Genomic DNA, 41,023 nt, shown 5'->3' on the forward strand with positions numbered 1-41,023 from the left:
TCGCCGTCCGTCACGGAGGACCTGCGGACGGTCGGCACCTCGAGCCGCTCGAACAGGTCGGCTCGATTGTCGAGGATCGCGTCCGCGACGATCCGCAGCCGCCCGCCCCAGGCGCCGCCGGCATCGCCGTCCGGCATCCGTTCGCCGACCGATTCCGGCGTAATCCAGCGGATGCGGCAGCCGAGAAACGCCGGCCCGTCGCGCCAGGTGCGCACGTCGTCCGCGACGTAACGCGACATGGCGCTCATCATCGCCTCGCCGTCCGCTGCCTCCGCCTCCCGGCCGTCGAAGCGGATCAAACCTGCCAGCGCGCTCATTTCTTCCCTCCGCCGGCCATGTAGGCCGATGCGAACCGGGACAGGCGCCTGCCGAAGGGAATGGCCGACTTCAGCCAATCCGCCTTCCGCTTCATCGAACCGAGCTGCGCGCGGAGATGCCGCTGCTCGCGAATGCCGGCTTCGAGCCGCATTTCCAGCGCGCGGACGGTCATCTGCAGCTGTTGCACGCGCGCATCGGCCGCGCGGACCTCTTTCGCCTCGTCCGCCATCGCCGACAAAGCCGCATGCACGCCCGCCGAAGTTCGATCCGCGGCGCCCTCTGCTGCGCCATCCGCTGGCTTGATTCTGTCGGCGGCCCCGCTCCGCATCGCGTACGCCGGCTCCCACCGGTTCCCCGTCGCGTCGGCCAGCTGCTTCTCCCGCAGCGCGAGCAGCGCTTCCTCCGGCTCGCGTTCGAAGCGGACGCCGGTCCAGCGCTCCGCATCGGCCAGCTCTTCGCCGTAGCCGAGGGCCTCGAAGGTCCGCGCCCCGAGCAAGCGAACGTACAGCTCCGCTTCCTTCTTAGTGAGCGTCTCCCTCCAGGAGCCGACCGCTTTCGTGTGCGGCGCGGCATGGTCCGCGACGTTGGGATCGCCGACGCCCATGCTGAAGTACAGCTCGGACTTCGCCGTCCCCATCCGCTCGCCGTACCGCTCCATGCCGTCCTCGTACTTGATGCCGAGGAACTCGCTCACGCCCGCCAGCTGTCCGCGGGGATCGGCGACCAGCGCTTCGTAGCGCAGCCGGTAGGCGTACGGATCGGGGGCAGCGAAGTATTGCATGTATCGGAGCAGTCCGATCGTCAGATCCGCGGCCTTGATATCGAACGCGGAGCCCGTGAGCAGTTCCGCAAGGTCCGCGGCGCCTCCGCGCGACGCGCCGAGCTTCTTGTACGAAGCGAGCACGTCCAGCGGATTGCGCAGCAGCCAGATTCGCTTGGACCGGGGGAACAGCGCGTCGAGGAACTCAAGCAGATAATAGTATCTCGGCGATTTGTCGACGACGATGTCCGCGCCGTCGCCGCCGCGCAGGAGTCCGTTGTACGCCTCGACCGCAAACGACCGGCACGCGTCCGCGAACGCGTCTTCGGGCAGCACGCCGCCGAAAAACCGCTCGAGGATCGCTCCGCCGCCGTACGCCCGCCGCTGCGCCGCCTTCAGGTCGAGCAGGCTCATAAGGAACCACATCTCCTGCGCCGCATACACCCTGCTGTGATTTTGCAGCATGACCGTGGCCAGGGAGCTGCCGCTTCTCGGCGTGCACAGCAGGAATACGAGGTTGTTGCCGCTTGCGTCGACCATCCGGGGCGCCTCCTTCACTTCTTGTTGAATTCGTAAAAATACTTCGGCCGCTGGCCGAGCATGATCCGGTAGATGTCGTCGTTCGTCGCCTTCGCCGCCGTCGCATAGTCCTTGTACGGCCGGTCCGCGACGTTGACGAGACCCGAATTGTAATGCTCGCCCCACTCGCCCTGCCAGTGACGGCCAAGGCCCGCCTGGTCCACGTAGTTGAACACGTTGGCTCCGACGACGTACGGCAGCGATGCGACGCCCTCCACGTAGTTGCGGTACCGGATGCCGCGCTGCGCCTGGTTCGACGCCGCGTTTTGAATGAGCTGCGCGAGTCCCTGCTCCGACGTGCCGTAGCCGAACTCGCTCATCATGATCGGCTTGCCCGCCTTGGCGTACAGATCGGCCAGCAAATCGGTCTCGACGTTGTACGAGTAATAATTAAGGCTGATCACGTCCGCGTACTTGCCTTCGGCCGCTCCGATCATGCCGCGCAGCTTCGCGTCCCGGAAGGCCGTCACGGTCCACCGGTCGCCGAGCAGCAGATGATGCGGGTCGTACTTGCGGAACACCTTGGATACCGTGCCGTAGAAGCGGTCCAGATACTCCGCGAACAACCCGTTCATATCGCTCCAGGCGGCGGTCGTATCGACGGGCAGCTTCGCTTCCTTCAGGCTGTCGAACGAGGCGAAGTTCGTCTTCCAGGCCTTGTTGAACAAGGCGATCGTACCGTACTTGGACGCCAGGCGCTGCACGAGCCGGCCTTTGATCGCCGCCTTGCTTGCCTTGAGGCCCGGCACGACCTGATAAAATTTGTGATAATCGTACTCGTTGCCGATGAAGTAGCCGACCAGCATCGGGTCGTCCTTGTACGGCGCGACCGCCTGGGCGAACGCCTTGTCCAGCTTGGCCTCGGCGCCCGTCGCATAGATGTCGAAGATCGACAGGCCGTTGATCTTGGCCCAGCTCATGCTGTCGAGCGGCAGCATGCGCGTGTAGGGGAACAATCCCTCTTCGCCGTACTTCTCCGGCGAGAAGCCGCCGATGCCGTTGAAGCCCCACTTGGCCAGCCGCCCGATCGCTTCCATGTAGACGTCGTGCTCCGTCGGGAAAACGCCGGTCTTGCGGTACTTGTTGGCCGCATAATACGAGAAGCTGTCCGTCCCGAACCAGGCGGGCTTGTATTCCCCGGCGTAGGGCGGCACCGCTTCGTAGAGCGTCTCCCTGCCCTTCACGAGCGAATACGTCTCGTTAAGCGTCACGCCGTTGACCGCGAGGCTGAAATAAAGATTGCCCGACGGGGTCGTCATGACCGGGCGGCCGTTCAGGCGCTGTATAGAGAAGTAGCCGGTCGCCTTGAAGCCGTATTTTTCCTTGCTGCCGGCCAGTCCGCCGTAGGCGTCTCGCCCGGCCGGCGCCTGGAGGCTCGCATAGTAAGCCGCGTCGGCCTTCGCGTCCGCCGCCAGCTGCGACTCGGACGTCACCTTGCCCGAGAAGCTCGCGTCCTCCATCTGGCCGAACCGGTCGAGCTTCACCTCGTCGCTCGCATTGATGGTATAGCTGCGGATGGGACTCGGCTGCAGCCCTTCCTTGACGGCATACGCTTCCAGCCGGTAGTAACCGTTCAGCGGGATCGGCGCCGTATACGGCAGGAAGTCCGCCCCTTCGTTCAGCCGATAGTAGATGCGGGCCCCTTCGCTCGCCGCTGCGAGCGAAGCGAGCATGCCGCCCTTCGTCTTGGACGTCGTAAGCGCCACCGAAGCCGTATTCAGGTTAATCGCCACGCTCGACACCTGCGGGGTCCAGGATTTGTCCTTGCCCAGCAGCTCGATCTTCAGGTATCGCGTGCCTGCCGGCAGAGCCATGTTCTCGTATGCGTAAGGCTGCCAGTTTTTCACCGGAAGGCCGGCCGGGTAGGCCTCGGCGGCGACCTCGTTGTACGTCTCGTCGTCGGAGGAGGCGTAAAACTTCAGCTTATTGAGCGGAAGGCCTGCAAAATAATAGCTGCTGACCGAAAAGGAAGTCATGTCGTATTCGGTCTTGTAGAGGAGCACGCCGGCACCCAGCGTCGCCCGGACCGCTCGGCGGCCGTCTCCGCCGTAGTAGGCGGGATTGTCGGTCGCCGTATAGACGTTGGCGCGGACGGCCGTCAGATTGAAGTTGTCCAGCTTGTCGTCGATGCCCGGCGGCGGCGAGACGAGCGGATACGGCGTGTACGAATACGTGGATACGCCGTCCGTCGCCTTCGCCGGCCCGCTCGCCGGCTTCGCCGAAGTCGTCTTCAGCAGCGTCTCGCTCGCGATCGAGATCGGCGAGCCGTACAGCTTGCGCGTCGCGGACGTGCGGGGATCGCTGCCGTCCGTCGTATAGTAGACGGCTTCGCCCTCCTCCTTGGGAGACAGCATAATCATGCTGCCGTACAATACCGCGCCCGACGGCTTGCTGGCCTCGATGCCGGCGGCGTCGTTCAGCACGACCTCGCCGATCTCCGGCGCGGCGCCCGCGCTTTTGCCCTCGAAAGCGATCTTCAGATACTTCGTGCCGAGCGGAAATCCCCTGGACGCGTAGGTCACGGCCCTGGATTCGCCCGGATCCTCGTGTACGTCCGGCGTCACGCTCCGGTAAGACGAGCCGTCGGCCGAGATCAGGAATTGCAGCCCGCCGCTCGCGGCGCCCGCGCCCCCGTAAGCTTGAACCGTGAACGAGCGCAAATTGCCCTTCGTCTTGTAGACGAGCTCCTCGCCGGCCGCGCCGCTCGGCGCGACGCGGGTGGCGTCTTGCGCGCCGCCTGCGACCGCTCGCAGGGCGAGCGTGTCGGAATGCCCGTACGTCTGCCCCCAATCGGCAAGGTCGTCGACTTCGATCTCGTAGCTGCCCAGGCTGTCCCCGTGCGAATGCGCGGGGAGCACGACGACGAGCATGCCGTACGCCAGGAGCCAGATCGCTTTTCTTTTCATGATGACGAAGCTCCTTTGGACCGTGCCTTTAATACTGGAGGATCGGCATTTCCTCTCTGACGCCCTGATTCAGGCTCGGGCGGCCGATCGAATAATAGACGAATGCCGTACCGGCAAGATCCGTTTCCTTGAACACGTTGCGCCCGTCGATAAGGATGGGCCGGCGCATCTTCTCCTGCAGGCTGTGCAGGTCGGTTCTCGCGAACGCCTCCCATTCGGTGAGCAGGCACAAGGCGTCTGCGCCGCGCGCGGCCTCGAGCGCGCCGTCGCACCAGACGACGCCGCCGTCCCCGAACAATCCGCGGAAGCTCGGCGTAGCGATCGGGTCGTACGCCTTCACGATTACGCCGCTGTCGACCAGATGCCTTATGATTTCAAGCGCCGGCGATTCGCGCACGTCGTCCGTGTTGGGCTTGAACGACAGCCCCCACACCGCGACCGTCTTGCCGCGCAGCTCGCCGCCGAAGATCGTCTCGAGCTTGCGTACGATGCGCATGCGCTGGTCCTGATTGACCTCGACGACCGAGCGCAGCAGCTTGAATTCGTACTCCACGTGGCCGGCGATCTGGATGAGCGCCCGCGTATCCTTCGGAAAGCAGGAGCCGCCGTAGCCGATGCCCGCGTTGAGGAACGCGTTGCCGATCCGCCGGTCGAGCCCCATGCCCGCGGCGACCTCCGCCACGTCCGCGCCGACCTTCTCGCAGATGTTGGCGATCTCGTTAATGAAGGAGATCTTGGTCGCGAGAAACGCGTTAGAGGCGTACTTGAGCATCTCCGCGCTGCGGATGTCGGTCACCATGACCTGCTGGGTCAGCGGCCGGTGCAGCTCGGCGATCCGCTCGGCGGCGGCCGGCGAGTCGGCGCCGATGACGACCCGGTCCGGCTCGAGCGTGTCGCGCACGGCCGAGCCTTCGCGCAGGAACTCCGGCAGCGATACGCTGTCGAACGGCACCGCGGTCCTGGCGCGGATCAGATCGCGCACCCGCTCGTTCGTGCCGACGGGCACGGTGCTCTTGACGGCGACGATCGCGTAGCCGTCGAGCGCGTCCGCAATCTCGGCGGCCGCGGCGTCGATATAGGACAGGTCAGCCTGGCCGCTGGGCAGCGGCGGCGTGCCGACCGCGATGATGACGAGATCGGCGCCGCGCACGGCCTCCGCCAGATCGTGCGTGTAGCGCAGCTTGCCCGCCGCGACGCCTTTGCGCGACAGCTCCTCGAGACCCGGCTCGTAGATCGGGATGCCTCCGCTCTGCAGCGTGGCGATCTTGTACGGATCCTTGTCGACGCAGACGACCGCATGTCCGAGCTCGGCGTAGCAGATACCCGACACGAGTCCGACGTAGCCGGTTCCGATTACCGCGATTTTCAAATGGATCCCTCCTGTTGTGTCTCGCAAAGTTCCATGATCTCTCCCCAGACCATCTCGAGCCGGACGATATCCTCCTCGATCAGGAGCGTCCCGGTTTGAACCTCGATGATCTCGAGATCTTGCTCGGCGCGCACGCTGTGCATGCTTTCCTTGGGAATCCGGACGACGTCGCCGGCTGCCAGGGACGAGATGCGTCCGTTCAGGACGAAGGTGCCGCTGCCCGCCATGACGGTCCAAACCTCGTCCCGCAGGCTGTGGTACTGATAGCTGAGGTTGCGTCCCCCCGCAATGGTGATCCGCTTGGTCAGCACCTCGCGTCCGTCCGGATAGACCGCATAGTCCAGCACGCGGTATCTGCCCCAGCGCCGTTCCTCGTACATCGGCCGCTGATCGGCGGACTTAAGCAGGTCCTTCACCATAGGGCTCAGCGCCTTGTCCGCGACAAGGATCCCGTCCGGGCTCGCTGCCACGATGACGTCCGACAAGCCGAGCACCGCGATCGGGACGTCCAGCTCGTTGATGACGTGCGCGCCCCGCGTCTGCGACGAGATCGTGCCTTTGCCGGTAAGCGGCTCTGCGATCTCCTCGGTGAGCGTGTTCCACGTGCCCAGGTCCTTCCAGTCGCCCTTGTAGCGGACGGCCGCGATGCGGTTCGCCTTCTCGACGACCTCGTAGTCGAAGCTGATCTGCGGCAGCGAGTCGTACCGCCTCGCCATTTCCTCATGCTGGATCGGGAGCTCGTGGGCGATCAGAATGTTGATCAGAAAATCTAGCTTGAACGCGAACACGCCGCAATTCCACAGCGCGCCGCTTGATATCATCGCCTCGGCCTCCGCTTTTGCCGGTTTCTCGCGGAAACCGCGTACGGTCATGAACGGCTTGTCTTCGCCTTCATGCGCGCCGGCAGCCGTGCCGACGCTCCCGTCCTCACCTGCGGCGCTCGATCCGGGCAGGATGTACCCGTACTTCTCGGATGGGTACGTCGGCTGCACGCCGACGAGCGCCAGATCCGCGCCGGAAGCGTCCAGCGCGCGTTCGAGCTTCGCGAGTTCCGCGAAAAACCGGCCGTCGACGTAAGGATCGACCGGCATGACGACGATCGTTTCGGAGAGGCTTACGCCTTCCATCGCATACAGGTGCGTCGCCGCAAGCGCGATCGCCGGGAACGTGTCCCTGCGCGAAGGCTCGGCGATCAGCCTGACGTCGCTGCCGAGCTGGCCGTACAGAATCTCGACCTGGGACTTGCCCGTCGCCACGTAGGCATGGTCTTGCAGCCCGGCGTCTCCGAGCTGCCGCCATACCCGCTGGATCATCGATTCGGGCCGGCCGGACGGATCCTTGAGCACCTTCAGAAACTGCTTGGAGCGGGAATCGTTGGACAGCGGCCAGAGCCGCTTGCCCGATCCGCCGGATAAGAGCACGATTTTCATGCCATCCCTCCGCTCTGCTTGTTATTCGGCTCGGCAGCCAGCTTGGCCGATGCGATGCTCTGCGTCCAGCAACGATAGTAGCGGCCGTTTTTGCCGTACGCGTTGTCGTACAGGACGTTCGGCTTGTCCATCAGGCAGGACAGGATATGGCCGTGAAGCCTGGACGTTTGCACGGTACGGTACTGCGCGAACCGCTCGACCGCCTTGCTCACGAGCCGGTCCGAGTACCTGATCCAGAATTTCCCGACAGGCAGCTTGCCCTTGGAAATGCGCAGCGCCTTGCCGATCGCGCGGATCGACCGATGCTCCGTACGGCTGTACAGCGTCGACCAATCGAGATCGTCGCCCTTGCCTTCGAGCGTCAGCCCGTCCTGCCCGGCCGTCTTCTCGATATCGGTGCGCATGAAGCGAAGGATATCGCGCGCCGGCTCGCTACCTCCGCGAATCGGCCACAGCTGATGCGCCATGTCCGGGGACAGGTAGACGCCGCAGTTCTTGAACTTGTCCTTCGCCATATCCAGCGACAGCGTGTCGCGCACGAACAGGTGCACGTCCTTGTGGCGGTTCAGGATGTCGGCGGTCCGGTCGAACTCCCGCACGTCCTTGTAGTGAATCGTCTGCGGCAGGATGACGACCCGGTTCTTCGGGTAGCCGGCGACGACGCGCTCGCGCAGCTTCTGGTGCACGGGGTACAGATCGCCGAAGTTGCCGCCGCCCTGCAGCACGAGAATATGGTCCTTCGGCACGCTCAGCCCGTCGGGGAAGTCGAACGCGCTGTATCGCGCCCGTACCCGGATTCCATTTTCCCTGAAGAAGGCTTCCGTCCCTTTCATGATGAGCAGGTCTCCGCCGTTGGAATAAACGGGATAGTCGATATAATAAATGTTCGAGCCGGGCGGAATGACGTTCAGTATGATCCTCAGCCGGTTTTTGAGCTCATCCATCGGGTGAGCCGATAAGGTCGCGATCTCCATCCGCTTGTCTCCTTCGCGCTTAGCTGCGCGTTTATATCGTTGCTTGCATGATCGTTATCTTGCATGATCGTTGCTTGCCTTGCCGCTGTCCGTCCCTCTAAAGGGACCAGTTCACGTTCTCCCGTATGACTCTCGCCGGGACGCCGGCCACGAGCGCGCGGGGCGGCACGTCTTTCGAGACGACGGCGCCCGCCGCGATGACGGCGCCTTCGCCGATCGTGACGCCCTTGAGGATGGTCGCCCGGCTGCCGATCCACACGCGATCCCCGATATGTACCGGCCGCGTCGCCTCCGAGCCTTCCAGCGCGTGATAGTCGGTATCCGAGATCGTGACGTCCCACGAGATGGCGCAGTGGCTGCCGATCTTGACATGCCGCTTGCACATGACCTCGCTCCGCCGGTTGAGGAACGTATGGTCGCCGATCTCGACGACGGCCTCCTCCGAATCCAGGAACAATCCGATGTCTCTGTAAAGGAGGACATAGCTGCCGAGGACGAGCCTCGACCGCCTCGTCTTGGACACTCTCACGCCGCCGGCAACCCGCAGCCAGCGCCCGCACAAGGCCGTCTTGCGGCGGAACAGCGCGCCGCGCAGCACTCTGCAGCCTTGCTTCCAAACGTTTTTTACCGTAATGCCCCGAAGCTGCATGTCTGTGATGTCGTCCTTCCGTGCCTGGTCAAGACTGCGCAGCCCTCGACAGGCGGCCCGCCAGGAAGCGCCAGTCCTCTTTATCGAACAGCACGCCCGAGACGGGCGCTTTGAATACGATCTTCATCGCCGCTACCGAGATGACGATCCGGCTGAAGGCGCCGATCAGCATGGCCAGCGCGATGCCGTTCAGCCCGTAGGCCGGGGCTAGCAAGAAGCAGAGCCCGACGGTCAGCGCCAGCGCGATCGCCTGTCTGGTGACGACCAGGCCCGGCCGCCCCATCGCGTTGAAGGAGGAGGCTAGGATCCAGGAGCCGCCGCCGACGACGCATTCCAGGGACAGCAGATAGAAGGCCGTGTCCGCCGCCAGGAATTGCTCGCCGTAAAGCAGGCCCAGCAGCCAGCGGCCGACGATCACGCCCGGCACGAGCGCCGCGAGCATGAGCGGGAAGGACAGCCGGAACGCCCGGCTGACCTTGGCGACGACCTCCTCCTGCGAGAGTCCCGTCACCTTCGGGAACACGACGCCCGAGATGGCCGTCTGGACGATGTTGAACACGCGGGAAAGCGTGTATACGACCGTGTACAGGCCGAATTCCCGTGGCGCGAGCAGCGACAGGATGATCAGCTTGTCGCACTGCGTGTAGAGCGTGCCGAGCAGCTCGACGCCGTAAACTCTGGTGCCGTAGCCGAACAGCGACTTGATCGGGCCGCGCTCGCCGGATTTGGCGCCGTCCGCGGCCGTACCGTCCTTTTTCCCGAACCAGCCCACCGCCAGCTCCCGTCTAAGCCGGTACAACGCCCAGCAGACGACGCACAGGCTCGTGACGAGGAACATGAGCGCGGAGGAAAACTGGCTCAAATACCCGCAAGCCCACAGCGCGAGGAGTCCGATCAGATTGCTGAGCGGCACGTACAGCCGGATGCCGTTGTACAATCCGAAATTCTCCATGCTCTGCGCGAGCGCCGACAGCAGGTTGACCGCGAGCAGCAGCGGCAGCGTAAGCACGGTGTACCACCGCGCGATGGCCACGATGTGGTCGCCGTAATTGCCGAGCCAGGCCGGCATGCAGAACCAGGCGACCGTGCCTGCGATCACGCATACGGGCAGTTGGAACAGGAATCCGGCTCGCACGTATGCCGGTCCGTGCGCGGGATGCGTCCGCCGGTTGAAAATCAGCGACGTCGGCAGCCCGAAGCTCAAGACGCCGGCCAGCAAGGTCGCCCAGAAAAGGATCGCCGAGAACTCGCCCTTGCCTGCCACGCCGAACATCCGCGCCGTCACGATCGAAGTGACGGTGCCGAGCAGCACGATGATCAGGTTGGCTGCGCTCGTCTTCATAATCGCCGTGAGCGCGCCGCCGCCGCTCCACAGGCGGCTGAGCCTCCTCATTCGTACGTGCCCAGCACGCCGCTGATCTGCCCGTTGTTATAGGCGATCCGGCTGACGTTGCGGAACACGCGCCGCCTGTCGTACAGAACCGGCAGAGAGAGCAGCACGATGATGGGCAGCTTGACGATCGACCGCGCGAACACGCGCATTTTGCGCTCCGAGCTGACCGCGCTGCTGACGCCCTGCCAGTAAATTCGTCTTAGCAGCCACTTGCGGCTGATGCGGCTGCGCGGAATCTTGTGCAGCACCGAGGCGTACGGGGTGTAGTAGACCGAATACCGGGTGCGGATGCGGTCGATCAGCTCCCCCTCCTCGCTCGAGAGCAGGTTGCTCCCGACGCGTCCCAGGTCCTCGCGGAACAACGCCGCCATATCGAGCGCCGAGCGCCTGAACGCCACGTTGGCGCCGAACGGAATATGCGGCCGTTTCATCTCCACAACGTCTTCCGCATAATCGAGAATCGTATAGAGCGTGCGGTTCTCGGGCGCAAGCCAGGCGGGCGCTTCCCCTTCCCAGGCCGGCTCGATCTTGCCGCCCACGACGCCGATGCGGGCATCCCGCTCGAACAGGTCGACGATGCCGGCGATCCAGTCCTCCGACGCGACCGCGTCGTCGTCCAGGAACAGCACGTACTCGCCCTGCGACTCGCGGATCGCCCGGTTACGGGCGACGGAGAGGCCAAGCCGCGCCTCGTAGATATAGCGGACCGGGAAGCTGACCATCCGCTCGATTTCCTGCACGGTCTGCGCCGTGGAATCGGTCGAGCCGTTGTCGACGACGATCGCCTCGAAGGAGTCGAACCGCTGCTTCAGCAGGCTGAGCAGCGCCTCCCGCAGATCCGCGGCCCGGTTGTGCGTGCATATCGCTACCGTTGCTTTCATGCGTTCACCTCTTGCGGTATCCGGCCGGCGTAGACGGCGAGCATCCGGTCCGCGATCCGGTCCCAGTCGAGCTCCCTGAGCTTGTCCGCGATCCGTCGCTCCGTCTTCTGCCGGTCCATGTTCATCACGTCGCGCAGCGCCTTGCGCAGTCCGTCCTTGTCGTCGGGATCGTACAGTACGCCGCAGCCTTCGGACACGTACTCGCCGAGCGAGCCGAGCCGCGGCGCGACGACTGGCTTGCCGAAGGTCAGCGCGAGAATGGCGCTCCCGCTTGTCGTGATCTGCCGGTAAGGCAGCACGACCGCGTCGGCCGCGAGCAGATAGTCGGCCAGCTCCCCGTCGTCCACGAACGACGAGTGAAGCTTGATCGCTCCCGCTTCGTCTCCCGTCTTGCCCTCGCCGATGAAGCCGAGGTCGTAGCCCGTGTCCGCTTGTCCCGCGATCAGCAGGGCGGCGTCCGAATCATCGAGCGACCGGTAAGCCGACACGAGCTGCTCCACGCCTTTATACCGGTTGATCCTGCCGACGAACAGGTACAGGAACCGTTCCTTCGGGATGCCGAATCTGGCCCGGATGTCGATGCCGCGGCTCGGATAAGCGTCGTCGTAATGGCCGTGCGGCGTTACGACGATCTTGTCCTCCGGGGCGCCGAACACCTCGGCGGCCTCGCGCTTCGACGATTCGCTGAGGACGAACGCGGCGTCGCACAGGCCGAGCAGCCGCTTGCGGACGAAAAAGTCCCAACGCGACTTGCCCTTGTGCGGCCAAATGTTGTGGATCGTCCAGAACAACCGTACCCCGAGAAACTTGTACCAGTAGAGCAGGAAAATAAAAAACAGCGACTTGACGACGGTCAGCGGAAAAATGGATGCCTGGTACGTATAGCTCGGCCAGTGAATATGGACGATATCGCCCCGGCGCGGCTTGAACTGCGAGCCCTTGGCATAATGCTCGACGCGCAAGCCCCGACGTTCGAGCGACCTGGCGAGCAGGTCGGTATACTTGTTGTGCGGATTCGTCTTGGGCCACATGTAGACCGTTGGTTCGCTCATTTAATGCACCTGCCCGACGGCGGTCTTGACCGGGGTATATTCGCCGCCGGCCAGCGTCTGATCGTAAAGGTCCAGATGCCTGTCGAGCAGCGCGGCCTGCGTGAAGCCGCGGCAGTGCTTGAGGCAAGCCGCCTGAATGCGCCGCTTCTCCTCGCCCGGAAGCGAGTGATACGACAGGATCTTGGCCCGGATCGCCGCGGCGCTGCCCGGAGGGAACAGAAATTCCTCGGGATCGTACACCGCGTCCGGAATGCCGCCCACGTCGGTCGCGTACACCGGCGTACCGACCTGGTACGACTCGATGATGACCCGGCCGAACGGCTCCTCCCACACCGAGGGTACGAAGCTGACGTCGGCTTCGCCCATCAGGCGGCGCGCCTCGGCAGGCTTCACCTTGCCGGGGAACACGAAGCGCGCATCCTCGCGGCAGTCGTCGGCGAGCTTCGCGCGAAGGCTCCCTTCGCCGCATACGACGATGCGCTCGACGACGTCCGGCGGCAGCGACATCGCCGCTTCGATTAGCTCGCGCACGCCCTTCTCCGGTTCGATCCGTCCGAAGTAGCCGATGCGAAGCGGACGTCTGTCGAAGTCCTTTTCGCTGGCGGCGATGCCGCCCTCCACCGCGTTCGGGATGACCTTCGGCGCGGCGGCAGGGAACAGTCCCGCGCCTGTATGGCGCTTTAGGATGTGCGACGAGATCCCGACGACCGCGGACACATGCCGGCTGTAGCCGCTCGTCGTCATCGCGTACAACCGCGCCAGCAGCGCATTTTTGATCGGCGAGCTGACCGGCGACAGCAGCGAATAGTCGCGAAGCGTGTGCACGATCGGCACGTTCAGGCCGGCGGCCGCCGTCCATATGCCGGCGCCGAAGCCCGACAGGTTTTGCGTGTGGATCAGATCCGGCTTAATCGCGGCGAGCCGCTCCCGCACCGCTTCGTTCATCCGCGGGTTGTATAGGTCGGTCAGCCTGCGGGCGGTCCGCATCAGGACGCCCCGACGTTTGGAATCGCCGATCCAGTACAGGCTGCCGTGCGGCATCCGGTGTACGGTGACGCCGCCGATCCGCTCTTCCCGGACGCCTTCCGCGCGTCCGTGCCCGCCGAGCGTCAGCACGTGAACGTCGGCGACGGACGCGAGCGTCTCCGCCAGAATTTGCGTCGATATCTCCGCCCCTCCGATGATATGAGGCGTGTACAAGCTGTTTACAATGACGATTTTCATGCGGTACGTCTCAACTCCCTATCGTTCTGCGTATCCCATCCTGCCGCCCGGGCGTCCGGCCGTCCTTCAAAAAATCCGCCCCGGATCCATCCGATCAGCAGCCAGAAGTTCACGAAGGAATAGGAATCGAAATTCATAACGAGCGAAACGCATAACGCGAACGCGAACTGTGCGTAAGGATGGCGGCGCGAGCTGCGGAGGGCGGCCGTCATGAATCCGAGGAACAGCAGCGCGCCGAGCAGTCCTTCCTCGGCGAACAGCTTGGACCACATGTTGCGCGAGGTGGCCATCTCCGGATGGTCGTTCACCAGGTTCGCGACCTCGGTGAACTTCATGCCGTAATCGAAGTGTCCGCGCAGCAGGTCCGCGAACTCGCGGTAATAATATCCGCCGCCGACGCCGAAGATCGGGTGATGCCAGAACTCCATAAAGCCGATCGCCGGGAAAATGACGCGGATAAAAAATGAATTGTCCGACCGCAGCAGGTGCGGAAAATCGAACTGGAACCGGTCCGTGAAATAACCGCTGACCTTAAGCGTCTCGAGCAGAAACGGAACCCCGACGACGACGACGAGTCCGATCGCGCCGAGCGCGAGCAGCATGCGGAAGCGGTACTTGTTCGCGATGAGCACGTAGACGAGCAGCGCGATCAGCAGGACGCTGTAGGCGTAGGCCGAAAACGAAAGCACCAGCAGCACGGCGCAGCCGATCAGCGGCCCAAGCGTAATTTTCCGGTAGCCTTCCTTGAACAGATAAAGCAGCAGCAAACCGCCTGTCAGCAGATGGATGCCGCCCCAGGACGGCTCGCCCGACAACAGCTGAATGCGGCCCTTGTACACCTTTTCCGAAAACAAGCCTGTCAGCACGCCGGAAAAACCGCTGCGGATCAAGTAAGCGTCCGCGAGCTGCAGCAATCCCGCCGCGAGCGGCGGCACGAAGCCGACGAGGAGATATATCGCGATCTGCCTGCGAAGCGCGGGATCGTTTCTTGCCTGCTCGGCGATATACATGGACACTCTGTACATCGAAATGCCGAACAGCAGCGTCACGGCGTGCTTGAGGCTCGCGCCCATGTCCCCGCCGACCGACGCGATCAGCGAATGCCCGATGCTGTAAGCGGCGAAGATCAGAAGCGGTACGTCTCCGGGACGGAACCTAAAATCGGTGAACAAAAGCAGGAGCGAGGCGGCGAACATCGGAAACATCGCCAGCGGGCGATAGACCGAGAAAGCGAAGTATGGCAAGCTGTCATACGTGATGACCGCCAGCGAGAACAAAAACAGCGCGACGACCGAAGCGCGGACGAGATCGATCGGCTCGCCGCGATCCCGCGCTAGGATAGGATCAGCTCCATGTTTTTGCGGGTCGCCGACCCGCTGAACCGGCGGCTCACGTAACGGATCGAATTGCCCGATATGCTGTCGTTGATCTCGCTGTCGCCCATCAGCAGCAGTACGCTGCGCACCATCTCGTCTTCCGATTCGCATACGAACAGGTCCTCGCCGTTGTTCGCGTCCAAGCCTTCGCTGCCGATCGCATTGGTCACGACCGGTACGCCCCAGGACATCGCCTCGAGAATCTTGGTCTTGATCCCGGTGCCGAACAATAGCGGCGCGATCATAAGAGCGGAGTCGCCGACGATCCGCTTGACGTCGTCCACCTCGCCGGTGACGATGACGCCGGGATGGTCGCGCTGCAGGCGCAGCACCTCTGCCGTCGGATTTTTGCCGACGATGTAGAAGACCGCCGCCGGGTTGCTCTGCTTGATTCGGGCCCAGACGCGCTCGCAAAAGTACACGGCTGCCGAGCTGTTGTGGGGAATGTCCATTTTTCCGACGAATACGACCTTGTTTTTGTCGTAGAGCCGAGAGCCTCTCGCCTGCATCCGAAAGTCGGGCTCGACCTTCATCGGGACGCCGTGGCAGGACTCGTGACGCGTCGTTTTCCTGAAGTTTTGCGCTTCGGCCGGGGAGGTGAAGATCAGATGGTCGAAACGCGAGGCCACTTGCTTTTCATACTTGCCCAGCATTTTGCTCTCGAAAGCGATGAGCCATTTCTGGACGAACTTCAGGTCCGCGAACTTCTTCAGGCCGCTCGGCAGCTTGTCCGAGAACCCGCCGAGCACGGACGGGATGTACTGGAACCAGTCGAGCTGGCGGCGGTAGCGCAGCGACAGGAGATCGTCGTAGCTCAACACCTTGCGGCCTTGGCCCGGCGCCAGGTATTCCGCCACGCGCACCATGTCGTAGAGCACGAAATCCGGCTCCTCCTCGCGGACGAAGTCCCGGATCTTGCGGTGCGTCTTGCGGCTGTAGTACACCGATACCTGCAGCGGCCACTTGCGCCGGATCAGCGAATGGACGACGATGTTGTACAGCTTTTCAAGCTTGCCCGGCGGCTCTAGCGTCGCCAGCCTGCCGATTTCCGGCGGGCGTTGGGATAAGTATTTCGGGTCGTCCACGAACGAGAGGTTGACGATCTCGCTGCCTGGGTAAATCTCTTTCATGTGTCGAACGTATTGCAGCAGCATGTTTTTGCGGCCGTCCGTGCCGGGAAAAGGCAGCCGATTCGTAATAAACAAAATCTTGTTCATCTGTCGCCACCCTTAAAAAGCGTCTTTGGCCCCAAGCAGCAGCTTGAAGGTCCGGAAAATGATCTTCAGATCCCCCCGAATGCTCCGTTTGCGAATGTATTCCAGGTCAAGCTCCACCATCTGCTCGAAGCTGAGGTTGCTGCGTCCGGTCACTTGCCACAGTCCCGTGCAGCCTCCGCTTACGGAGAGCCGGAGCTTATCGTAGTCCGAGTACTCTTCCACCTCTCTTTGCAGCGGCGGCCGCGGGCCGACGAGCGACATCTCGCCTTTAAGCACGTTCACGAGCTGAGGGAGCTCGTCGATGCTCGTCTTGCGGATAAAACGTCCGATCCGCGTAATGCGCGGGTCGTCCTTGAGCTTGAACATCGCGCCTTTGATCTCGTTTTTGGCCAGCAGCGCCGCGAGCTTCTGCTCCGCGTCCGGCACCATCGAGCGGAACTTGTACATTTTGAACTTGCGTCCGTTTTTGCCGATGCGCGTCTGTTGGAAAAAGACCGGCGCCTTCGGACTCTCGAGCTTGATCATCGCCGCCGTTACCGCGAAAATCGGGCTGAACAGCGCGAGCGCAAACAGCGAACCCGCGACGTCCATGCCACGCTTGACCGACGCATACATCGCCAGCTTGCCGTCGTTCTGCGCCGCGATCCGCTTGCGTTCGAAGTCCGTCAGGCGTGCGACCAGCTCCATATCATACCGCAGAGCCATGGCTTTCCCCCACTTTCTCGCGCAAGATAAGCGACTCGAGCCCGTCCATCAGACGATACCTGAGCTCCTCGTCGCGCAACGCAAAATCGATTGTCGTCATAATAAAGCCGAGCTTTTCGCCGACGTCGTAACGCATGCCTTCGAAGTCGTAGGCGTGAACGCCTTGCGCTTCGTTCAATCGCTGGATGGCGTCGGTCAATTGAATCTCGCCGCCTGCGCCCACCTCGTGCTTGCCGAGAAATTCAAAGATCTCCGGCGACAGGACGTAGCGGCCCATGATGGCCAGATTGGACGGCGCTTGTCCAAGCGGCGGCTTCTCCACAAAACGACGCACCTGGTACAGACGCCCGCGCCGCTCGATCGGATCGAGGATGCCGTAACGGTTCGTCTGGTCGGTACCGACCGCCTGTACGCCGATGACCGACTTGCCGGTCTGCTCGTACTGCTCGATCAGCTGCCGCGTGCACGGCGTATCCGACTGCACGATATCGTCGCCCAGCAGCACCGCGAACGGTTCGTTGCCGATAAAGTTGCGTGCGCACCATACGGCATGGCCAAGGCCTTTTGCTTCTTTTTGCCGGATGTAGTGGATCTCGACGTTGGACGACTTGCGAACCTTGCTCAAAATGTCGAGCTTGCCCTTTTCCTCCAGCGTGTGCTCCAGCTCGAAGGCGATGTCGAAGTGATCCTCGATCGCCCGTTTTCCTTTGCCCGTCACGACGATAATATCTTCGATTCCGGATTCGATCGCTTCTTCTACGATGTACTGTATGGTCGGCTTGTCGACGATCGGCAGCATTTCCTTGGGCATTGCCTTCGTGGCAGGCAGGAAGCGCGTGCCGAGGCCTGCCGCAGGAATAATCGCTTTTCTCACTTTTTTCATACGCTCTCACCCCATCCGTCATTCTCTTTAGACTTGCCTGTACAATTCTTGCATTGTGAATAAGTGTTAAAAGGCATTTAATTCGGATTCGTATGGAATCCAATATGAAATAGTGTTCAGAAGGCAGTTAATTTCAGCGTTATGGCTCATTTGACCGAGCAATTGGCTTGAACAAATGCCTTTTAACATCTATTTGGATCGGACCCGGCTTCCAGCCAGTAATTAGCTGCCTTTTGGCAACTAAATGCTCAGCAGAAGTCGAGTTGCTCCGCACCAAAATCAAACTTGAAAGGGCATTGAACCCCTCCTCACGCCACACCCCTGACGATTAACGTCTAAGGTCCGCTGACCCACAGCATGGCCGAGTGCCTCCAGTGATAAAGGAGCAGGAGACATTTCCTTGAAACGCGCGTCGATTGATCGAAGCTTCCCTGCATATCTCTTGCTACAATGCCTTCAGTGGCTTCAGTACCTTCAGTACCATCAAGCCTTCAGTGCCATCAAGCCTTCTTAGCGCCCCCGGCGGTTAAATACCGCGCCTACGACCCGGACACGTCCGGACGAGAGCGTCTCCTTCGCTTTTAGAACCGCGTCCATCTTCGTCTTGCCCTTGCGGATGACGAGGACGGCGCCGTCGCACTTGTCTGCGACGATCATGGCGTCCGATGCCGCGGCCATCGACGTCGTATCGACGATGACGATATCGAAGCGAGCCTTGGCAGCCTCGAGCATCGCTGTCATCGCCTCCGAGTCCAGCAGCTCGGAAGGATTCGGAGGCATCGGTCCGGCGCATACCACTTGGAGATTGGTATACGAAGTCCGGCGGGCGACCTGATCGAGTTCGCCCTTACCGGCCAGTGCCGTGCTCAGTCCCGTATCGTTCGGCAGATCGAAGATTTGATGCTGTACCGGCGACCTGAGGTCCGTATCCAGCAGCAGTACGCGTCGGCCGGTCTTGGCATAAGCGACCGCGATGTTGGAGGACGTGGTGCTCTTGCCTTCCCCCGGTTCGGCTGATGCAATCGCGATCGTCTTCATGCCCTCGTCCCGGACCGACCATTCGATGCCGGTCTTTAACCTGCGATACGTATCTGCGGCCGCCGACTTCGGATTCTGCGCCGCGATCAATCCACGTTTACGCATCCAGCGTGACATTCGGCTTCCCCCTCGCTCCCATCGTCGTTCGTTCCGAATCGTCCGGTCCGATCAAGTCCCGGTTGCGAATCCGCGGCACGTCGGCCAGCAGCGGCAGTCCCAGCTTGGCCCGTACCTCTTGCTCCGTCTTGACCGAGCTGTCCATATGCTCCAGCAGAAAGGCGAGCGCGATGCCGATCAGGATCGAAAGGACAAACATGATCGCGACGTTTTTGGCGGGATTAGGGGAGATCGGACCGTGCCTTGCTTCCGGGTCGGCCCAGTTGAGAACGGATACGTTGTCCAGATTCATGAGCGTGTGAATCTCGGACTGGAATACCTTCGACACGGCGTTCGCCATGTTGGCTGCCCTGGCGTACGAGTTGTCCGTGGCGATGACGGTCATGATCTGCGTCTCGCTTACGGACGAGATTCCGATCTTTCCGGCCAGCTCTCCGGCCGAAGTATGAAGATCGGGATAAGCGGCGACGACCTTGTCCAAAATTCGGGGTGTGAGGATCAGCTGCTTGAAGGTTTTGATCAGCAATATGTTGGAGTTGATCGCGCCTGTGTCGGGCGCTGAGGTCGTACTGTCGGGGACATCGCTCTTATACACCATCAGCTTTGCGGCTGCCTGATAAGTCGGTCTCACCTGTTGCGTATAATAACCGACCGCTGTACACATGACGATCGTAATCAAGGCAATCAACCAGAGCCTTTTCCTAACGATGCTCCAATACCGTTGAATTTCCAAGACGCTTCCTCCGATGCTGAATTCTTTTTGAAAAAGGAATAAATATCAGAATAATCTGACTCATTTTTCCGATATTCGCTTCCGTTTTTGCCTCCCCTGCCCCGTCCTGCTTTTATTGTAAATCGCTCGCGACTTTCAAAACTATTACGCGGCAGGATGATTTTGCTTCTTCATCGGAAGCCCCCATCGTGCCGCGTCGGTAGGTATGGATATTATACTTTAGTACCATTCGGGAGGGCGAAGCCGCCCTCGGTGCGGATATCAGGCGGTTCGAAGTCCCCGATGCCCTGCGACTGCGCGAACAAAGCCGCCTGAGTGCGGTCGGTCAGGTTCAGCTTTTGGAAAATCCGGCTCACATGCTTCTTGACGGTGAACTCGCTGATGACCAGTTTTTTGGCCACGGCGCCATTGGACAAGCCCTCCCCGAGCGCGACCAATACCTCCCGCTCCTTCGGGGTCAGCTTTTCGAGCGGATCGTCGGATTCTTTGCGCAGCAGCGTGCCGAGCAGGCTTTGATCGAAGTACTTGCGCCCGCGGCCAATCATCTTGATGGCGAGCAGCAGCTCGTCCGGCGCCGCGTCCTTGAGCACATAGCCGTCCGCTCCGCACTCCTTGGCTCTGCGGATGTCGGCCTCGGAAGCCGAGGAGGTCAGCATCATAAACCGGCAGTGCAGCCCCCGCAGCGACCGGACCAGGTCATAGCCGGAGTCCGCCCCGAGCCGGATATCCAATATGACAAGATCGGGATTCGTCGTCTCTACGACCGAGAGTGCGCCCAGTACGGTTTCGGCCTCGCCCGCGATCTCGATGCCCTCTTCGCCCGACAGGACGGCTCTCAGTCCTTTGCGGACGAGAGGATGATCGTCAACGATTACGATTTTCATGTCATCACTTCCTTAAAACTTGTTTTCGTTAAAACTTGTTTTCGTTCTTTTCTTCGCGTACGTCGGACAGCGGCAGGCGCACGACGATACGCGTGCCGCCCCCCTCTTCGCTGTCGATCTGCAGGCTGCCGCCAAGTGCGGCGGCGAGCGTCTTCATATTGCTCAAGCCGAAGCCCGAAGTTTCTTCCCGCTGCAGCGTACCGCCGACGTCGAACCCCTTGCCGTTGTCCGCGATCCGGAGCGTGGCCGAGCAGGGCCGAAGCGTCAGCTTGATGTCGACCGCGCTGCACTCGCCGTGACGAATCGCATTGGCGCTGGCCTCGGCGATGATCCGGTACAATGCCTTCTGGTGGTGCACGCTTAGCCGCCGGTCGGGCGCAGGCGGCCGGAACCGGATCCGGACGCCGCTCAGCTTCGCCTGGCTCGCGAGCAGCGACTCCACGCCGCCAAGCCACGAAACGTCCCCGTGGTCGGATACGCTCAGATCGTATATCGTCTTGCGCAGCTCCCGCGTCGCTTCCGCCGCCGCCTCCTGAATGTCGCGCAGCAGCGCCAGATGCTGCGTGCTCGTCATGCCTTCCCAATCGTGCTCCGCGGAGTGCACCGCATAGGTGATGCCGAATAAATGCGGGCAAATGCGATCGTGGAGTTCTTCTGCGATCCGGTTGCGTTCCTCGAACAGTAAGTACGGTTCCACCTTGCTCTGCATGGCCATCCCATCATCGCCTTCCCGTCATGTATTATAATGAGAAATTTCAAATCTTTTCGTCAGGGTCCCTCACTTCTAAGCATCGACGTTCATTTTCAACATACCTTGCCGAAATTGACATGCCCATGCTACGGGAGTACCGATTATTGACTGGGTAGTTAGATAAGGTTTGATGTGCCTTCGGTCATGACCGAGAATCGTTCGAATGCTATTCGATCCAGAATTACCCAATATTTTAGGGGCAGACGTATGCCATAGTGCGGAGTCCAAGTCGAATTTGCGAATGACATTATTTGCAAGGCTATATGTCTTGATATCAAGACTTTAGTTCTTTAGACCTATTTTTCCGCTTCATTAGGATTAAGTGAATTTATTAATCTGCATCCATATTTTGCATTAATTCTATGATAAAGCGTTTTTACGGCTTTAGCTTCTTGGAACACCGCTGCGTGAAATTGAAGCTGGGCGCGGATTTGTATGAGAATCATGAGAGAAAGTAAGCGGATTCATGCGTCAGTTCGTACCATTAAAGAAAGCCCTCATCCAAGGAGGATAAGAGCTTTGGTTTGACAAAATATAATTGAATTCGTCAGTCGAGCCTCGCATGAACGTTATTCATCCTCCCACGCCAGGCTCCACCGGTTGCGATATTGAACGAGCTTTGGCGCCGGATGGGCAGGTACGGCCGACAGCACAAGCCGCAGCTTCGCTATCCAACCGTCAAACACGTCGTAGGAAGCGAAAAGATTCGCAGTAGCCGGCGTCATATAAACGAAATGCGGCCCTGGCAGCGTTTCCGTCAAATGGCGCAGCGCAGCCTCTATGGGCGTATACTTCTTTCTTTTGCCTTCCCAACGGTCGATCTCCGGTGCGGGCTCGCCTGATTCCCGCTCTCTGACCCATTCGGTCAACCGCTTTTCTCTCTTATAATAGGCGCTCACAGGTTCCTTGGACATTCGCTTCGCCGTCTCCTCGTGGATCGGATAGAGCACGAACCGCGCAAACGAACGCGCCTTGGCGGTTTCGGCGGCAATACCGAGCGCATCGTCCGTCGTATCTTCGAACGTGTCATAATAAATGAGCGTTCCTTTTTCACTCTTGACCGGCGGCTCGTATCCGAAAGGCACCTGTCCTGCTATCGGCTTCATCCTCGATCCCTCCTTGCTGTATTATTGGCTAGCATGGCCTAACGGATCGCCATATATCGGTCGCGCGCACAACGATGTTGCCGCTGCATGGACTTAGCGATTCAGATTCCCTATAATGATAAAAATTCAAATGCGAAATGGCAAGGAGACGAACGAGCGATGAACTATACGCATGTGTTTCAGGGAACGGCGTTTACCGCCCGATCTCCGAAAGAAATCGATATTTTACAGGAAAATTTGTTTTGCGTAAAAGCGGATGGCTTGATCGCGAGGACGATCGCGCCGGGAGCTCCGGATTACGAGGCTGTTCGAAGCGAATACGCGGATACGGATCGCTATCGGCAACTGGCGCCTGGACAATATTTGCTGCCCGGCTTCGTCGATCTGCACGTGCACGCGCCGCAGTGGGCGCAGTCCGGTACGGCGCTCGACGTGCCGCTTTACGACTGGCTGCATACGCACACGTTTCCGCTGGAGTCGAAGTTCGCGGATCTGAGCTTCGCGGCCGAGGTATACGACGACCTTGTCGCCTCTCTGCTCGCGAACGGCACGACGACCGCTCTTTATTTTGCCACGATCCACAAGGAAGCCAGTCTGCTGCTGGCCGAGATCTGCGCGAAAAAGGGACAGCGCGGCCTGGTCGGCAAAGTCGTCATGGACGATCCGGCGCAAAATCCCGCGTACTACCGCGATGCCGATGCCGCAGCGGCGCTGGCGGACACCGAAGCGTTCATCATTGCGGTCAAGGAGCTGGCGAAAAACGTCAAGCAAGGCGTATATCCAGTGGTGACGCCACGGTTCATCCCGAGCTGTACGGACGAGGCGTTAGAAGGACTGGGCGCGCTCGCCGCGAAGCACGATACGCACGTCCAGTCCCACTGCAGCGAGAGCGACTGGGCGCACGGGTACGTGCAGGACCGGCTGGGCAAGCGCGACGCCGTCGCGCTCCGCGACTTCGGCTTGCTCGGCGACAAGTCCGTCATGGCGCACTGCAACTTTCTCGACGATGGCGATGCGGCGCTTTTCGCCGAGACGGGAACGGCGATCGGCCATTGCCCGATCTCTAACGCCTACTTCGCGAACAGCGTCATCCCGATCGCCCGCTGGATGGATAAAGGCGTCGAGATCGGTCTTGGCTCCGACGTCTCGGGCGGCTATTCGCCGAGCTTGTACGACAATGCCCGGCAGGCGGTCATCTCGTCCAGAATGCTGGAGGACGGCGTGAATCCCGCGCTCCCCGCGGACGCGCGCGGCGTACCGGCCTCCCGCATTACGATCGACGAAGCCTTCTACCTGGCGACCGCCGGCGGCGGCGAAGCGCTGAGCCTGCCGATCGGCCGGCTGGCTGAGGGCTACGCCTGGGACGCGCAGATCGTCGACATCGCGCTTGCCGGCGCGAAGCTGCCCGTATTCAGCGAGGACGAGCCGCTGCACGAGATTTTCCAGAAGATCATGTACCTCGCGCGTCCGGAGAACATCCGGGAGGTATGGGTGCAGGGCGAAAACGTTTATACGAGGGCATAAAAGAAGCCATCGCCTTCCATAATGGAGGCGATGGCTTCTTTTGTTTGGCGCGTTGGCTCGGCCGATCGGCGCCATCCCCTTCTGTGAAGAAGGCGATGGGACGTTTGCGCGGCAAATTCGTGCCATCCCCTTCTGTTGAGAAGGCGATGGGACGTTTGTGCGGCAAATTCGCGCCATCCCCTTCTGTGGAGAAGGCGATGGGACGTTTGCGCGATGATTTCACGCCATCCCCTTCCGTAGAGAAGGCGATAGGACGTTCCCGTGACGAATTCGCGCCATCCCCTTCTGTGGAGAAGGCGATGGGACGTTCCCGCGACGAATTCGTGCCATCCCCCTCTGTGGAGAAGGCGATGGGACGTTTGTGTGGTAAAGTGGCGCTATCCCCTACTGTAGAGAAGTCGAGCGAACAACCGCTTAGGGCTCGTTATGGCTAGCAGCCTCGTTTTTCATGGAATAGGGCAAGGCATCGCCGGACACGACACGCTCGGCCGGCGCATCCGCCATATGGAACCTTAGATCGGCGCCCGAAGCGAGCAGCTCGTGGGAGATCGACAATGCTTCCCACGGCTTCCCGTTTACTAGCAGCTTGTCCCAATAGACCCGGTCCGCTCTATATGACTCAGCTCCGATGTCCAGCGTCCTGCCGTTTTCCAACTGTATCGTCGCCTTCCTGAACAGCGGGCTGCCGAGCACGTACGAGGGAACGCCAGGCGTAAACGGATAAAGGCCAATCGCCCCCCAGATGTACCAGGCACCGAGACTCCCGTTGTCTTCGTCGCCGGGAAGGCCGTCCGGGCCGCTGCCGAACAGCTCCTTCATCGTCTTCCGCACCCAATATTGCGTGCTCGCCGGCTTGCCGATCGCCGCGTACATGTACGGAATGTGGAAGCTCGGCTGGTTACTGATCGCGAACTGGCCAAAGTCGACCGCCGCCATCTCCGACATCTCGTGAATCTCCGCGCGATACGATCCGACGCGGAAGGCGGGCGCCATCGTCATGAGCTCGTCCAGCTTGCGAATCATGGCTTCGCTGCCGCCGATCAGCTCCGTCAGTCCGGCGATATCGTGGGGCACGGCCCAGCTGCACTGCCAGGCGCCGCCTTCGCAGTACGGATCCCCCCATTGCAGCGGATCGAACGGCTCCTGCCATTTCCCCTGATCGTCAACGCCCCGCATGAAGCCCGTGTTCGTATCGAACAGACGTTTATAATTCGCCGCCCGGTCCATAAAGACGCGATAGTCCTCTTCGCGTCCGAGTCCTTTGGCCATCTGCGCGATGCAGAAGTCGCCATAGTGATAATCCAGCGCATTGTTGACGCTCTCATGGTATAAATTCGCGGGCAAATATCCGAAATGCAAGTAATCCTTCAGGCCGGTGCGGCCATGAACCCCGTCGGCAGCAGCCGTGAGCGCATGCTTGCGAAGTCCCTCGTAGGCAGCCTGCACGTCGAAGCCGCTTATCCCTTTCACATAAGCGTCCGCGATCGCCGCGTCGATCAACGTGCCCGGCATCGCGCTGCGCTCCGCAGGCGACATCCACTTGGGCATCCAGCCGCTTTCCTTGTATACGTTGGTCCAGGCCTCGATCATCTCTCCGAGCAGCGATGGGAACAGAAGGCTGTATAGCGGAAGACTCGTCCGGTAAATATCCCAGAAGCCGATATCCGTATACATCGGACCCGCATGGACGGTCCCGTCGTACGGACTGAAGTGAACCTGCTCGCCGGTCGGCTTGTACTCGTGCCAGGTGCGCGGGAACAAGCAGGTCCGATAGAGACAGGTGTAAAACGTTCGCAGCGCCTCCGTATCGTCGCCCTCGACGCGGATGGTGCCGAGGCGCCGCTCCCACTCCGCCGATGTCTGCTCGCGAAGCTGCTCCAGGCTGAAGCCGCCGATCTCAGACTCCATGTTCCACACCGCCTGCTCCAGGCTGATGAACGAGGTGCCGATCCTGGCATTGACGATGCCCGATGCGGGGAGGTCCAGCCCGACGTAACCGCCGATTCGCTCCCCTGCGCCTTCAGTCAGCCCTGTTGGCGCATAGTCGTCGCCGGCGAACGTCCCGCTCTTGTCCGGGACGATGCCGCAATCGAAGTCCATCGCGAAGTACATCGCAAAGTCCGGATGCGCCTCACCGTGATGCGCCCGGGTATAGCCGGTGATTCTGCGGCCGTCCGCCTCGATCCGGATAGAAGAATTCCCTTCAAATGGCGAAAGGACGATGCGCGCGTCCTGCCCGTCTTCGAAAGTGAAGCGCAGCCTTGCGCTCCTCATGCCGGGTACCAGCTCCATCGACGCCTGATAGCGCGGCAGCCGGATACGGAAGTAGTCCGGACGTACGATCATCTCCTGGGACCGATAGAAGGCCGCCCGGGCGTCTGGCTTCAGGTAAAGCGGACCGCTCTGCGGCATGACGATCAGATGCCCGTAATCCCGGATCCACGGACTCGGCTGGTGCGTGAGCCGAAGGCCCTGGAATCGGCGGTGCGACGGGTGAAAAAACCAGCCGGCGCCCGCTTCGTCGGATTGGGGGCTCCAGGACGCCATGCCCCAGGGCCTTGCGATAAGCGGCAGCGTATTGCCGTTCGAGTAAGTAAAGACGGAATCCGTGCCTTGCAGCGGGTTTACGTAAGATAATAAGTTCATCAGCGGGGACCTCCGGTTCATCGCTATGCGAGCTTGCATGCGAAGAGTTGACACCTTATAGTATAACTTTTTTGCGCCGGCTTCCATATGCGGAAATGCTGCGAAAGCGGTAGCTTAGCAATGAAATGGATAGGCTGGAAGTTGTCTCTCCAGAAAAAAAGCAGGACCGCCGGAGGTCGTCAGACCTCTCTGTGCAATCCCGCTTTAACGTGTTTCTTCTATTAATATAGTACGATCTGCCCGAGCTGCGTCCCGTATGCCGAGGTCGTATCCGAGCACTAGACCTTCGCCCCTGCAACCGAAAGGACAAATATGCGCTACGATAAACGGTACACTTGGAAATCGTCGGCTTCCAGTCGAACGCGCAGACGCTTCGCGTCTAGGACGCTCGCCGTCTCGAGCGCGGCCGCTCCATCCTCGAACCAGGGGACGACGCTGCCGACGGCTCCCGGCAGGATAACCTCCGTCTCGGATGTCCCCTCTCCCCAATTGTGAACGAACAGCAGGCTTTGCTCGCCCCCGTTTTCCGTCCACGAGGAAATGTCCGCGCGGATCGTGCCGCCGCGCACGTCGACGTGCGGCTGAAGACCCAACTCGTCGGTCAACAAGCCTCGAATCATGCACAGCGTGCCTTCCAGTCCGTCCTGCCGGTAAGCCGCGGCAAGCAGCGTGCCGATCCAGACGGCTTTCCCTTTACCGAAGGACGCGACGGTGATTGCGGGCGCTCCGTCCTCCGCAAATTCGGCCAATACCTTTACGCCTTCTTTTAACGCGATATCCGTCTTGTAATAGGAACCGTGACCTTGAGCGGAATCGCCCTCGCGCCCCGCCGCCGACCTGCTCGCGAGCGGGATGGATGCGGACGACTCGATCGTTACGTTATGGTAGCTGTGGTCCAGATGCTCCACGGAGTGAATCCACGTCTCTCGCACGCCGAACACTTCGTCGAAGCCATAGCCCGGCACCTGGTAGCTGTGGCTGCCGTTCTCCGCCATCAGCGCGCCGAAGGAGCACTCGGAGATCAACAGCCCGCCGGCCTTCACCCACTCGCGGATGACGCCGGTTACCCGATCGTTCAGGTAAAGGGGATACGGCATCCAGAGACAGCGGTACGCCGCAAGCCCTTCGCTCGTCAGGTCGTGCTCGTGGACGAACTCGACTTTGTAGTTCAAATCGTGCAGCAAGCGGTGCGCGCCCTGGACCGAATCGTTGTACGTATCCAGGTGCGCGTGCGCGGCGAAGTTCGCGATCTGGTTGTCCGGGCTGAACAGGATCGCGATCCCGTCCGACGGCCGCGACGCTTGCTCGATCGCCTCCCGGTTGTCCTGCAAAATCCGGTTCAATTCGGACATGTCTCTCAGCCAAGGCGTCTTACTTCCGTCCAGGTACGTGCTGCCCCAAGCCGGCGCTTCGTGTCCCAGGACTTCGGGCCGGTACTGCCAGAACAGGAAGCCCGTTATGCCCCGCGCGAGCGGAATGAAAATGTGCCGCTTCAGCTCGCGGAATTCGAGCTTTTTGGGCTTCATCGCCGTATGGCCGGGCAGCGCGTGGATCTCGGAGTTGATCACTTTTTTGCCCTTGGCTGCCGACAGCAGCAGATCCGCCGACCAGGCCGAAGAGCCCAGGCTGTTGCCGAAAAGGTCGCATGGCTCGGCCAGCTTGAAGTCGTCGGAGCCCGCCGTGACGAGATTGAAGATCGGCGCCGGCACCGTATGGGCCATGACGGGATGCGCCAGGTCGTACTGCTTCACGACGGCGGCCCGCCGCTTCAGATCGTCGGTCAGCGCATCGGACATGAACAGGCGCCAGTCGACGAAATCGTTGAATACGGCCTGGCCTCTCGGCGGCTCGATCACGGACCAGTCGGCGTAATTGCGCTGCCAAGCGGCGTTCAGTCCTTGGATATCGCCGTATTTGCGCGCCAGCCATGCCTCGAATTCGTTGAGCGAGGCGTCGCAATAGCAGACCATGTTGTCGAAGCTAAGCTGACGTTTGATGCCCGTGGTCAGCTCGGGTTCGTTCCACAGATCCCATACCCATAGCGCCGGATGATGCTGCAGCGCCTGCACGGCCGCGGCCAGGAAGCGGTCCTTCTCGACCTGCGCGGGCTCGTGATGGTAACAAGGTCCCGGCGCGCCGCCGATCTGCCGGTAGCTGAGCGCGCGCGGCTCCACGAAGGAGCCGTCCGCCGCGATCATTATCGATTCGGGATACAGCTTGTAAAACCAGGCCGGAGCTACATCGAAAATAACGTTCAGCACGACTTTTAACCCATGCTTATGCGCCAGGTCCATGAGCTCGAGGATATCGTCGAATACGAAAGCGCCTGGCGCCGGCGAGCTTGCCCGCCATTGTACCCAATACTTGACGCAGTTGAAGCCCATCCCGGCGATCTGCCGGAGATCCGGCTCCCATTGGTCGCGATAAGGCGTCGGAGACCGGTAATATTGAAAGCCGAACGGAAGGAATGTCTGCTCCTGCAATGAAAACGCACCTCGCTGCTTGTCGATTCGGACTTGCCGCCCGCCGCCGTAAAGCGTTTGCAGGCAGGCCCTTGGTTCATGATAGCACCGCGCCGCTTCGCGCCGAAAGACGGCAAGCCTGCGAAATCGTTTGTTAACCTGTCAAGATCCCGATGATCGGAGTCCCGGAAGCCGTTATGCGACGGCCTGCGAATTTCCCCGCTTATGCAACCGAGGCATAAAATGCTATGATGAGATGGACAAGGCTGCCATTCGCTCACGATACTCTTAATTCCGGAAGGAGCAACATCGATGAACGCGGAACAACTGGAACGGATTCGCACGGGGAAGGGCTTCGTCGCGGCCCTGGATCAGAGCGGCGGGAGTACGCCCAAGGCGCTGCTGCAGTACGGGGTAGCGGAGAGCAGCTATTCGGGCGAGGAAGAAATGTATGCGGTCGTTCACGAAATGAGGACGCGCATCATCAAGAGCCCGGCGTTCGATTCGCAGCACATTCTCGGGGCCATTCTGTTCGAGAATACGATGGACCGGGAGATCGACGGGCTGCTGACCGCGGACTACTTGTGGGAAAAGAAAGGCATCGTACCTTTTCTCAAGGTAGACAAGGGTCTTGCCGAGCAGTCGGACGGCGTTCAATTGCTCAAGCCAATCGACGGACTCGACGCGCTGCTGGAGCGTGCCGTCGAGCGGCGCATCTTCGGAACCAAGATGCGCTCTCTCATCAAAGAGGCGAATCCGGAGGGAATCCGGCAGGTCGTGGAGCAGCAGTTCGCCATCGGCAAACAAATCGCGGCGGCTGGCCTCGTGCCGATCATCGAGCCCGAAGTGGATATCGCCAGCGCGGACAAAGCGGAGTCGGAGAAGCTGCTCAAGGCCGAAATCCTCTCGCAGCTTGCCGCGCTCGGGCCTGACGTTAAGGTCATGCTCAAGCTGTCCATTCCGACCGAGGACAACTTCTATGCCGAGCTGATCGAGGAGCCGCATGTGGTGCGCGTCGTCGCCCTGTCCGGCGGCTACGCTCAGACCGAAGCCAACGAGCGTCTCGCGCGCAACAACGGCCTGATCGCAAGCTTCTCTCGCGCGCTGTCCGAGGGCCTCAGCGCCGGACAATCGGACGAGGCGTTTGACGCGCTGCTGTCCGAATCGGTCCGCAACATTTACGAAGCTTCTATTAAGTAACAAAGCTTATGCGATGCGACAAGACCCCGAGCCTGTGAGCGCTCGGGGTCTTTGATGTGCGGAGCTGCGGATATTGGAGGAGTTGGCGTTCGCGGACCGCCCCGCGCGCCTCACTCCCTCCTACGTACGCCGCATGTAAGCCCGTACCGTGATCGGCGCGAAGATCGCGACGATGACGGCCGCGCCGATCAGCGAGATGCCGAGGTCCCAGCCGACGGTGCCCGAGTTCGCAAGATCGCGGACGGCCGTCACCAGATGCGAGATCGGATTGATGTCTGCGAACCATTGCAGCCATTTTGGCATCGTCTTCGTCGGCACGAAAGCGTTGGAGAGGAAGGTGAGCGGGAACAGCACGATCATGGAGATGCCCTGAACGCTCGAAGCCGTCCTGGCGATGACGCCGAAGAAAGCGAAAATCCAGCTGATCGCCCACGAGCAGAAGATGACGAGCAGCGCGGCGATCGCGACATGGCCGAGGCCGCCGTCGGGGCGATAGCCCATAATATAGCCCATGCCGAAGGTCAGTACGGTGGCGATCGTGTACCGGATCGTATCCGCGAGCAGCGCCCCGGCGAGCGGCGCGATACGCGCGATAGGCAGCGACTTGAAGCGGTCGAACACGCCTTTGTCCATGTCCTCGCGCAGCTGCACGCCGGTTACGATCGAGGTCGTGATGACGGTCTGTACGAGAATGCCCGGAATGATGACGGGCAGGTAGCTGATAACGTCGCCGGAGATCGCCCCGCCGAAAATATAGGTGAACATGAGCGTAAAAATGATCGGCTGCAGCGTGACGTCGAACAGCTGCTCGGGCGTGCGCCTAATCTTGAGCAGGCCGCGATACGCCATCGTCAGCGAGTGGCGGACGGATTGGCCGAAGCTCGTGCGGTTTTTAAGCCGGGCGGCCGGATGGACGGCAGTCGTGCTTTTCATAGCGTGACCTCCTGTTTGCGGCGGGATGCTGGCGCATCCGGGGCAGGCGCTTCCTGCGCCCCATGGCCGGTAATCGTCAAGAACACTTCGTCAAGCGTCGGCTTCTGCACGCTGATCTCGGAGAGCCGGATGCCCGACTCGCGCAGCGCGACGAGCAGATCGGTCACCCGATCGGCGTCCGCCATCGGCGCCGTAATCTTGCCGGCCTCCGACGTCACGCTGGACGTCACCTGGAGCACCCGCTCGACGATCCGCCTCGCTTCCGCGATCGCGGGTTGATCTTGCACCCTCAAGTGAAGCGATGAAGTGCCGACCGATGCCTTCAGTTCGTCGACGGTGCCTTCGGCGACGACGATGCCGCGGTCGATGACCGCGATCCGGTCGGCCAGCTGATCCGCTTCGTCAAGGTACTGCGTCGTGAGCAGGACGGTCGAGCCCGTCTTCACCAGCCTGCGGATCGTCTCCCACATCTGGGCCCGCGTCCTGGGATCGAGTCCCGTCGTCGGCTCATCCAGGAAGATGAGCGGCGGCTGAGCAATCAGGCTCGCGGCAAGGTCCAGCCGCCGCCGCATGCCGCCCGAGAAGTTTTTGAGCGGCCGCTTGGCCGCCTCCGTCAAGCCGAATTCCTCCAGCAGCTCCGCGGCCTTCCGCCTCGACTCTGCACGGCCAAGCCCGAGCAGCCGGGAAAAAATAATGAGATTTTCCGTGGCGCTAAGCGACTCGTCGACCGAGGCGTACTGGCCGGTCACCCCGATCAATTGCCTGACGATCTGGGATTCCTTGGTCACGTCATGTCCGAAAATTCGCGCCGAGCCCCCATCGGGCTTAAGCAGCGTCGCCAGCATCCGGATCGTCGTCGTCTTGCCCGCGCCGTTGGGACCGAGCACGCCGTAGATCGAACCTGCGCGCACGTTCAGGCTTACGCCGTCCACTGCGCGATTGCTGCCGAACGCTTTGACGAGCCCCGACGCCTCGACAGCCCATTCGCCGCCGTACGCCGCCTTATCCTTTACGTGTATCGCGTTCATCTTCATTCTCCTCCTGTTGAACTGATTAATACGGATACTAAGGCGCGAATGTGAATTGAATATGAACCGTTGCCGCGATGCTGAAAAGCTCATAAGCGCAAGCGGGTTCGACCATAATAAGGAGCGCGGGCAATAAAAGCGAGGGCAATAAAAGCGAGGAGGCATGGCGATGGACGATTCCCGGTATGCGTTTGCGGCACTCGAGGATGAGCAGCTCGACGAACTGAAGCGGCTGGAGCAGGAACTGACGACTGCCAGCGGGCATGCGGTCACGCTGATCGCCTATGAAAAAAAGGAAGCGGAATAACGAAAAAGAGGCCTCTGCGGCCTCTTTCGTTACAACGTAAGCTGTCTGGCGACATCGATGATCTTTTTGTCGCTCAAGTACTGCTCCATCTGTTGCTCGGCAGCCATGACGACCCTCTGAATCATGCAATCTTCCCCGTGACTCAGGCCGCATTCGAAAATCGATGCCGTCCCTTCGATCGCATGGATGACGTCCAAAAAAGAAATTCGTTCGTAATGCGCCTTAAGCCGGTAGCCGCCGTTGGCACCTGACACGGAGCCGATCAGCCCCGCTTTGACCAGCTTGCTCAGCATTTTGGACAGATACGTCTGGGAAACGCCGAGTCTGTCGGCTAGTATCTGCACCCCTACGGGCTTGTCCGGCGCTTGGCTCATCAGAAACATCATGGCATGGAGCGCGTAATCCGTCGCCTGCGAAAACTTCATTGGCACACCTCTATGATGGACTTTGTATGCCCATGATAGCTTCGGCGGAGCGTTAAAGCAAGTCCGAATCCCAAGCCGGATTCCATACGATCTCCCACAAGTGGCCGTCCGGGTCCATGAAGTGTCCGGAATATCCGCCCCAGAACGTATCGTGCGCGGGATCGGTGACGACGGCCCCCGCCTGTCGCGCTTGATCGATGACCCGGTCGACCTCTTCTTTGCTTGTCACGTTATGTCCGATCGTCATTTCCGTCGAACTGGAAGGCGTCTGGACGACCTTCGCCTCGTGCGCGAGATCCCGGCGGCGCCAGATAGCCAGCTTCATGCCCGCTTGCAGGTCAAAAAAAGCGACCGCGCCGTGCTCGAACTCCGTTCCGACGATGCCTTCGGTAGGCAAGCCCAATCCGTCCCTGTAAAAGGCCAGCGATCTCTCCAAGTCTTCGACGCCTAACGTCAACACTGTAATGCGTGGCTTCATCGTTCATCCTCCCGAAATGGATGGGTCGCTTCAGGCTTCATACTCCGCAACTAGTGCCTTCCGCCTCGTTTCTTATTACCCGCGAGCAGTTCAAACAACGTTGGAGTTGTCGACCGCATCCGTATCGACCGTGTTGGTCTTGCTCAGCTGGTTGTTGCTGACGCTGCCGAAAGCATCCCCTGGCGAAAAGGAAGCGGCACCGCCGTAATTTTTAGAGGTGCTGGTCAAAGATATGAAGCCCGTATCGCCGAATTGGACGTTCGAGCCCTGGTTGACGTTGAGAATTTTTACTTTTCCAATTATAGATGGCATGGCAGTTACCTCATCGGTAAGTTTTTAACGCTTTTGATAAGGTATGAAAAGCAGGCGTTCGCCGTGCCCATCTCTCAATCAAATTTATCCTTTATTAACGCGTCGCGCCGAGCTTTTCGATCGCTTGCGATTCCGTCGGCAAGAAAAAAAGATCCTTGCCTTGATTGCATTCGTAAATAAAATCCCGCAAGCTCTTGCTTGTATACCCGGAGAAGTCTCCGACAATCGCGAGCTTAACCTGATAGTTGACGAACTTCTGCGCGATCTCCCCGGCCAATCTCGTCTTCAAGTCGTAAAATGCGGCGTCGAGCATCGTGCCGTCGATTACAATGCGATCAAGACTCGTCTCGTACCGCACATTCGCCATCATATCCAGGGCGTCGCGGACGTCCCTGATGACATCCCCGCTCACGACGGCCACCGGCTCGCCCCCGTTCGTCTCGGCCTTCGTTATTTTCCACATCTATCTTCGCCTCCCCGCATCCGCGTTCATCGCGGCTTCACTGTCTTTTTTGCGTAATGCTCGCCGCCGTACCGGAATAGACCGGCCCGGCGCCTCGGCTCTACTCCGACCTTAGACGATGAACCCAGTTGTTGTCAATTCCTTGATCTTCCGGCCACAAACGCCACGCAATGCGCAAAATCGTTCACCGATGCCCGGATTGTTCACCGTTCAATCCCGCTTTCGTTCATAACTGGGGAATTCAGCCACTGTAACCGTTCACATCCCGAATATATAATGATACAAACACCTTCGATCCGCTCAATGCCCAGAAACCCGAAGGGAGCCCATCGATGCGCCTAAACCGGATCCGCCGCAATGGCAAGCTGTACGTGAGACTCTTGCTGGGACTTACCCTGAGCATCGTCCTCGTCCTGATCGCGAGCAACTTTATTTTTTATTTAATCTTCACGGGCGTGCTGCAGGACGAAGCCGTCGAAAACGATCTCGCCAGCCTGCGGCAGACGGGCAAGGCCGTCGCCAACACGACCGAAAGCGCGCAGACCGTAGCCTTCCAGATTTATCGCAACAGCGCGATTACCAAGATGCTGTATTACAGCAAGCCCGACGCCTTCGATACGCAAGCGGCGATGCTGGACCTGCGCAATTATTTGTCTACGATGCCCTTTATCCAATCGATCTACGTCTACAATCCCGCTTCGGGCTACTACTATATCGCTGCGCAAAACGGGCAGGAAGGCATATGGCGCGAGTCCGAGCTGCAGGACGCGGGTATCCTCGATATTCTGAGCCGATACAGGGATTACAAGCCTTTTACGCCGATCCCGCGAACGATCAAGTCGGCATCGGCAAGCGCGCCTGATCTCGGCGTTTATACGTACTTGTGCTACGATGCCATCAATTTCAACCGGGAGATCAACTCCGCCGTCATCGTCAATCTGTCGGCCTCCTGGATCAACAGGGAGCTTGGCAAAGCCGAGACCGCGAGCGCAGGACGCACATACCTGCTTGACGATCACGATGTCGTGCGGTCCGTCGATAATCTGATGAGCGTGAAGCTCGGCCAGCCGGATCTTGCGCTGCTGCAGAGCTTCGTTTCCAAGCCGGAATCCGGCTTTGCCGTCGCCGAGTTCGAGGGCGCGAAGTCGCTCGTCACATACACTGCGCCTACGCCGTACGAATGGCACTATGTCCGGATCACGCCGTACGCTGAGATTACGCATAAGACGAAGGACATTCGCGGCAAGACGCTGCAGGTCGCCGGCGCGATCCTTGCCGTCGGGCTGCTGCTCTCTTGGCTCATGTCCCGCTATTTGTACGTGCCGATTAACCGGATCGAGAAACGCATGTCCGACCTGGAATCCGAAAAGCGCAACAGCAGCTACACGCTGCGCCAGAACACGCTGCGCAAGCTCATTCAAATTCAAGACTTCGATCCGGCCTTTCAGCTGGAAAAGCTGCGCAGCGCCGGCATCGCCTTCGACTTCACGGAGCCGTATCAGCTGGCGCTCCTGCGCATCGACGGCTTCGACCGGATGCGCAGCCAGAGCGCCAAGGATCTGCTTACCTACAAGTTCGCGATCATGAACATCGCCGCCGAGATCTCGTCCAAGCTATACGGCGCGGATACGGTGGATCTCGAGGACGACGGCATCCTCATGATGATTAATACAGGCGGACAGGAGCAGGATGCGGAGGCGCTGCTGGCGATGCTCAAGGAGATTCAGGACGCGTGCGCGGAGTTTCTGCGCATCGGGCTCACGGTCTCGCTGACGCCGGCCACAAAGAGTCCGCACGAGCTGCACGCCATGTACAAGCTGGCCCGGGAAGCCACCGACCTGCGCTTCTTCCGCGGTTGCGGCGCGCTCATCCAGGCAACGCCCGGCTCCGGCGACCGCTATTCCTTTTCCGCAGGCAAGGAAAAAAAGATGTTGGACGCTCTCGTCGCGGGCAAAGCGGAGGAAGCGGCCGTCCTGTATCGGGATATCCTGCTCGAGACGGCGGACGCTCCGTTCAGGGTCACCCAATCCGCGGCAAACCACGTAGCCGTCACGCTCGGCAACATGCTGGCGGAGATCGAGCGGAACGGCTCGCTGCAGCTCGGCATCGGCGCGGATCTCAGCATTCCCGGCATCGATCAATACGAGACGCTCGACGGGCTGACAGAAGCGATGGGCCGTTTTTTCAGCCAACTAAGTGCCAAGGTGTTCGAAAAGCGAAGCAACAAGCAAGAGGACCTGATCCGCAAAATCAACGTCCTCATCGAAACCCGGTACGACGACTCGAACCTGAGCCTGAATTCGATATCCGAGGAGCTGAAGATGTCGACCTACCATGTGAGCCGCGTCTATCGCCAGCATACGTTTACGACGATCGTTGACATGATCAACAACGTCCGGATCGAAAAAGCCAAAGCCATCCTCATGACGTCGGACGATCCCGTCGCCGAGGTCGCGGAGCGGACCGGCTTTACGAACAGCTCCTATTTTCATCGCATGTTCAAGAAGCTCACGGGCGTGACGCCGGTGGAATTCCGCAAGGCGCAGGGCGCAAGCGTGCAGGCGGATTCATAGTTGGCGGACGAACCGGGCTCAAGTGGTGAAAGTGCGAACGTAGATCAACAATTGGCACGCTCCTTACGCAATCGCGCAAAAACCTGCAGGAGACCGCCCTCTAGCGGTGCCCTGCAGGTTTTCTTCCGTCATCTTCCCAATTCGGCCGGTCTTACTGAATACCCGATTCGCTCAAATACGCAAGCCATTGCTTCTTGTACGACTCCTGGATTTTGTCGAGCCCCGCCTTTTTCGCCTTGTCCATGAACGTCTGCAGGCCGCCTTCGACGTCTTTGACCTGGCCGGCCAGCAGCGGGAACAGATACTGCTTCTCGACCTGCTCAAGCGCCGACCGCTCCGCCTGATAATCCGTATAGTCTTCGGCGAAGCCTGTATAGATGTCAGGCTTTTGAACCTTGTCGAGCTGGTCGAAGATCGCTTTGACGCCGTCGTAGCTAGGCTCGAACAGCATGAACTCGGGATTGCGCCACGCCCAGCCCTGCATGCCCTCGCGAGGGAAGCCGTTCGTGTTGGCGTCGCCGACCATTTTGTAGTACCCGCCGTCGACCGTGTAGTTCGTACCCTCGAACCCGTACTGGGTCAACAGGTTGTAACGTTTGTCCAGCACCATCTTCTCGTAGAAGGCCAAGGCCCGCTCCGCGTTTTTGCTGCTGGCCGGGATGGCGAAGCCGTTGTGGATCGGATGTACCGGCGTCGCATAGCCCGTCGCTACGGCGAACGGCGTGTAGCCGAGCTCCCAGTCCGGATGCAGCGATTTCATATTGCCGTTGGTCTGATTGTAGCGCGTCGGATTGTCGCCGAGCATCGCCGCCGCCGTGCCGTTCACGAGCTTCTCCTGGTTGGTCGCTTTTTCGTTGAGCTCGTTTTTGGAGAAATAGCCTTTGTCCGCCCAGCCCTTGAACCGCTTCAGATCCTCGAGCTGCTCCGACGAGCCCCAGTAGGACGCGATCTCGGCCGGCTTGTCGTACGTGGCGAACATGCCGTACTGCAAGGCGCCTACCTTTTCGCGGAAGACGTCGAGGTACGTGTCGCTCAAAGACCCCCGAACGTCCGATCCGATCGCGAGCGGCTGCAGGCTCGGTTCGTTTTTCTTGATGCCGTCCATGTAGGCCTCGAAGGTCGGGATGTCGACCGGCGTGGGCAAATTATACTTTTTGCGAAGATCCTCGCGCCAGACGAACCCGTTGGTTACGTACTCCTGATAGGTCGCCGGCACCGTGTAGATTTTGCCGTTGATTTTGACCGCGTCCCACATGTTCTTCGGCACGAAATCGTTCAGCCCCGGCGCCGCCGTCGGCAGCAGATCGTCCAGCGGCAGGAAGGCGCCCTTCTTGGCATATTGCTGATACTGCGTCCAGTCGGCCGTGAAGATGAGGTCGACGTCCTGACCCGTCGACAGCAGCAGCTTGTACTTCTGGTCCCAATCCGTCCAGGTCGTGAAGTTAAACGTGACGGTCGCGTTCAAGTCTTGCATCGCCATTTTGTTGATCTCGGCCTCGACCTTCGGCAGCTCCTTCGGCGCGTTGCCGAGCATGTAGAACTGGAGATGAACCTTCTTGGAGGTGTCGATGCCGGCCGGCGACGCGGAAGCGGAGGATGAGGCGGTTGACGAAGCCGAAGCGGACGACGACGGCGACGCGGACTCGGACGCCTTGGCAGGCGCCGACGAAGCGCCGGCTTCCCCTTTGTCGCTGCCGCTGCAGCCCGCGATTACCGACGCCATAAGCGCCATCGACAGCGCGGCCGCCGCTTTTTTCTTTGCGTTTGTTGGCATATGAATCCTCCCTGTTCATTGGATAATCTATGTTAGCCGGACATGCGCGCATGCCGGTTCTAACCGGAGCTGAACGCAGCTAGCCTTTGACCGCGCCGATCGTGAGCCCTTTGACGAAGTATCGCTGCACGAACGGGTACAGGAGCAGGATCGGTCCCGTGACGACGACCGCCATCGACATCTTCATCGTCTCCGAAGGGATGCCCTCCGAGAGAACGATGCCTGCGCCCGCGCCGATGCTCGTCAGGAACGACGACGTATTGATGATGTTGTACAGGTAAAATTGCAGCTGGTACTTGGCGGCATCGTTGATGAAAAGAGCGGACGAGAACCAGTCGTTCCAATAGTGAAGCGCGAGAAACAGCCCGATGGTCGCGAGGCCCGGCACCGCCAGCGGCATCACGATGCGCCAGTAAATCAGGAAGTCGCCGGCGCCGTCGATCTTGGCCGACTCGACGACCTCGTCCGGCACGGCCGAGCCGATGAAGCTTCGCATCAAAATGATGAGAAACGGCGTCATCAGCGAAGGCCAGACGAGCGCGTAATACGAGTCGGTAAGCTTCAAGTAGTTGGTGACCAGCATGTAATAAGGCACGAGTCCGCCGCCGAACAGCGTCGTGAAGTAGATAAAGAAGGAGAAAAAGTTGCGGTACTTGAAGTCCTTGCGCTGCAGCACGTAGCCCGCCATCGTCATGAGCAGCAGGCCGATCGCCGTGCCGGCGACGGTGACCGTCGACGTTACCCCGTAGGCCCGCAGCACCTCGTCCGGCACCTGGAAGATGACCTTGTAGCCTTCCCAGGAAAAATCCTTCGGCCACAGGTTATAGCCGTCGCGGATGATTGAAGCGTTGCTTGTAAATGAGGCCGACACGATCAGGAGAAACGGCAGGATGCATACGATGCTGCCTGCGACGACGACGGCGTGCGCGATGAGCTGGAACCAGACGGACGAGCGGTCTTCCTTGATTTTCATGCGATATCCCTCCTAGAACAGCGCGTATTCCTTGTTGATTTTACGGATGATGCCGTTGACGACCATAATCAGCGTAAAGCCGAACAGCGATTGATAAACGCCCGCCGCCGTCGCCATGCCCATGTCGAACGTCACCTTGAGCGAGCGGTATACGTACGTATCCAGGATGTCCGTCGTGCTGTACAGCAGGCCGTTGTTGCCCACCATCTGATAGAACAGGTCGAATTGTCCCTTCATGATCGTGCCGAGCGAGAAGAGCAGCAGTATCACGAACGAATTTTTCAGCATCGGAAGCGTGATGTGCCAGGCCCGCTGGAAAGTGTTCGCTCCGTCGATCTTGGCTGCCTCGTAGTAGTCCTCGCCGATGCCCGTGATCGCTGCCAGATAGATGACCATGCTGTAGCCGAAGCTTTTCCATAGATAAAACACGACGATAAGCAGAATCCAGACCTTCGGCTTGCTGTACACGTCGACCGGATCCGCGCCGAGCGCCTTGAGGACGGTGTTGAGCACGCCGTGCTCGAAGTTGAAGATGTTAAACACGATGACGCTTAAGATAACGAAGGAGACGAAGTACGGCAGGAACAGCACGGATTGCGTAATTTTTTTGAACCACTTGCTCTTCACCTCGCTGACGAGGATAGCCACGGTCACGGATAGCGCGTTGCCGAGTCCGATGAAGATCAGGTTGTAGCCGATCGTATTGTACGTCAGCTCCGTCAGCTTGCCGGACTTCCATAGGAACTCGAAGTTTTTGAGCCCGATGAAGTCCATTCGGAAGAGCGGGGTGTTGAAATCGAACCGGACGAATGCGTAATAGATGCCGATCATCGGTACATAATTGTTCACGAGAAAGTATGCGAGGACCGGCAGCAGCATCAGAAACAAGGTTCGATTTTTGACCAGCTCTTGCAAGAAGCCATATTTTTTCGGCACGTCGCTCAGCCCCTCCATTTACGCCTTATAGCGTCCGTATCGTTCGTGAGCTCCGGGGAGGGCGATGCCTTCCGGATTGATACCAACTATAGGGGACTTGCGGCCGCCGCCATAGTGACAATCCGGTTCACTTCTGAAGGATCGTGCGGTTTGTTCAGTGAACGATTGTGACTTTTCTGCACAAATGCAGGATTTCGCGCGCAAAAAAACCATCAGGGGAGATCGCAGAGCGCCCTGACGGCGGTTTGGCGGTTTGGCGGTTTGGCGGTTTGGCGGTTTGGCGGTTTGGCAGATAGCCGAAACCGGATTTGCGGTTTGCGGTTTGCGGCTTGTGATTTGCGATTTGCGTGGGAACGCCGGCCGCTGGCTCGTCCGACCGCATTTCCGATAGGCTGACCAATCGTCGCCTGCGTCGTTCTTTCACCGCAACGCCTGCAAATATACATCTAATTTCATCGAGAACGACCCTTTCGGGCAGAAAGGGGCTGTCCCAAAAGCCCTTTGAAGTTGAAGCAAAAAGCTGAAATGAAGCCGAAATAGCCAAACGGGACGAAGCAGGGGAGTTTCCTGCTTCGTCCCGTTTGCGTTTTTGGTCGATGGCGACTTTTTTGAGCAGATTATGGGCAAGGCAAAGCCATCCGACT

The 41,023-nt window shown here is 60.2% G+C and carries 37 protein-coding genes (1 of these 37 only partly in view); 5 read left to right on the forward strand and 32 right to left on the reverse strand.

Annotated elements, in window-relative coordinates; all coding sequences use genetic code 11:
* The 20 genes from ACFOTD_RS19525 to ACFOTD_RS19620 all read right to left on the reverse strand — a co-directional run.
* Positions 1-317: the 5' portion of an asparagine synthase-related protein gene (locus tag ACFOTD_RS19525; protein WP_378121619.1), read on the reverse strand. 1,627 nt of this gene lie to the left of the window's left edge; the window shows 317 of its 1,944 coding nt (coding positions 1-317); its start codon is at positions 315-317; its stop codon lies off the left edge, out of view.
* Positions 314-1,618, reverse strand: a complete 1,305-nt coding sequence (locus ACFOTD_RS19530) for a sulfotransferase family protein (RefSeq protein ID WP_378121620.1) — start codon at positions 1,616-1,618, stop codon at positions 314-316. The genes ACFOTD_RS19525 and ACFOTD_RS19530 overlap by 4 nt, the downstream gene beginning before the upstream one ends.
* A 14-nt stretch (positions 1,619-1,632) precedes the next feature.
* Positions 1,633-4,563, reverse strand: a complete 2,931-nt coding sequence (locus ACFOTD_RS19535; RefSeq protein ID WP_378121621.1) for a chitobiase/beta-hexosaminidase C-terminal domain-containing protein — start codon at positions 4,561-4,563, stop codon at positions 1,633-1,635.
* Positions 4,564-4,591: 28 nt separating this feature from the next.
* Positions 4,592-5,932 carry a UDP-glucose dehydrogenase family protein gene (locus ACFOTD_RS19540; RefSeq protein WP_378121622.1) on the reverse strand — a complete coding sequence of 447 codons (1,341 nt, stop codon included), beginning with the start codon at positions 5,930-5,932 and terminating at the stop codon, positions 4,592-4,594.
* Positions 5,929-7,362: a sugar phosphate nucleotidyltransferase gene (locus tag ACFOTD_RS19545; protein ID WP_378121623.1), complete on the reverse strand. Its 1,434-nt coding sequence runs from the start codon at positions 7,360-7,362 to the stop codon at positions 5,929-5,931. The genes ACFOTD_RS19540 and ACFOTD_RS19545 overlap by 4 nt, the downstream gene beginning before the upstream one ends.
* Positions 7,359-8,336: a polysaccharide pyruvyl transferase family protein gene (locus ACFOTD_RS19550; RefSeq protein WP_378121624.1), complete on the reverse strand. Its 978-nt coding sequence runs from the start codon at positions 8,334-8,336 to the stop codon at positions 7,359-7,361. Before ACFOTD_RS19550 ends, ACFOTD_RS19545 begins: the two co-directional genes overlap by 4 nt.
* A gap of 97 nt (positions 8,337-8,433) precedes the next feature.
* Entirely contained in the window at positions 8,434-8,985 is a 552-nt protein-coding gene (locus tag ACFOTD_RS19555; RefSeq protein ID WP_378121625.1) for an acyltransferase, read from the reverse strand.
* 28 nt (positions 8,986-9,013) lie between these two features.
* A complete protein-coding gene (locus ACFOTD_RS19560) occupies positions 9,014-10,378 on the reverse strand; it encodes a lipopolysaccharide biosynthesis protein (protein ID WP_378121626.1) in 1,365 nt (454 codons plus the stop codon).
* Positions 10,375-11,259: a glycosyltransferase gene (locus tag ACFOTD_RS19565; protein ID WP_378121627.1), complete on the reverse strand. Its 885-nt coding sequence runs from the start codon at positions 11,257-11,259 to the stop codon at positions 10,375-10,377. Before ACFOTD_RS19565 ends, ACFOTD_RS19560 begins: the two co-directional genes overlap by 4 nt.
* Complete coding sequence (locus ACFOTD_RS19570) at positions 11,256-12,311, reverse strand: glycosyltransferase (RefSeq protein ID WP_378121628.1); 1,056 nt, start codon at positions 12,309-12,311, stop codon at positions 11,256-11,258. The genes ACFOTD_RS19565 and ACFOTD_RS19570 overlap by 4 nt, the downstream gene beginning before the upstream one ends.
* Positions 12,312-13,535 carry a glycosyltransferase family 4 protein gene (locus tag ACFOTD_RS19575; RefSeq protein WP_378121629.1) on the reverse strand — a complete coding sequence of 408 codons (1,224 nt, stop codon included), beginning with the start codon at positions 13,533-13,535 and terminating at the stop codon, positions 12,312-12,314.
* Positions 13,532-14,740: an O-antigen ligase family protein gene (locus ACFOTD_RS19580; protein ID WP_378121656.1), complete on the reverse strand. Its 1,209-nt coding sequence runs from the start codon at positions 14,738-14,740 to the stop codon at positions 13,532-13,534. Before ACFOTD_RS19580 ends, ACFOTD_RS19575 begins: the two co-directional genes overlap by 4 nt.
* Before the next feature lie 128 nt (positions 14,741-14,868).
* The gene (locus ACFOTD_RS19585) at positions 14,869-16,128 is read right to left on the reverse strand and encodes a glycosyltransferase (RefSeq protein WP_378121630.1); all 1,260 of its coding nucleotides are present in this window, start codon (positions 16,126-16,128) and stop codon (positions 14,869-14,871) included.
* 12 nt (positions 16,129-16,140) lie between these two features.
* Positions 16,141-16,833: a sugar transferase gene (locus ACFOTD_RS19590; RefSeq protein ID WP_378121631.1), complete on the reverse strand. Its 693-nt coding sequence runs from the start codon at positions 16,831-16,833 to the stop codon at positions 16,141-16,143.
* Positions 16,817-17,716, reverse strand: a complete 900-nt coding sequence (gene galU / locus ACFOTD_RS19595) for a UTP--glucose-1-phosphate uridylyltransferase GalU (RefSeq protein ID WP_378121632.1) — start codon at positions 17,714-17,716, stop codon at positions 16,817-16,819. The genes ACFOTD_RS19590 and galU overlap by 17 nt, the downstream gene beginning before the upstream one ends.
* A 510-nt stretch (positions 17,717-18,226) precedes the next feature.
* Positions 18,227-18,871 carry a CpsD/CapB family tyrosine-protein kinase gene (locus ACFOTD_RS19600; RefSeq protein WP_378121633.1) on the reverse strand — a complete coding sequence of 215 codons (645 nt, stop codon included), beginning with the start codon at positions 18,869-18,871 and terminating at the stop codon, positions 18,227-18,229.
* Entirely contained in the window at positions 18,852-19,604 is a 753-nt protein-coding gene (locus ACFOTD_RS19605) for a YveK family protein (RefSeq protein WP_378121634.1), read from the reverse strand. Before ACFOTD_RS19605 ends, ACFOTD_RS19600 begins: the two co-directional genes overlap by 20 nt.
* Before the next feature lie 212 nt (positions 19,605-19,816).
* The gene (locus ACFOTD_RS19610) at positions 19,817-20,488 is read right to left on the reverse strand and encodes a response regulator (protein ID WP_378121635.1); all 672 of its coding nucleotides are present in this window, start codon (positions 20,486-20,488) and stop codon (positions 19,817-19,819) included.
* Positions 20,489-20,516: 28 nt separating this feature from the next.
* Positions 20,517-21,203 carry a sensor histidine kinase gene (locus ACFOTD_RS19615; RefSeq protein WP_378121636.1) on the reverse strand — a complete coding sequence of 229 codons (687 nt, stop codon included), beginning with the start codon at positions 21,201-21,203 and terminating at the stop codon, positions 20,517-20,519.
* Positions 21,204-21,808: 605 nt separating this feature from the next.
* Positions 21,809-22,345, reverse strand: coding sequence for a hypothetical protein (locus tag ACFOTD_RS19620; protein ID WP_378121637.1), 537 nt, complete (start codon positions 22,343-22,345; stop codon positions 21,809-21,811).
* Between the two features lie 159 nt (positions 22,346-22,504).
* Between ACFOTD_RS19620 and guaD the strand changes: the two genes are divergently transcribed.
* Together guaD and ACFOTD_RS19630 are read left to right on the forward strand one after the other, a co-directional pair.
* The gene (gene guaD / locus ACFOTD_RS19625; protein ID WP_378121638.1) at positions 22,505-23,869 is read left to right on the forward strand and encodes a guanine deaminase; all 1,365 of its coding nucleotides are present in this window, start codon (positions 22,505-22,507) and stop codon (positions 23,867-23,869) included.
* A complete protein-coding gene (locus tag ACFOTD_RS19630; RefSeq protein ID WP_378121639.1) occupies positions 23,833-24,303 on the forward strand; it encodes a hypothetical protein in 471 nt (156 codons plus the stop codon). The genes guaD and ACFOTD_RS19630 overlap by 37 nt, the downstream gene beginning before the upstream one ends.
* On the opposite strand, the gene ACFOTD_RS19635 is transcribed toward ACFOTD_RS19630, so the two are convergent.
* Together ACFOTD_RS19635 and ACFOTD_RS19640 are read right to left on the reverse strand one after the other, a co-directional pair.
* Positions 24,284-26,515 (reverse strand): GH92 family glycosyl hydrolase, encoded by a 2,232-nt coding sequence (locus ACFOTD_RS19635; protein ID WP_378121640.1) that lies wholly within the window; start codon positions 26,513-26,515, stop codon positions 24,284-24,286. The two genes, ACFOTD_RS19630 and ACFOTD_RS19635, sit on opposite strands and share 20 nt — an antisense overlap.
* A gap of 317 nt (positions 26,516-26,832) precedes the next feature.
* A complete protein-coding gene (locus ACFOTD_RS19640) occupies positions 26,833-28,998 on the reverse strand; it encodes a beta-galactosidase (protein ID WP_378121641.1) in 2,166 nt (721 codons plus the stop codon).
* Positions 28,999-29,289: 291 nt separating this feature from the next.
* Here ACFOTD_RS19640 and ACFOTD_RS19645 point away from each other — a divergent pair, with 291 nt between their 5' ends.
* Positions 29,290-30,177 carry a fructose bisphosphate aldolase gene (locus ACFOTD_RS19645; RefSeq protein WP_378121642.1) on the forward strand — a complete coding sequence of 296 codons (888 nt, stop codon included), beginning with the start codon at positions 29,290-29,292 and terminating at the stop codon, positions 30,175-30,177.
* A gap of 120 nt (positions 30,178-30,297) precedes the next feature.
* Here ACFOTD_RS19645 and ACFOTD_RS19650 read toward each other — a convergent pair whose 3' ends face one another.
* A complete protein-coding gene (locus tag ACFOTD_RS19650; protein ID WP_378121643.1) occupies positions 30,298-31,110 on the reverse strand; it encodes an ABC transporter permease in 813 nt (270 codons plus the stop codon).
* Positions 31,107-32,138 (reverse strand): ATP-binding cassette domain-containing protein, encoded by a 1,032-nt coding sequence (locus tag ACFOTD_RS19655; RefSeq protein ID WP_378121644.1) that lies wholly within the window; start codon positions 32,136-32,138, stop codon positions 31,107-31,109. Before ACFOTD_RS19655 ends, ACFOTD_RS19650 begins: the two co-directional genes overlap by 4 nt.
* Before the next feature lie 169 nt (positions 32,139-32,307).
* Here ACFOTD_RS19655 and ACFOTD_RS19660 point away from each other — a divergent pair, with 169 nt between their 5' ends.
* Positions 32,308-32,445: a hypothetical protein gene (locus ACFOTD_RS19660; RefSeq protein WP_378121645.1), complete on the forward strand. Its 138-nt coding sequence runs from the start codon at positions 32,308-32,310 to the stop codon at positions 32,443-32,445.
* 29 nt (positions 32,446-32,474) lie between these two features.
* Here ACFOTD_RS19660 and ACFOTD_RS19665 read toward each other — a convergent pair whose 3' ends face one another.
* The 4 genes from ACFOTD_RS19665 to ACFOTD_RS19680 all read right to left on the reverse strand — a co-directional run bounded on the left by ACFOTD_RS19665 (position 32,475) and on the right by ACFOTD_RS19680 (position 34,123).
* On the reverse strand, positions 32,475-32,870 hold the full coding sequence (locus tag ACFOTD_RS19665) for an RrF2 family transcriptional regulator (RefSeq protein WP_378121646.1): 396 nt from the start codon (positions 32,868-32,870) through the stop codon (positions 32,475-32,477).
* A gap of 52 nt (positions 32,871-32,922) precedes the next feature.
* The gene (locus ACFOTD_RS19670; protein WP_378121647.1) at positions 32,923-33,348 is read right to left on the reverse strand and encodes a VOC family protein; all 426 of its coding nucleotides are present in this window, start codon (positions 33,346-33,348) and stop codon (positions 32,923-32,925) included.
* A gap of 90 nt (positions 33,349-33,438) precedes the next feature.
* Positions 33,439-33,660, reverse strand: coding sequence for a spore germination protein (locus ACFOTD_RS19675; RefSeq protein WP_277528376.1), 222 nt, complete (start codon positions 33,658-33,660; stop codon positions 33,439-33,441).
* A gap of 94 nt (positions 33,661-33,754) precedes the next feature.
* Positions 33,755-34,123, reverse strand: a complete 369-nt coding sequence (locus ACFOTD_RS19680; protein WP_378121648.1) for a DUF4180 domain-containing protein — start codon at positions 34,121-34,123, stop codon at positions 33,755-33,757.
* Positions 34,124-34,455: 332 nt separating this feature from the next.
* Between ACFOTD_RS19680 and ACFOTD_RS19685 the strand changes: the two genes are divergently transcribed.
* A complete protein-coding gene (locus tag ACFOTD_RS19685) occupies positions 34,456-36,696 on the forward strand; it encodes an AraC family transcriptional regulator (RefSeq protein WP_378121649.1) in 2,241 nt (746 codons plus the stop codon).
* Positions 36,697-36,847: 151 nt separating this feature from the next.
* Here ACFOTD_RS19685 and ACFOTD_RS19690 read toward each other — a convergent pair whose 3' ends face one another.
* The 4 genes from ACFOTD_RS19690 to ACFOTD_RS19705 form a co-directional block, all read right to left on the reverse strand.
* Positions 36,848-38,470, reverse strand: a complete 1,623-nt coding sequence (locus tag ACFOTD_RS19690) for an extracellular solute-binding protein (RefSeq protein ID WP_378121650.1) — start codon at positions 38,468-38,470, stop codon at positions 36,848-36,850.
* Between the two features lie 79 nt (positions 38,471-38,549).
* A complete protein-coding gene (locus ACFOTD_RS19695) occupies positions 38,550-39,443 on the reverse strand; it encodes a carbohydrate ABC transporter permease (protein ID WP_378121651.1) in 894 nt (297 codons plus the stop codon).
* A 12-nt stretch (positions 39,444-39,455) separates the two neighbouring features.
* Positions 39,456-40,322 (reverse strand): ABC transporter permease, encoded by an 867-nt coding sequence (locus tag ACFOTD_RS19700; RefSeq protein ID WP_378121657.1) that lies wholly within the window; start codon positions 40,320-40,322, stop codon positions 39,456-39,458.
* 211 nt (positions 40,323-40,533) lie between these two features.
* Positions 40,534-41,023: hypothetical protein (locus tag ACFOTD_RS19705; RefSeq protein ID WP_378121652.1), on the reverse strand; the 490-nt coding region annotated here is incomplete at its 5' end.

This window comes from Cohnella sp. GCM10012308, from assembly GCF_042649185.1.
GTDB lineage: Bacteria > Bacillota > Bacilli > Paenibacillales > Paenibacillaceae > Cohnella.

What these genes read in the sequence shown, in the direction of transcription:
- ACFOTD_RS19690 (WP_378121650.1), bottom strand. Translation starts at nt 38,470, where the DNA reads ATGCCAACAAACGCAAAGAAAAAAGCGGCGGCCGCGCTGTCGATGGCG.
- ACFOTD_RS19665 (WP_378121646.1), bottom strand. Translation starts at nt 32,870, where the DNA reads ATGAAGTTTTCGCAGGCGACGGATTACGCGCTCCATGCCATGATGTTT.
- ACFOTD_RS19670 (WP_378121647.1), bottom strand. Translation starts at nt 33,348, where the DNA reads ATGAAGCCACGCATTACAGTGTTGACGTTAGGCGTCGAAGACTTGGAG.
- ACFOTD_RS19570 (WP_378121628.1), bottom strand. Translation starts at nt 12,311, where the DNA reads ATGAGCGAACCAACGGTCTACATGTGGCCCAAGACGAATCCGCACAAC.
- ACFOTD_RS19530 (WP_378121620.1), bottom strand. Translation starts at nt 1,618, where the DNA reads ATGGTCGACGCAAGCGGCAACAACCTCGTATTCCTGCTGTGCACGCCG.
- ACFOTD_RS19635 (WP_378121640.1), bottom strand. Translation starts at nt 26,515, where the DNA reads ATGAACTTATTATCTTACGTAAACCCGCTGCAAGGCACGGATTCCGTC.
- ACFOTD_RS19685 (WP_378121649.1), top strand. Translation starts at nt 34,456, where the DNA reads ATGCGCCTAAACCGGATCCGCCGCAATGGCAAGCTGTACGTGAGACTC.
- ACFOTD_RS19550 (WP_378121624.1), bottom strand. Translation starts at nt 8,336, where the DNA reads ATGGAGATCGCGACCTTATCGGCTCACCCGATGGATGAGCTCAAAAAC.
- ACFOTD_RS19600 (WP_378121633.1), bottom strand. Translation starts at nt 18,871, where the DNA reads ATGTCACGCTGGATGCGTAAACGTGGATTGATCGCGGCGCAGAATCCG.
- ACFOTD_RS19565 (WP_378121627.1), bottom strand. Translation starts at nt 11,259, where the DNA reads ATGAAAGCAACGGTAGCGATATGCACGCACAACCGGGCCGCGGATCTG.
- galU (WP_378121632.1), bottom strand. Translation starts at nt 17,716, where the DNA reads ATGAAAAAAGTGAGAAAAGCGATTATTCCTGCGGCAGGCCTCGGCACG.
- ACFOTD_RS19675 (WP_277528376.1), bottom strand. Translation starts at nt 33,660, where the DNA reads ATGCCATCTATAATTGGAAAAGTAAAAATTCTCAACGTCAACCAGGGC.
- ACFOTD_RS19590 (WP_378121631.1), bottom strand. Translation starts at nt 16,833, where the DNA reads ATGGCTCTGCGGTATGATATGGAGCTGGTCGCACGCCTGACGGACTTC.
- ACFOTD_RS19630 (WP_378121639.1), top strand. Translation starts at nt 23,833, where the DNA reads ATGGGTGCAGGGCGAAAACGTTTATACGAGGGCATAAAAGAAGCCATC.
- ACFOTD_RS19610 (WP_378121635.1), bottom strand. Translation starts at nt 20,488, where the DNA reads ATGAAAATCGTAATCGTTGACGATCATCCTCTCGTCCGCAAAGGACTG.
- ACFOTD_RS19545 (WP_378121623.1), bottom strand. Translation starts at nt 7,362, where the DNA reads ATGAAAATCGTGCTCTTATCCGGCGGATCGGGCAAGCGGCTCTGGCCG.
- ACFOTD_RS19650 (WP_378121643.1), bottom strand. Translation starts at nt 31,110, where the DNA reads ATGAAAAGCACGACTGCCGTCCATCCGGCCGCCCGGCTTAAAAACCGC.
- ACFOTD_RS19535 (WP_378121621.1), bottom strand. Translation starts at nt 4,563, where the DNA reads ATGAAAAGAAAAGCGATCTGGCTCCTGGCGTACGGCATGCTCGTCGTC.
- ACFOTD_RS19700 (WP_378121657.1), bottom strand. Translation starts at nt 40,322, where the DNA reads ATGCTGCTGCCGGTCCTCGCATACTTTCTCGTGAACAATTATGTACCG.
- ACFOTD_RS19555 (WP_378121625.1), bottom strand. Translation starts at nt 8,985, where the DNA reads ATGCAGCTTCGGGGCATTACGGTAAAAAACGTTTGGAAGCAAGGCTGC.
- ACFOTD_RS19580 (WP_378121656.1), bottom strand. Translation starts at nt 14,740, where the DNA reads ATGTTTCCGATGTTCGCCGCCTCGCTCCTGCTTTTGTTCACCGATTTT.
- ACFOTD_RS19660 (WP_378121645.1), top strand. Translation starts at nt 32,308, where the DNA reads ATGGACGATTCCCGGTATGCGTTTGCGGCACTCGAGGATGAGCAGCTC.
- ACFOTD_RS19575 (WP_378121629.1), bottom strand. Translation starts at nt 13,535, where the DNA reads ATGAAAATCGTCATTGTAAACAGCTTGTACACGCCTCATATCATCGGA.
- ACFOTD_RS19695 (WP_378121651.1), bottom strand. Translation starts at nt 39,443, where the DNA reads ATGAAAATCAAGGAAGACCGCTCGTCCGTCTGGTTCCAGCTCATCGCG.
- guaD (WP_378121638.1), top strand. Translation starts at nt 22,505, where the DNA reads ATGAACTATACGCATGTGTTTCAGGGAACGGCGTTTACCGCCCGATCT.
- ACFOTD_RS19680 (WP_378121648.1), bottom strand. Translation starts at nt 34,123, where the DNA reads ATGTGGAAAATAACGAAGGCCGAGACGAACGGGGGCGAGCCGGTGGCC.
- ACFOTD_RS19620 (WP_378121637.1), bottom strand. Translation starts at nt 22,345, where the DNA reads ATGAAGCCGATAGCAGGACAGGTGCCTTTCGGATACGAGCCGCCGGTC.
- ACFOTD_RS19585 (WP_378121630.1), bottom strand. Translation starts at nt 16,128, where the DNA reads ATGAACAAGATTTTGTTTATTACGAATCGGCTGCCTTTTCCCGGCACG.
- ACFOTD_RS19645 (WP_378121642.1), top strand. Translation starts at nt 29,290, where the DNA reads ATGAACGCGGAACAACTGGAACGGATTCGCACGGGGAAGGGCTTCGTC.
- ACFOTD_RS19615 (WP_378121636.1), bottom strand. Translation starts at nt 21,203, where the DNA reads ATGGCCATGCAGAGCAAGGTGGAACCGTACTTACTGTTCGAGGAACGC.
- ACFOTD_RS19655 (WP_378121644.1), bottom strand. Translation starts at nt 32,138, where the DNA reads ATGAACGCGATACACGTAAAGGATAAGGCGGCGTACGGCGGCGAATGG.
- ACFOTD_RS19560 (WP_378121626.1), bottom strand. Translation starts at nt 10,378, where the DNA reads ATGAGGAGGCTCAGCCGCCTGTGGAGCGGCGGCGGCGCGCTCACGGCG.